The organism is Bradyrhizobium sp. MOS003, from assembly GCF_003020125.1.
Classification (GTDB): domain Bacteria; phylum Pseudomonadota; class Alphaproteobacteria; order Rhizobiales; family Xanthobacteraceae; genus Bradyrhizobium.
Map to the genome: position 1 here is coordinate 1,748,411 of NZ_PYFW01000001.1, position 55,269 is coordinate 1,803,679.

Here is a 55,269-nt window from a genome sequence, read left to right on the forward strand (position 1 = left end):
TCTCGCAGTCCGCCCCCGGCGTGACCACGATCACGCCGGCGCAGATGCAGAATTTCCTCGACACTACCTTTGACGCCGAGTTCGCGAGCCCGGCCTGGAACACCAACTGGTCGTCGGCCACGGACCAGACGCTGTCGAGCCGCATCTCCACGACCGAGGTCGTCGACAGCTCGGTCAGTGCCAACCAGCCCGGCTTCCGCAAGCTCGCCGAGGCCTACACCATGCTCACCGATCTCGGCAACACGAGCCTGAGCAAGGACACGTTTCAGGTCATCGTCGACAAGGCGATCGGTCTGGTCAGCGGTGCGATCAACGATCTCGCAGTGCTCGGCGGCACCGTCGGCTCGATCCAGCAACGCGTCACCGGCGCAACCGAGAAGCTGAAGATCCAGAAGGACATCCTCAACGACCAGATCGTCAAGCTGGAGGCGGTCGATCCGACCGAGGCCTCGGTCCGCGTCAACACTCTGCAGACCCAGATCAAGACGGCGCTGGCGCTGACCTCGCAGCTCCAGCAGATCAGCCTCATCAACTATCTCTAGAGCCGAGGCTCGCAGCCTCGTCCTGTTATCCGGTCTCCTGCGCAGAGTGATGCTGATGACGTTTGAAGCCTATGAATCGGTCGTCGACGAGAGCGGTTACGAGGCCCGGGGCCGCGAGCGGCAGGCGCTCAGCCTCGGCATCGACCGGCTCGAGCGGCTTCAGCGAGGCGTGTTCCGCCTCGAGGATCTGGTCGAGAGCCTGCTCTATGTGCGGCGGCTGTGGACGATCTTCATCGAGGATCTCTCGCATCCGGAAAACGGTCTCCCGGACAAGCTGCGCGCCGACATCATCTCGATCGGCTTGTGGGTCGTCAAGGAAGCCGATCGCCTTCGCGAGGAGAGGTCGAACGACGTGATGCAGCTCATCGAGATCAACCGCCTGATCCGAGACGCTCTCTGATGAAGATCTCCTTGCGCGCGGGCGAACGGATCTACATCAACGGCGCGGTGCTGCGCGTGGACCGCAAGGTCTCCGTCGAGCTCGTCAACGACGTGATGTTCCTGCTCGAAGGGCAGGTCATGCAAGCCTCCGACGCCACCACGGCGCTGCGGCAGCTCTACTTCATCGTCCAGCTCATGCTGATGAACCCGACCGATATCCGCGACGCCGCGGCGCTCTATGGACAGCATCACGCGGCGCTGTGCGCCGTGTGCGAGAGCCGCGAGATGCTGGACGGACTGGGCGCTGTCGACGAACTGGTCGGGGCGACCCGCTACTTCGAGGCGCTCAAGCGGATCCGGGCCCTGTTCCCGGTGGAGCAGGCCATCCTGGCCGGTACCATCACCGAGTCCCCATTCCAGGCTGCCTGACAGCGGAGAGGCACATGAACGTCACCAGCGCGACCGACAAATCCAGTTCGACCGGCTCCCCCAATCCGACCGCGAGCAACAGCGTCGACTACAACACGTTTCTTCAGCTTCTCGTCGCCGAGATGAAGAACCAGGATCCGACCAATCCGATGGATACCTCGCAATATATGAGCCAGTTCGCGCAGCTCTCGACGGTCGAGCAGGCCATGCAGACCAATTCGAAGCTGGATGCGCTGCTGTCCTCGCAGTCGTTGTCGCAGGCCAACGGCCTGATCGGCAAGACCGTCAGCTTCACCGACGCCACCGGCGCGAGCTTCAGCGGCAAGGTCGTTTCGGTCTCCATCAACGCCGACGGCTCCATCGCGACCCTCGAGAACGGCACCAAGGTCGCGGTCGGGCCGGGACTCACGATCAGCCAGTCATGAACGAACGGGACGCTCTCGACATCGTCCAGGCGGCGATCTGGACCATCATCGTCGCTTCCGGGCCCGCGGTCGGCGCCGCGATGCTGGTCGGCACCATCATCGCGCTGATCCAGGCCCTGACCCAGATCCAGGAGGTGACGCTGACCTTCGTTCCGAAGATCATCGTCATTCTCGTGGTGGTCGCCATCTCCGGCTCCTTCATCGGCGCGCATCTCTCCACCTTCACCGAGATGGTCTATTCGCATATCGAGCGCGGCTTCTGATCCGCGCGGGACCCGGCACCATCCCCGCGTAAGCTTTGCGGGGCAGATTGGAGGTGGACCCTCTGCCGGTGACCCATGGCCGATACGTTAGCTGCTAGCCTGCCGACCCCACGACGATTGGGGGCCGACGCCTTCTTCGCCGGCGGTATCGTGGCGATGCTCACGATCCTGTTCCTGCCGATCCCGCCGATCCTGATCGATCTCGGCCTTGCGTTCTCGATCGCACTGTCGGCGCTGATCCTGATGGTCGCGCTGTGGATCCAGCGGCCGCTCGACTTCTCGGCCTTCCCGACCGTGCTGCTGATCGCGACGATCCTTCGGCTGGCGCTGAACGTCGCGACCACCCGCCTGATCCTGTCGCGCGGCGGGGAGGGCGAGCAGGCCGCCGGCCACGTCGTCGCCGGCTTCTCAAAATTCGTCATGGGCGGCGACTTCGTCATCGGCCTGATCATCTTCGCCATCCTGGTCACCGTGAATTTCGTCGTGATCACCAAGGGCGCGACGCGTATCGCCGAAGTCGGCGCCCGTTTCACCCTCGACGCCATCCCCGGCAAGCAGATGGCTATCGACGCCGATCTGTCGGCGGGCCTGATCGACGACAAGGAAGCCCAGCGCCGGCGCCGCGAGCTCGAAGAAGAAAGCGCGTTCTTCGGCGCCATGGACGGCGCCTCCAAATTCGTTCGCGGCGATGCCATCGCCGGCCTGATCATCACCGCGATCAACATCTTCGGCGGCATCGTCATCGGCGTCACCCATCACGGGCTGTCGCTCTCGCGCGCCGCGGACGTCTACACCAAGCTCTCCGTGGGAGACGGTCTGGTCACGCAGATGCCGGCGCTGATCGTGTCGCTGTCGGCGGGCCTGCTGGTCTCAAAGGGCGGCACCAGGGGTTCGGCGGAGCAGGCCGTGCTGCGGCAGCTCGGCGGCTATCCGCGCGCTGTGTCGGCGGCGTCGTTGATGATGTTCGTGCTCGCCTTGATGCCGGGGCTGCCGATGGCGCCGTTCGTGCTGCTGGGCGGCGTCATGGCCTTCGTCGGCTACACCTTGCCGAGGCGACAGGCCGCGCGGGAGCGGAAAGAGGATGTGCGCAAGGCCGACGAGCGCGCCCAAGCCGAAGCCAAGGAATCGGTCAAGGACCAGCTCAAGACGGCCGAGATCGAGCTTTCGCTCGGTGGCCATCTTTCGGTCCATCTGCTGGGCTCGCGCACCGAGCTCGCCCACCGCGTCGCCAAGATCCGCAAGAAGTTCGCAAAGCAGTACGGCTTCGTCATTCCCGAGATCAAGCTCAGCGACAATCTGTCGATCGACCCCAAGGGCTACCAGATCCGGATCCACGACACCCGCGTCGCCCACGGCGAGCTCAGGCTCGGCGAGGTGCTGGTGCTGGTCGACAAGGACGGCAAGCCCGACGTGCCCGGCGAAGAGGTGGTCGAACCCGCTTTCGGCATGAAGGCGCTGTGGGTGACGGAAGCCTTCACGGACGAAGTCAAGCGGCAGGGCTGCAAGCCGGTCGACAATCTGTCGGTGCTGCTCACGCATTTGAGTGAAGTGCTCAGAGCGAACCTCGCCCAGCTCCTGTCCTACAAGGACATGCGCGCCCTGCTCGACCGGCTCGATCCCGAGTATAAGCGCCTCGTCGAGGATCTGTGCCCGTCGCAGATCTCCTATTCTGGCCTGCTGGCGATCCTGAAGATCCTGCTGGCCGAGCGCGTCTCCATCCGCAATCTTCACCTCATCCTCGAGGCGATCGCCGAGATCGCGCCTCACGTACGGCGCTCCGAGCAGGTCGCCGAGCACGTGCGGACCCGGCTTGCGCAGCAGATCTGCGGCGACCTCTCCGACAACGGCGTGCTCAACGTCGTCAGGCTCGGCAACCGTTGGGACCTGGCGTTTCACCAGAGCCTGAAGCGCGACGGCAAGGGCGACGTCGTCGAATTCGACGCCGATCCGCGCCTGATCGAGCAGTTCGCGACCGAAGCCAGCGCCGCGATCCGCAAGTTCACCGAGAACGGCACCAGCGTCGTGCTGGCGGTGACGCCGGAAGCGCGGCCCTATGTCCGGATGATCCTGGAGCGGGTGTTTCCGACCCTGCCGATCCTGTCGCATGTCGAGGTCGCCCGCAGCGCCGAGATCAGGGCGCTCGGAGCCGTGTCGTGATCAGCGGCCTTGCCGATAGCGTGCTGGTGACGTTCATCGTGTTCTGCCGCATCGGCGCCTGCCTGATGCTGGTGCCCGGCTTTTCCAGCGTCAACGTTCCGGCCCAGGTCCGCCTGTTCGTGGCGCTCGTCACCACCTTCGCGCTGACGCCGATCCTGATCGCGGTGCTGAAACCTCTCACCGACAACGCCGCGCCGCTGACGCTGGCGCTCCTGATCTGCTCAGAGCTCGTGGTCGGCAGCGTCATCGGGCTCGGCGGACGGGTGTTCTTCCTCGCGCTCCAGACCATGGCGACCGTGATGGCGAGTGCGATCGGGCTCAGCAACATTCCGGGGACGCCGGTCGCCGACAGCGATCCGGCGCCGGCGCTGGTGCCGCTGATCATGGTGTCGGTCACCACGCTGTTCTTCATGACCGACCAGCATTGGCAGGTCCTGCGCGGGCTGATGAATTCCTACGACGTCTGGCGTCCCGGCGACAGGCTCGGCGGTGGCATGGCGCTTGACCTGCTCGTCGGCCGCCTGTCGGAAGCGTTCGTGCTGACGCTGCGGATCGCGAGCCCCTTCATCGTCTATTCGGTGATCGTCAATTTGGCGGTCAGCCTGATCAACAAGCTGACGCCGGCGATCCCGGTCTATTTCATCTCGGTGCCCTTCGTGCTGTTCGGCGGGTTCCTGCTGCTCTACCTCACGAGCGACGAGCTGCTGACGCAATTCATGCTCGGCCTCTCGACCTGGCTGGCGGAGTGACGCCGTGACCATTTCGCGCGCGGACAAGCTCGGCCGGATGGTGTCGCTGGTGAAGCTCCAGCTCCGGCTGTCCGAATGGCAGCTCGCGCAGCTGCGGCAGCAGGACAGAAGCCTGCAGGACGAGCAGGAATGGCTGGTGGGCGCCCTGAACGACGGCAAGCCGCCGGCGGGCTCGTCGAGCGATTCGATCGCGCGGCGCCTGAACAGGACGAGCGTCGGTGCGCGCGCGATTCAGGCGCAGGCCGCTCAGCAGCTCGACCAGATCCGCGCCGAGAGCCGCCGTGTCAAGCAGCTCGAGCAGGTCGCGAAGGCGGCGCTGGCCGACAAGCTCCGTGACGCGGAAAAGCGGTTCCTCGAGGAGATGACGGGAATAAGCCCAGCCGTGCGCGCGTGGACGCCACCGCCAGCCAACCGGAACAAGCCATGATCGTGACCGCAACACCCGATCTCGTTCTCGACGTCCTCGACGCCGCCGATCCCGTGACCCAGCGCGCGGCGACCGCGAAACTCGACGCGTTGAAATCCTCAGGCGCCGATTTCGCCGCCACGATGGACGCGGAGGCCGGCAAGGTGGCGGCTGCTGCCGAGCAGCCCGCGACGAAGGTCTCCGAGGCGCCGTCGGATGCGGTGAACGGGGCGCCGGTGCGGATGATCAAGGCGCCGGCATCCGGCGAGGTGTACCGGAAGTTCGAGGCATTCATCCTCCAGACCTTCGTCGAGACGATGTTGCCGAAGGAATCCGAGCAGATCTTTGGCAAGGGCACGGCCGGCGGCGTCTGGAAGTCGATGCTGGCGGAGCAACTTGGCAGCCAGCTGGCAAAGGGCAACGGCATTGGCATCGCCAAGCAACTGGCGGCCGCGAATGCGGCGGCGCCGAACGGTGGCGCCAAGGCCGGATGATGATCGGCGAACGGGTGACAGAAGTTGAAGGGTGAATTTCCTATGCAGGCACAAGACAGCGCGGCGGCCATGGTGATCCAACAGCCGGTCGCGGACACCGGGGTGACGACGACGGAGGCAGCAGCGGGCGATGCGCTGCTGCCCGTGCTGCTGCCGGTCGTGAGCGACGAGGCCGTGGTCGACGGCGCGGATGCGGCGAGATCGGATGAAGTGCGCGGCCTGCTGTCGGCGATCCGCCGGCTCGAGAGCATCGTCGAGGAGGAGACGGTCGCGCTCGCGACGCGCCAGAAGATCGACTTCGACGATTTCAGCGCGCGGAAGAGCCGCAGCATGCTCGAATTCATCCGCCTGATGCGGGCGCGAATGCATCTCGGCGGCGACGTCGAGGTCACCGAGGAAATCCAGCGGCTGCGCGAGAAGCTGGAGCGGAATCGCTCGATCCTCGAAATGCACTACGACGCGGTGCGCGAGATCGCGAGCGTCATCGTCAAGGCGATCAAGGAAGCCGAGTCCGACGGCACCTATACCGGTCGTGCGGCGCAGGACGGAACATGATCAGACTGGTGCTGGCCGGGCTTTGGGTATGCATCCTCACCGCGGGCACGAGCTATGGCGTGGCCTATTGGAAGGAAATCGGCAGCCTGCTGCCGGCGAAGGACGAATATCTCGACGGCCTGCAATACCAGAAGACGCGGGCGTTGAGCGTGCCCATGGTCGAGAACGGCAACGTGCAGGGCTATATCGTCGCGCGCTTCGTCTACACCGTGGAGGCGCGGACCCTGCATCAGCTCAACGTTCCGCCGGAGCCGTTCGTCGTCGACGAGGCCTTCCGCAGGATCTATGCCGACGAGCGTCTCGATTTCAGGAAGCTCGCTCGTTACGACCTCTCCATCCTGACGACCGCCATCAAGCAGCGCGTCAACGAGCGGATGCAGGCTGAAGTCGTCCAGGACGTCCTGGTCGAGGACTTCAATTACGTCTCCAAGGAAGAATTCCAGCAGAAGCCGTAGCTCCTTTCTGCTGCCATCCTTCGAGACGCCGCTATGCGGCTCCTCAGGATGAGGACGGAATGGGCGGCTCTAGTTTCAGGCGCACCGGGGACCGATTAGCCTCATCCTGAGGAAGCGCGTCAGCGCCGTCTCGAAGGACGAGGCGTGCGCTTTGCTCGCCGCCGCCAAACGCGAAACGGCCTCCGCGAAGGTGCTTCGCAGAGGCCGTTGTCGATTTCGCCGCAGGCTTGTCAGTTTCCGGCCGGGTAGGCCGCCGGGACGGCATGCGCCCTGTTGAGGAGGATGCCGACCTCGTCGAGCTCCTGCATCGGCACGTCGAGGGTCTCGCCGGCGGGGATGTCGAGGCGGTATCCGACGTAACGCCGGGCCACGATCGCGTCGAAGCCGAGGCGGTCGCGGAGCTTCTTGCGCAGCTTGCTGACGTGGCTCTCGATCACGCTCTCGTCGAAGGTGGACTCGAAGATGCCGTAGACCGCGTTGAAGATCTGCGTCTTGGTGATCCACTTGCCGTGATTGCTGACCATATATTCGAGAATGCGCAGTTCGCGGCGGGGCAGGGTGAGGGCGTGTCCCGCGATCTCGGGGTCACGGCCGTTGAAGAAGACCTGGATCCTGCTCTCGCAGGGCCTCGGCAATTCGCCCACCCGGCGGCGCGCGATCGCGGCCGTTCGGGCCAGGATCTCGCGCAGGTGGATCGGCACGTGCACGACGTCGTCGACGCCCGATTCGAACAGCTCCAGCGTGTTCTTGAGCATCCTCTGGCCGCTCATGGCGATGATGGGCGCGGAGGAACGCTTGCGCATCGCCCTCGGCAGGCTTCCCCGGGCATCGCAGTCCCCGAGGAGGAAGGCGTCCACCGCTGCCAGATCCGATTCACTCGCGGATTGCAGCCAGTCCCAGAATTCCCCGGAGGAGAAGCCGATCGACGATACGCCTTCGCGAACGAGCCCTCCGACATAGCTGTTCGCGACGCTCTCGCGATCATCAACGATAATATACATCAGTCTTTCGCCCCTGTTTCGCACCTGTCGCGGCCGGATGGTTGTTATGATGCCCGGCTCGGCAACGATGCTGTTTGACGACATTCCTTCCCGCGAACCGTTGTTATGGTTTCGATATTCGCGGGCAGCCCTACGCATTCAGTGCCTGCGTCTCGCAGGCCTGGTACTTCAACTCGATACTGAACGCTTACTGCGTGAGGCCCGGCGGGTGTCTTACGGATCACCTCGCGGAGCGGATTGAGAAACGACCTAGAACGGTTGCGCCAAGTTGCTCATCGCGTCCGAACGCTACTGAATCTCTGTCGATCTCCTCGCCAACTGGCGAGAATCACTTGAGTAGGACCGTAACAATTGCCGATTTCCGATCAAGCGTGCGTAACAAAGCGTTTGCTACGTGTGCTTGATGCTGTTGGTTTGTTTCTGGTTGTTTCTTGATATATTCAATCGCATCAGTTGCTTCGGAAACCAAACTAGTTTTGCACCCCGCGGTTCTAAGGTTCCGCATCCCCGTACAATTACAGCTATTTTAGGTGGTGCTGGGGATCAGGCATCTCAGGCGGTTTTCAACCCGGGATTGACTCGCGTGCGCGGTTTTCCACATGCGACAATTCGACTCACGTGTGGCGGCGAGACTCCAGCTTGGCGAAATCTTGGCGAGTGTGTGTCTTTCGAGTCGCACTCTCGCCACGTGCATGACGCGGTTGACTGATGTGACGTCGCATCGCGCGCGATGAAAGATTTTCGATGCGCACGTTTCAGGCAAGCTTGGGCACATAACGTCCGTTCGATAGATCGAACCGAACGGAGCATTCTCACATGTTGTCCGATGGACAAGCTCGTCCCAGCGCGACCGCTGATGTTTCCGCAACGGCGAAGCCGGCTCCCGAAGCACGCGAGACAAAGGACGATACGGCGCGAGCGACCAAGCCTGCTGCGGGCGCAAAGCGTGTGTCGGCCGCGGCGAGCGACGAAGTTCTCGCGAAGGAGGCACTCGAGGGGCTGAAACGCATTCGCGCCAAGGCGCGTCTCGACAAGATGGCGATCCCCAAGCCGGCGCCGACCGTGATCAAGCCGGCCATGATCGTCGCCAAGCCCCCGCCGCCCCGTCCGACATGGGTTGTGCCGCTCGCAACATTGGCGGTCGCCGCCATGTTGGTGGTTTGCGCCTGCACCGGGGTGATCGCCTATCTCACCACGCAGCCCGCTCAGAACAACGTTGCAGCCAATACGGAGATCAGGAATCTGCGCGAGACCGTCGCGCATCTGCGCAAGCAGGTGTCGGGCGTGTCGGAAAATCTCGACGGCCTGCGCACCGCGGTGGATCAATCGAGCAAGGCGACCAATGACCGTTTCGGCAGGTTTGCCGAGAATTTGGATCGTATCGAGCGAGTGAGCTCGTCCTCGACGGTGAAGCTCGACAAGCTGGCTCAAGCGCAGGTTCAGGCTCCGGCGCCGGCCATGGTCCAATCGCAGCCCGCGCCACAGCAAGGGGCGATGGTGGCCTCGGTGGCGGCGCCCGAGTTCACGGGTTCGGTGTCTCCATCCGAGCGCGCGCCGGCGCCGCGCAAGGTGATCAAGGGTTGGTCGGTCCGCCAGGCCTATGAAGGCATTGCGATCCTGCAGGGTCCGAACGGCGTCATCGAGGCGGTGCTGGGACAGCAGGTGCCCGGCCTTGGCCGCATCGAGGAGATCAGGAGCGAGAACGGGCGCCTGGTGGTGGAGGCGAGCGGCGGCGTCATCTATTCGTCACGCAAGGCAGCGCCCTGATCGATGGCTGTCCTCTATTGGCGGTGATGCTCGAAGCTGGTGCATAGCAAATCGACCTCCGATTCAGCGATCGGCGAGCGAAACAGGCGGCAACTGAACTCGGCCGCTGCCTTGCTGTCGGTGGCGGTGCGCTCCTCCCGGAGGAAGATGCATCGCTTGCAGACGTCGGTGTGGTGCCGCTGCTCGGCCGCGTCCGACTGATCCAGCACGTGACGGAACGTGTCGCGGAAGCGGACCTTGACCTCATCGTCGAGGACGTCGATCGCCTCGACCAGGACGTTGACGGGATCGCGCACCAGGAATTTCTTGCCCTGCTGCGTCACACTCAGCATCACCGAGCGCTTGTCGGTGGCCGAGCGTTTTCGCTCGATATAGCCCAGCCGCTCGAGCTCCCCGATGATGAACGAGGCGGTCCCGCGCGTGGTGCCGACGTAGCTCGCGAGCGCCGAAGGCGTCCGGGAAAAGCGGTTGGCGCGGGAGAGGAAGCGCAGCGCCATCCACTCGCGGTCGCGCAAGCCGTGCTTGGTGCCTTCAAACCACAGGATTCGTGCAACCTGTTCCAGCAGTTCAATCGATTCGCGAGCCAAATTCATTTCAATTCCAGATCGGATAAACTTTATTCAATTGAGCCTTCGGGTGCGCAATCTGTGTGGACGAGAATGAAGTTCTCGCATGCCCCTTCGTCCGTTGCGGGATGGCGGAGCGCGCGTGGGAAGAAGCTCTCTGTTGCGGAGATGGAACTTCCGGCCGTGGAACTACGGCGTCACGAAGAAAGTTCGAGTAAATCGCGCGGCTCAAGTCCTCTGAAAATTTCAATCAAAATCACGACGGCTTGCGCCCGATCGACGATGATATGCGGTGTGCGAGCAACATGATGTGTCGTTGCGACCGCTGTGGTATCCATTTGTTGCGGGTGAGCGTGTCGAACGTGCATCACCTGCAGCACCTGGCGGTGCGGCCGGCCGGGAGAGAACCCTGTTTTTTCGGTTAATGGATGTTGCAATGCGGTGCAGCTAGACGGTTAAGTCCGGCACGCCAGCGATCCGAATGCCAGAAGTGTTGTTGGGCATCGCGCAAGCAGCGCCGGCAACGTCAAAGTGCGGCAATGGCCGCCACCGTCGCCTCCTGCGTCCCGCAGTCGCCGGACTTTGTCGCGATGGGCCTGAAGGCCGAGGCGCGCCGCTGAAGCAATGGCGGGACCCGGGCCGAAAGCGCGCGCTCGCAGGCTGGTGATTTGCGTTTCGCCGGCGATTATTGGCGAATGCGTCGCCCCGGGGAGGGCACCATGCGCAGCAGGAAGGATAGATTGATGAGCTTCGAAACCACCATGACTTCGGACGTCGTCGGGCTGACGAAAATCGCCCCGGTCTCGCGCCGCGGTTTCATGAGTGCCACCGCGGCCGTCGCCGCCGGCTACACGCTTGCGGCCGGGCCCGTGCGCGCCGAGGTGATCGCGACCGACACCAATGGCCTGCAGGCCGGCGACGCCAGGATCAAGGTCGGCTCCGAAGAGATGCCCGCCTATTTTGCCCGTCCCGCCGGCAACACCAAGGCGCCGGTGATCATCGTGGCGATGGAGATTTTCGGGCTGCATGAGTACATCAAGGACGTGACGCGGCGCCTCGCAAAGCTCGGCGCGTTCGCCGTCGCGCCCGACTATTATTTCCGCAAGGGCGTCGACCTCACCAAGATCACCGACATCAAGGACCTCTTGCCGGTCGTCAATGCCAAGCCGGACGCCGAGCTGTTGTCCGATCTCGACGCCACGGCGGCGTGGGCGGGATCGCAGGGCGGCGACGCCGCCAGGCTCGGCATCATCGGCTTCTGCCGTGGCGGCCGCACGGTCTGGGAATATGCCGCCCACAGCGGTACGCTCAAGGCCGGCGTGGCGTTCTACGGGACGGTGGTCGACCCCGCCAATCCGCTCTGGCCGAAGAGCCCGATGCAGCTCGCGCCCGAAATGAAAGCGCCGGTGCTCGGCCTCTATGGCGGTGCCGATACCGGCATTCCCGTCGCACAGGTCGAGCAGATGAAGGCCGCGCTGGCCGAGAACAAGAAGACGGCCGAATTCAAGATCTATCCGGAGGCGCCGCACGGTTTCCATGCCGACTACCGCGGCAGCTACCGCAAGGACGCCGCGGAAGATGCCTGGAAGCAGGCCGAGGCGTGGTTCAAGAAGTACGGCGTCCTGAGCTGACGCCTGGACAAGCAAAAGGGCGGCCTGATCGGCCGCTCTTTCTCTTTTGGGTCAAGCCCGTCTCACTTGGTCATCGCGCCGTAGACGATGTCCTGGACCTGCTCGCGATGATACTTTCTGAGCTCGCCGGGCGCGGCCGTTCCCACGACGACCACGAGACGCTCCTTCGGATCGCAGAAGAACTGGGTTCCGTAGGCGCCGTTCCAGGTGAACTCGCCGGGATTGCCGGGGACCGACGACAGGCCCTCACTGGTCCGAACCGCGACTGAAAGGCCGAAGCCGAAGCCGGCGCGATGCGGCTCGACATTGGCCACGTTGTTCTTGATCTCGGGGCCGAGATGGTTGGTCGTCATGTGATGCACGGTCTTCGGACCGAGGATGCGCTGGCCGTCGAGCTCGCCGCCGTTGAGCAGCATCTGTCCGAAGCGGATGTAGTCGCCGACCGTCGCGAACGAGCACGCGCCGCCGCAATCGAACTTGGTCGGGGTGTCCAGCAGCTTGATTGCCTGCGGCTTGCCGGTCAGCGGATCCTTGGCGAACGGACGGGCGAGGCGAGGGCGCTGCGCGTCGGTCGGGTGGAAGGTCGCATCCTTCATGCCGAGCGGCTGCCAGACATTGGCGGCCAGATATTCGCCGAGCTTCTGCTCGCTCACCTTCTCGACGACGGCGCCGAGCACGTCGATCGAAAAGCCGTATTCGAACTCGGTCGAGGGTTGATGCGCCAGCGGCAGCTTGGTGATGCGGTCGATGAAGGTCTGGGTATCACCCTCGATCGCCGGCGCTGTGCCATCAGGGTATTGCCGTGCCACCGGGCTCGATGAATCCGGGCGACCGCCATACATCAATCCGGAGGTGTGCCGGTAGAGATCGTGGATGAAGATCGGCGTGGCCTGCGGCTCCAGCTTGAGCGAACCATTGGCCTCGGTCACACCGACCTTCATATCGGCAAAGCCGGGATAGTAATTTGACAGCTTGGCCTGGAGCGGCAGCCGTCCCTGCTCCATCAGTGTCAGGCCCGCGACCGCCGCCATCGGCTTGGTCATCGAGGCCAGCGCGAAGATCGCATCGACCGGCATCTGCGTGCCCTTGTCGGGATCAAGCATGCCGTAGGCCTTGTAGTGCACGAGCTTTCCGTCGCGTGCGACGGCGACGACCGCACCGGGGACGCGCTTGGCGGCGATCTCGCGGGCGAAGAAATTGTCGAGGCGCGCAAGGCCCTGACTGGAGAAACCGACGTCGTCGGGTTTGGCTTCGGGCAGCGGCGCGGCGTTGGCCGTGCCGAATGTGATGACGGCCGCCGCCGCCGCGATCACAGCGATCGTCTTGTTCATGATGTCCTCCCCCGCGAGCTCGTTGTGAGAGTGGCTCGCTGGACCTAGATCACGACTGCACCGGCGCGAAGTCAAGCGCGGGCGCGGCATGTCTGGGACGCGTCGGAGATGCCGGAACCTATCGTGCTTCGCCTGCGCGCCACAGCGCATCGAGCCCGTGCCGATAGGTCGGGTGAAGGAGTGCGACGCCGAGCTCGCGCTTCAGTTTCGCATTGGAAACGCGGGCGCTGCTGGAATAGAAGCTGCGCGCCATCGCCGACATCTCGGCCGTCGCGAAATCCTCTTCGAGCGGCGGCGCAACGCCCATCAGCTCAGCCGCATAGGCGATCACATCCTGCGGCGGCGCCGGCTCGTCGTCGCAGACGTTCCAGATGCCGCCGCTTCCGTGTTGAATGGCGGCCATGATCGCGCCCGCGATATCGTCGACATGGATGCGGTTGAAGACCTGGCCGGGCTTGATGATGCGCCGGGCCGTTCCCGCCCGCAGCGTCGCCAGCGCGTTGCGGCCGGGGCCGTAGATGCCGGCAAGCCGCAGGATCGCGGGATCGCCAATGTCCATCCAGGCCTGCTCGGCGGTAATCCGCATGCGGGCGCGGTCGAGGGTCGACTGCGGCGGGGTGCTCTCGTCGACCCAGCCGCCGTCGTGGTCGCCGTAGACGCCGATGGTCGAGAGATAGACGATCTTGCGGCGGCCCGCCGCCAGCACGTCGCCGAACGCCGCGATGGCGGGATCGCCGCCGCTGCCGGGCGGAATCGACACCAGAAGCACGTCGGCGTCACGAACCTGTTCGGCCGTATCGCGTGCGGGGGATCCGCCGGAAAAGGCGTGCATCTCGATGCCGGTGAGGTCATCCCGCTTTGCGGGATCGCGCACGGTGCCGGCGATATGCGAGAAGCTGCCGCCGAACCGGCGGACAAAGTGCCGGGCGCTGTAGCCGAGGCCGAGGATGAAGAGCCGCATGCGTCTCCCGCGCAGGTCGAAGTTCCCGCGCGAGCTGCGCGTCCTTTGCTCATAAGAGATTTTTGGGTCCGGCAAAAGATATTGCGATTTGTCTCGCCTCCTGCCCCGGGCGATGTTTGGCTGTCACAGGGAGGCACCGATCATGCAAGCGGAGGCGCTCGCCTTGGCGCCGGCGGACGAACTGATCCGGCGCGCCGCCGCGCTGATCTTCGACGTCGACGGCACGCTGGCCGAGACCGAGGAGCTGCATCGGCAGGCCTTCAACCATGCCTTCGCCCGCCACGGTCTCGACTGGCAGTGGGACCGCGCCCTCTACAAGGACCTGCTGCGGATAACCGGCGGCAAGGAGCGCATGCGCGCCTATCACGCAAGGCTCGGAATCGCCCCGCCGCTGTCGGACGCGGACATCACGGAACTTCACCGCATCAAGACCGCGCATTACGCCGGGTTGATCGAGACCGGCTGCTGCCCCCTCAGGCCGGGCGTGATCGAGGTGCTCGATGCGGCGAAGGCGCGCGGCCAGCGGCTTGCGATTGCGACCACGACCTCGCACGGCAATATCGATGCGCTGTTGTCGCAGGCGCTGGGGCCGGGCTGGGCTACAGGGTTCGACGCCATCGTCGCTGGCGACGACGTCAGGCACAAGAAACCCGCGCCGGACGTCTACGTCGAAACGCTGGCTCGGCTGAAGCTGGGCGCGGCTGACTGCCTCGCCATCGAGGATTCCGCCAATGGGCTGATTGCGGCCTCGCGCGCCGGCATTCCGGTGCTGATCACCCGCAGCATGTTCTTTGCGGATGACGATTTTTCCGCGGCGGGGTGCGTGCTGGACGACTTGTCGGAACTTGCCGCCAACCCAAAAGTGGCAAAACAACCCCATGCACAGTAGATCACGCCGGCCTGTCAGCGGCGGTCAGTGCACCCGGTGGCTCGCTCTATCGTCCTCAGCCTGCTCGACAATCTGCGCGATCGGGCTCGACTGGTGGTGCACCAGGCGCCACTCGTCGCCGACGCGGCGGAAATGGTTCGCGGCGGCCAGAGCGGTGCCGTCGACGATCTCGATGCAGAGCACGCGGGCGCTATCGCCGTCGACGATGACCTGCGGCTCGGCGCAGAGGATCTGAGGACGCTCCGGGTTCTGCAGGATGTCACGCCAGCTTCCGATCACGGTGGCGCGGCCGATGATGGCCGGCCAACCGGGATGGATGCAGGAAATGGCGTCGTCGGCCGCCCACATCCGTTCCATGCCGTCGAAATCGCCGGTCGAAAACGCGGCGTAAAAGGCCGCGTTTGCGGCGATGATCTTGCTGTCCTTTGCCATCGCTCTCGGGTGGGGCAAGGACAGGCAAAAATCAAGCGCGACTTCCGTTCGACTTTGTGTCCGATTTGGACCGCAGTGCAGCATTGCCTGATTAATGTTCAGGCCGAGACCAGCGTCTCAACGGCCCGCCGCGCACCATCCCGGTAGAGACAGGCGAGCGCCGTGGTCACGGCCTCGCGCAGGCGCGGCTCCGACCCGAGCGGTCCGAATACCGTCTGAACCCCGAGCAACGCGGGCGCGAGCCGCTCCGCAACGGGCCCGGCCTCGCGCGCCAGCGCGGCAAACTCGGCGGCAAGGGGATCGCGCACGTCGATGGCGCGGCCCTGCTCGTCGAGGCCGCTGACATAGCGCATCCAGCCGGCCACCGCGAGTGCATGCGTCGCGATCGGCAGGCCCCTGGCGAGGCGGTCCTGCATTGCGCCGAGCAGGCGCTGCGGCAGCTTTTGCGAGCCGTCCATCGCGATCTGCCAGGTGCGGTGATGCAGCGCCGGATTGGCGAAGCGCTCGAGCAGCGAGGCGCGATAGGCGGCGAGGTCCGTACCTGCCGGCATCGTCAGCGTCACTGCGGCATCTTCCATCACCTGTGCGGCGAGACGCGCGAAGTGCGGATCCCGCATGGTGTCGGCAATGGTCTCGTAGCCCGAGAGGTAACCGAGATAGGCCAACGCGGAATGGCTGGCGTTGAGCAGCCGCAGCTTCATCAGCTCGAACGGCTTGACGTCGGTGACGAGCTCGACACCGGCGGCGGCGAGATCCGGCCGGCCTGCGGTGAAGCGATCCTCCACCACCCATTGCGTGAATGGCTCGGTCATCACAGGCCAGGCGTCGCGCGAGCCCAGCGCGTTGGCGACCGCATCGCGATCGCCATCCGTCGTCTCCGGCACGATGCGGTCGACCATTGTGGAAGGGAAGGCTGCATTGTCCGCGATCCACTTGCCGAGGTCCCTGGAGCGGAGCGCGGCGAATTGAGTCACGATGCGCTGCACGGTGTGGCCGTTGGCGGCCAGGTTGTCGCAGCACATCACGGTGAAGGGCAGGGCGCCCATCGCGCGCCGCCGCGCCAGCGCCGCGACGATGAAGCCGGGCGCCGAGCGCGGCGCGTCGAAATTGTTGAGGTCGTGCACCACGTCAGGATGCCGCTCGTCGAGATCGCCGGTCTGCGGCGTGTGGCAATAGCCCTTCTCGGTCACGGTGAGCGAGACGATGCGAATGGCGGGATCCGCCATCCGCTCGACCAGCGCTGCCGGGTTTTCGCGCGCGACGACGCTGTCGAGCAGCGCGCCGATCACGCGGTGCTCGGTGCCCTCGGCCGCACGCACGGCAACCGTGTAGAGGTGATCCTGTGGGGCGAGCGCGTCGCGCGTATCCGGGCTGCGCAGGCTGGCGCCGACGATGCCCCAGGATGCGGCGCCTGCCGCGAGGCAATCGTCGATGACGACGGCCTGATGCGCGCGATGAAACGCGCCGAGGCCGAGATGCACCATGCCGGGCGTGACGCGCGAACGGTCGTAGGCCGGGCGGCGGACGCTGCGTGGCAGCCGGTCGAGAGTGGCAAGGCCAAGGCGCGTTGAACTTGGGCCCATGGACGTCTCCCCTTGTTTTGCGGCTGCTTGACATGGCGCTCCTCCTCGGTCAATGCTCCGGTCAATTGGTAAGACCAATTTTCCAAAAATTGGCGGGCCGCCGGCATTCGAGTGCCCGGCGTGACCCTTTCGGGAGGACCAGCGTGCCGCTGGAAGCTGTGGAGGCGAGACGGCTTTATCGCCAGGTCGCCGATCAATTGCGAAGCCTGATCGACAGCGGCGAGTACGCGGTCGGCAGCCGCTTGCCGACCGAGCGCGAGCTTGCCGAGCAGCTGAAGATCTCGCGGCCGACGGTGCGCGAAGCCCTGATCGCGCTCGAGGTCGAGGGCCGCCTGCGCATTCGCGTCGGCTCCGGCATCTATGTAATCGAGCCCGCCGCTCCGGCAATGGCCGTGCCTGCCGCCGCTGTCATTGAAGGCCCGTTCGAGCTGCTGCGCGCCCGCGAATTCCTCGAAAGCGCCATTGCCGAGCAGGCCGCGCGCGTTGCGACCAAAGACGATATCGCCCGCATCGACGCTTCGCTGCTCGCAATGGAGAATGTCGCGCATCCCGGCGAAGCCTCGATGGTGCACGACCGCGCGTTCCACGTCGCGATCGCGGGAAGCCTCGGCAATGCCGTGCTGGTGCGGGTGGTCGGCGAGCTGTTCGACCAGCGCCTCAATCCCTATTTCGCGCAGCTTGCGCATTATTTCGAAAGTCCGGGCACCTGGCGCACCGCGCTCGATGAGCATCGCGCCGTGCGCGAGGCGATCGCGGCGCACGATCCGCAAGCCGCGCGCGAGGCGATGCGCGCCCATCTGGTGCGGTCGCAGGAGCGCTTCGCGCAGAATTTCGGCGCCGAGACAGCAGCGATATCGTCTTCGGGGCGGAGCCGGCCGGCGCGCGCGCCGGCCAAGCCATCGAAGGCGAAACCGGCGTCGAAGAAGAAGCGGGCCAGGAGCGGCAGCGCGCGGCGGCGATGAGATTGTACGGCCCGCTTCCAGTCGGGGCGGGTGAACAAGAAGCAGACTTGAACGATGGAGGAAAAGTCGATGTTGAAGAAAACGACGATTGCCGCGGTGATGTCCGCCGCCGCGCTGTTGGCCGCCACCCAGGCCGCCATGGCGCAGACCAAGCTCAAATGGGCTCATGTTTACGAGACCTCGGAGCCGTTCCACACCGCCTCGGTGTGGGCCGCGCAGGAGATCGGCAAGCGCACCAACGGGCGCTATGCGATCGACGTCTATCCGGCTTCGCAGCTCGGCAAGGAAGCCGACATCAACCAGGGCCTGTCGCTCGGCTCGGTCGACATCATCATCTCCGGCTCGAGCTTCGCGGCCAAGAGCTTCCCGCCGATCGGCGTGACCTATTATCCCTACACCTTCCGCGATGCCGACCATCTGCTCGCCTACACCAAGAGCGACATCTTCAAGGAACTCGCCAAGGGTTATGAGGACAAGAGCGGCCACCACATCGTCGCGGTGACCTATTACGGCGTGCGCCAGACCTCGTCGAACAAGCCGATCAAGACCTGCGCCGACATGAAGGGCCTGAAGATCCGCGTGCCCGACGTTCCGGCCTATCTCGCGATGCCGCGCGCCTGCGGCGCCAACACCGCGCCGATCGCCTTCGCCGAAGTCTATCTCGCGCTCCAGAACGGCACCGTCGAGGCGCAGGAGAACCCGCTGACCACGATCGAGGCCAAGAAGTTCTACGAGGTGCAGAAGCACATCGTGCTGACCGGCCACATCGTCGATCACCTCAACACGGTGGTGGCGGGCGCGCTGTGGAAGAAGCTCAGCGACGAGGACAAGAAGATCTTCACCGACGTGGCGCAGGAAGCCGCCGCCAAGGCCACGGGCGAGATCAAGCAGAACGAGGCCAAGCTGGTCGCCTTCTTCAAGGAGAAGGGCCTGAGCGTGACCGAGGTCGACAAGAACGAGTTCCGCGACACCGTGCTGAAGAACGTCGCGTTCGAGACCTTCGGTTATCGCAAGGCCGACTGGGAAAAGATCCAGGCGGTGAAGTGACTGACGCTTGCTCCGCTATCAGATCCTCATGGTGAGGAGCGCGGAACGCGCTCCAGACGATGCTTCGCATCGCCGGGCGAACCATGAAGGCCCCTATGTCGCCCGGGGCCATCCTTCGAGACGCTTGCTTCGCAAGCTCCTCAGGATGAGAAGCGGAGCAAGTCTGACGCAGTCGAATTTTCTTTGGGTTCCGGGTCTGGCGCTACGCATCATCCCGGAACGACGTGTTTGCTAAGGAGTCCCCCATGTCCACCGCCGAACTACACCGGCAGATCACCGCGGACGAGATCGCCCATACCTTCGAGGAGGAGGCGACGCCGAAGGTCGACCTCGGCATCTACGCGTTCGAGGACTGGGTGGCGCTTGCGATCTTCTGGGTGATGGCGCTCGCCGTCTTCCTCCAGTTCTTCACCCGCTACGTGCTCAACGACAGCTACGCCTGGACCGAGGAGATCGCGACCTATTGCCTGATCGGCGTGGTGTTCATCGGCGCCTCGATGTGCGTGCGGCTGTCGCGACACATCCAGGTCGATCTCCTCTACCGCTATCTGCCCCAACCCGTGGGGCGCGTGCTGTCGACATTGATCGACCTGATCCGGATTGCCTTCTTCGGCTACGCCGTCAAGCTGGTCTGGGTCTACATCCAGATCATCGGCGACGAGCAGATGACGACGATCAATTTTCCCAAGAACTACGTCTATTACGCCGTGCTGTTCGGCTTCGTGCTGATGTTCCTGCGTTCGTTGCAGGCAGCGCTGCAACACTGGCGGCAAGGCTACTCGGTCCTCGAACGACCCGGCGCCTACGACGGATCGGAGATTTGACATCATGCTGCTGTTGCTCGGAGGCTTCCTCGTCCTGATGCTGCTCGGCGTTCCCGTGGCGATCGCCATGGCCGCGTCGTCGCTGCTCTACATCCTGGTCAGCGGCGTGACGCCCGACGTCACGCTGGCGCAGCGCATGATCGCCGGCGTGGAGAGTTTTCCTTTGCTTGCCGTGCCGTTCTTCATCCTGGCCGGCAATCTCATGAACATTGCTGGCGTCACCGGGCGGATCTACAAATTCGCCGTCGCGCTGGTCGGGTGGATGCGCGGCGGCCTCGGCCACGTCAACATCATCGGCTCGGTGATCTTCTCCGGCATGTCCGGCACCGCGATCGCGGACGCCGCCGGCCTCGGCACCATCGAGATCAAGGCGATGAAGGACCACGGCTATTCCACCGAGTTCTCGGTCGGGGTCACCGCGGCCTCGGCGACGCTCGGGCCGATCATCCCGCCGTCGCTGCCCTTCGTGATCTACGGCATGATGGCGAATGTCTCGATCGGCGCGCTGTTTCTGGGCGGCGTCATTCCGGGCATCGTGCTGACGCTGTTCATGATGGCGACCGTCACCTACTTCGCGCACAAGAACAAATGGGGCAGCGACACGCCGTTCTCCTGGCCGCAGCTCGGCTCGGCCGGGCTCGAGATCCTGGTCGTGCTGTCCTTCCCGATGGCGATCTGGCTGATGGTGCTGGCCGGCCTCTCGGTCAACGTCGCCGTCGTGATTGGCCTCGGCACGTTGCTGGTGATCGACTGGTATTTCGACTTCTCCGCGGTGATGGCGCTGATGGCGCCGGTGATCCTGATCGGCGGCATGACGCTGGGCTGGTTCACGCCGACGGAAGCCGCGGTTGCCGCGGTGATCTGGTCGCTGTTCCTCGGCCTCGTCCGCTACCGCACCATGACGCTGCAGACCGTCGCCAAGGCGACGTTCGACACCATCGAGACCACGGCCTCGGTGCTGTTCATCGTAACCGCGGCCTCGATCTTTGCCTGGCTGCTGACTGTGTCGCAGGCGGCGCAGACGCTGTCGGACTGGATGCTCAGCGTCACCCAAAACAAATGGGTGTTCCTGGCGCTCGCCAACGTGCTGATCCTGTTCGTCGGCTGCTTCATCGACACCACGGCGGCGATCACCATCCTGGTGCCGATCCTGCTGCCGATCGTGCTCAAGCTCGGCATCGATCCGATTCATTTCGGCCTGATCATGACGCTGAACCTGATGATCGGCCTGCTGCATCCGCCGCTCGGCATGGTGCTGTTCGTGCTCGCGCGTGTCGCAAAACTCTCGGTCGAGCGCACCACGGTCGCGATCCTGCCCTGGCTGGTGCCGCTGATGCTGGCGCTGATCGCGATCACCTACATTCCCGAACTGACCCTCTGGCTGCCAAAATACATGGGACTCTCCAAATGACCTCCACAGCTCTCGCCGCCACCCTGTTCGGGCCCGAAGATCTGCGCATGGTCGAGCATCCGCTCGATAAGCTTGGTCAGGGCATGGTGCGCATCCGCTTCGGCGCCGGCGGCATCTGCGGCTCGGACATGCATTACTTCCGCCACGCCCGGACCGGCGATTTCGTGGTGAAGTGGCCGCTGGTGCTCGGACATGAGATCTCGGGCGAGGTCGTGGAAATTTCGGGCGCTGCCGCCAATCTGAAAGTCGGCGACCGGGTCGCCGTCAATCCGTCGCGCTGGTGCGGTCATTGCGTCGCCTGCCGCGAGGGCCGGCCGAACCTGTGCGAGAACATCTACTTCATGGGCTCGGCCTCGAAGACGCCGCACATGCAGGGCGGCTTTGCCAATTACTTCGATGCTATCCCCGCGCAGTGCGTGAAGATCCCGGATCACGTCTCCTACCAGGCCGCGGCGCTGGCCGAGCCGCTGGCGGTCTGCCTGCACGCGGTCGCGCGCGCCGGCAACATCGAGGGCAAGCGCGGCATCATCTTCGGCGCCGGCCCGATCGGGCTTTTGACCATGCTCGCCGCGCGGCGCGCCGGCATGGCCGACATCACGGTCGCCGACATCGCGCCGGCACCGCTGGCGTTTGCGACCCGGCTCGGCGCCTCCCATGTCGAGAACGTCTCGGCCGGCGAAGAGGGGCTGAAGGCGCAGGCGGCGACGCGCCCTTACGACGTCGCGTTCGAGGTCTCGGGCACGGCGGCCGGCCTTGCCAGCGCCATCGGAATCGTCAGGCGGGGCGGCGTGGTGGTGCAGATCGGCAATCTGCCGGGCGGCCAGATCCCGACGCCGTCGAATGCGGTGATGGCCAAGGAGATCGACCTGCGCGGCTCGTTCCGCTTCGGCTTCGAATTCGCGACGGCCGTGGAGTTGATCGCCAACGGCAGCGTCGACGTGTTGTCGCTGGTCACGGCCGAGCGTCCGCTGTCGACCGCGCCGGACGCGCTGCGGCTGGCGCTCGACCGCTCGCAGAGCGTCAAGGTCGTGCTGACCGCGAATTGAAGGGAGAGATCCATGATGCTGGAGGGATGGCGCTGGTACGGTCCCGACGATCCGGTCTCGCTCGACGACGTCAGGCAGGCCGGCGCGACCGACATTGTCTCGGCGCTACATCAGGTGCCGATCGGCGAAGCCTGGACGCGCAAGGCGGTCGAGGAGCGCAAGAACTTCATCGAGAACGGCCAGCCCGGCCGCTCGCAGCTGACCTGGTCGGTGGTGGAATCGATTCCGATCCCCGACGACGTCAAGCGGCTCGGCGGCAAGGCGACCAGGTCGATCGAGGCCTGGATCGCGAGCCTCGAAGCCGTCGCGGCTTCCGGCATCAAGATCATCTGCTACAATTTCATGCCGGTGGTGGACTGGTGCCGCACCGATCTTGAATGGGAGCTGCCGAACGGCGCCCGCGCCATGCGCTTCGACCAGGACCGCTTTGCGGCCTTCGAGCTGCATATCCTGAAGCGCCCGGCGGCAGCTCAGGAATACTCGCCCGAGCAGCAGGCCCGCGCCAAGGCGCTATTCGAGCAGATGAGCCAGGCCGATATCGACTATCTCGTCATGGTCATTGCCAGTGCGCTGCCGGGCTCGACCACCGAGCCGATGACCATCCCGCAATTCCGCGACCGACTCGAAACCTATCGCGACATCACGCGAAATATCCTGCGGCAGCATCTCGCCGAATTCCTCGCGCGCGTGACGCCGGTGGCCGAGCAGCTCGGGGTGTCCTTGACCCTGCATCCGGACGATCCGCCGCGTCCCCTGTTCGGTCTGCCCCGCATTGCCTCCTCGGCGGACGATTATCAGGCGCTGTTCGACGCCGTGCCGTCCAAGGCCAACGGCATATGCCTGTGCACGGGCTCGCTCGGCGTGCGCGCCGAAAACAATCTGCCCGAAATGGCCGAACGCTTCGGCCCCCGCATCGCGTTCGCCCATCTGCGCGCGACCAAGCGCGAGGCCGACGGGCTGTCGTTCTACGAATCCGATCATCTCGACGGCGACGTCGACATGGTCGCGGTGCTCAAGGCGTTGCTGAAGGAGAACGCGCGGCGGGCGCCCGACAAGCAGATCGTCTTCCGTCCCGACCACGGCCACCGCATGCTCGACGACCTCGCCGCGACCAAGCGCACCAACCCCGGCTACACCGCGATCGGCCGCCTCCGCGGCCTCGCCGAGCTCCGCGGCGCGATTCGCGCGATCGAGCATCGGTAGGGGGGCACTGCTCCATCCATATCGTCATTGCGAGCGCAGCGAAGCAATCCAGGGTCTTTCCGCGGAGGGATTCTGGATTGCTTCGCTGCGCTCGCAATGACGTGGAGGAAAAGGGCCATCACGCGAAGGCCGCCGCTCGGTGACCGACCGCCCTCGATTCAGAGATGCCCAATCGAGAAATCGGCGGCCGCCTCGGCGTGAATGGCCGTGGTGTCGAAGGTCTCGACGGAGGTGTCGTCAGGGCCGACCAGCATCGTGATCTCGGTGCAGCCGAGGATGATGCACTCCGCGCCGGAGGCGACCAGCGCCGCCATCACCTCCCGATAGCGGCGGCGGGAAGGATCGGCGACAACGCCAAGACAAAGCTCGTCGTAGATGATGCGGTTCACGTCGGCGCGCGCCTCGGTGGGAGGAACCAGCACGTCGAGATCATGCGCACGCAGCCGGTCGATGTAGAAGTCCTCCTCCATCGTGAATTTGGTGCCGAGCAGCCCGACCCGCCGGTACCCTTTCGCCCGGATCCGCTGCGCCGTCGCGTCGCCAAGGTGGATGAACGGCACGGTCACGCTGGCGATGATGTCGGGTGCCAATTTGTGCATCGTGTTCGTGCACAGCACGATCGCCCGTGCGCCGGCGCTTTCGAGACGGCGCGCGACCTCCGCCAGGCTGGCTGCCGCCTCGCTCCAGCGGCCGGCATACTGCATCTGCTTGATTTCCTCGAAATCGTAGGAATACAGCAACAGCGGGGCAGAGTGCAGCTTACCCATGCGATCGCGGACCCGCTCGTTGATCAGCTTGTAATAAAGCGCCGTGCTCTCCCAGCTCATGCCCCCGATCAGGCCGATGGTTTGCATTCCGGTGTCCTCGACGATGTGTTTGACGCATCGTAGACCAAAACGACCAGGCTCAATAGCGAGGCCCTCATGCGCGCAGCGCAGCCGGCGCCGCTTAATCGGCATCTCCCACCGTCCCGGATGGCGCTGGCGCTCCATCCGGCCTGGGCCATCGCGGCTGTGTCGCCCGCTGTCAATCCACGCGTGCGAAAATATTCCACTTTACCGAAATTTGGTTTCGGCGTATGTGTCGGCCATCCTGATCCGGCGAAAGGGGCGGTCGTACGTCGTCACGAGCCGCGGATCGGGGAGCGGTGGACGCGGCAGCGTCGTGCACGAGAGGTGGGAGCAGGGCGGGATGAACCCCGTGAGCTCCAGGCTTCGTGCGGACGAACGGCGCTTGAAGCGTACGCCAAATCGCGTGGTCCCGGCTGTCGTTGCTACAGCCAAGCCTTGCGGAGGTGCGCCAAGCCCAACCGGGCAACGCGCGCCGTCAATTCGCGGGGTGACGGAGGCAAGCAGGAATTCGTCTCCGGGGAGAGCGCGCCATACGCCGTCAAACATCGCGCAGGGAAGGCCGGATGATCGGCTGCCCTGTGTCTCCCTCGTGCATTGCGTGTGCAATATATTCGCACGGGGGTCTTGCGGGTGCCAGCCGGCACCCGGCCTTCCCTGCGCCCTTTCTTCGAAGAGGGCGTGAAGCGGACAGCAAAACTCGGGCGGAAGCGCCGCGAGAAGGTCAAGGTGTGTCTATCGGACAGAGGTCGTGCCCCGGATGCAGCGCAGCGCTGCTTTAGCGGTGCGCTGCGAGCCGGGGCCCATGCAGCAGCAAACCCCGTTGCATTCTGGGTCCCGGTTCTGCGCAGCAACGCGAAGGGCGTTGCAGCGCGTCCGGGACCCGAGAGAGACGCACCAAGCCACATGCTCCGTCATTGCGAGGAGCGAAGCGACGAGGCAATCCAAAGTCTTTGTCGCGGGGGGATTCTGGATTGCTTCGTTGCGGGGGCTCCTCGCAATGACGAGTGGGGAGAGCCGGGGCCCATCTCGCCGGGGGCTGCGCTCGATCGCTCGCCGTCATATCATCGCGAATGGGCGGTCGTGCAAACGGTACCGACGGGCATGACCTCTGCGCAGGCTACCAGGGCCTTTCGATCTTGCGCGCCCTCTCGGCCTGTCCTACGCAGTCTCCGAATAAAGACGCATCGCCAGACCCCTGAGGGAGCCGACATGACCATCCGCAACACCCGCACCGGGGGCCAGATCCTGATTGATCAGCTCGTCGCCCAAGGCGTCGAGCGCGTCACCTGCGTGCCGGGCGAGAGCTATCTCGCCGCGCTCGATGCGCTGCATGACAGCCCGATCGACGTCATGATCTGCCGGGCCGAGGGTGGTGCTGCGATGATGGCGGAGGCCTATGGCAAGCTCACGGGCCGGCCCGGCATCTGCTTCGTCACCCGTGGCCCCGGCGCGACCAATGCCAGCCACGGCGTCCACATCGCGATGCAGGATTCGACGCCGATGATCCTGTTCGTCGGCCAGGTCGATACCGGCATGCGCGAGCGCGAGGCGTTCCAGGAGCTCGACTACAAGGCGGTGTTCGGCACCATGACGAAATGGACGGTCGAGATCGATCGCCCCGATCGCATTCCAGAGCTGGTGGCGCGCGCCTTCCGCGTCGCCATGCAGGGCCGCCCCGGTCCCGTGGTGATCGCACTTCCCGAGAACATGCTGACCGAGACCGCCGCCGTTGCCGACGCCATGCGCATCGAGCCGGCCGTGAGCTGGCCGGCGCCGGCCGATATCGACAAGCTTGGCGCAATGCTCGCGAGCGCCAAGGCGCCGCTCGTCATCCTCGGCGGCTCGCGCTGGAGCGATGAAGCCACCAGGAGCATCGCCTGCTTTGCCGAGCGTTTCGACCTGCCGGTCGCGACCTCGTTCCGCCGTGCCTCGCTGATCGACGCCGATCATTCGCACTATGCCGGCGATCTCGGCATCGGGCCGAGCCCGGGCCTGAAGGCGCGCATCGACAATGCCGATGTCGTTCTTCTCATCGGCGGCCGCATGTCGGAGATGCCGTCCTCGTCCTATACGCTGCTCGACATTCCGAACCCGCAGCAGAAGCTGATCCACGTCCATCCGGGCTCCGAAGAGCTCGGCCGCGTCTATCAGCCGACGCTCGCGATCCAGGCGACGCCTGCCGCTTTCGCCGCCGCCGTCGAGACGCTGAAGCCGTCGAGCGCGGTGGCCTGGAAGGGCGAGGCTGCCAAGGCGCATGCCGATTATCTCGCCTGGACCGAGAAGGCGCGCGAGCTGCCGGGCACGTTCCAGTACGGTCAGGTCATGACCTGGCTGCGCGACCGCCTGCCGAAGGACGCCATCGTCTGCAACGGCGCCGGCAATTATGCCGGCTGGATCCATCGTCATCACCGCTTCCACAGCTTTGCCTCGCAGCTGGCACCGACTTCGGGCTCGATGGGCTATGGCGTGCCGGCGGCGGTGCTTGCGAAGCGGCAATATCCGGATCGCACTGTCGTCGCCTTCGCCGGTGACGGTTGCTTCCTGATGAACGGCCAGGAATTCGCGACCGCCGTGCAGTACGACGCGCCGCTGGTCGTGATCGTCGTCGACAATTCGCAATACGGCACCATCCGCATGCACCAGGAGCGCGACTATCCCGGCCGCGTCGTCGGCACCCAGCTCAAGAACCCTGATTTCGCGATGTACGCGAAGGCGTTCGGCGGCCATGGCGAGCGCGTCGAGCGCACCGAAGAATTCGCACCCGCCTTCGAGCGTGCGCTGGCCTCGGGAAAGCCATCGATCCTTCACTGCATCATCGATCCCAGGGCAATCTCGGTCGGCAAGGATTTTGCGCCGGCGGTGAAGGCCTAGGCGATGTCAGGAAGCCGCCACGTCGCCATCATCGGTGCCGGCGCGGTCGGTGTGATCAGCGCCATCGAGGCGCTGCGCGAAGGCCACCGCGTCACGCTGATCGACCCGGGCGAGCCCGGAGGCGAACAGGCGGCGAGCTATGGCAATGCCGGCTGGCTGTCGTCGCATTCGGTGATCCCGCCGGCCGAGCCGGGCATCTGGAAGAAGGTGCCGGGATATCTGATGGACCCGCTCGGGCCGCTGGCAATCCGCTGGTCGTATTTGCCGACGGCGCTGCCCTGGCTGGTCAAATATCTGCTCGCAGGCTGGACCGAGGCGCGGGTCGAGAGGACCGCCTTTGCGCTGCGCGACCTGTTGAAGGACGCGCCGCTGCTGCACCGGACGCTCGCCGAGGAAGCCGGCGTACCTGAGTTGATTGAGCGCAACGGCGTCATGCATGTGTTTCCGTCGCGCGGCAATTTCGACAACGATCTCGGCTGGCGCCTGCGCAAGAAGGTCGGCGTGGAGTGGATGGAGCTCAACGCCGACGAGATGCGTCAGCGTGAGCCCGATCTGCATCCGCGCTATACCTTCGGCGTGGTGGTGGAAGAGGCCGGACGCTGCCGCGATCCCGGCGCGTATGTCGCAGCGCTCGCCAACCATGCGATAGCCGGCGGTGCCAAGCACGTGCGCGCCAAGGCGACCGGCTTGAGGCTGAATGGTGACAAGCTCGTCGCCGTCGTTACCGAGACCGGCGAGATCGCTTGCGACGCCGCGGTCGTCGCCGCCGGCGCGCATTCAAAACGGCTCACCGCATCGGTCGGGGATTCACTGCCGCTGGAGACCGAGCGCGGCTATCACGTCATGATCGAGCATCCGGAATCGGGTCCGCGCAGCTCGATGATGGCGTCGGATGCAAAGATGGTGGTGAACTGGACCAACAAGGGCCTGCGCGCCGCCGGCACCGTCGAGATCGCGGGCCTTGAGGCCGCGCCGAACTGGAAGCGTGCCGAGATCCTGCGGGATCATCTCATCAGCATGTTTCCAAAACTGCCGAAGGACATTCCAGCCTCGCGTATCAAGACCTGGTTCGGGCACCGGCCGAGCATGCCGGATGGCATTCCCTGCATCGGCCATGCGCGCGCCTCGCGCGACATCGTCTATGCCTTCGGCCACGGCCATGTCGGCCTGGTCGGTTCGGCCCGTACCGGCCGGCTCGTTGCCCAGCTCCTCAGCGGCAAGCCGCCGGAGATTCCGCTGGCGCCGTTTGCGCCTGAACGTTTCCTCTGAGGTCGCAGCATGACCATTTCAGCCAACTCCCCTCTACGCATTGCCCGCGGCGGCAAGGCCATCTATGGCGCGCCGCTCGGCATCTTGATGCTGGAAGCGCGCTTCCCCCGCATTCCCGGCGACATGGGCAACGGCACGACCTGGCCATTCCCGGTGCTGTATCGCGTAGTGAGCGGCGCTTCGCCGGAGAAGGTGGTGCTGAAGGGTGCGGCCGGCCTGCTGCCCGACTTCATCGATGCGGCCAAAGATCTGGTGCGGCTGGGCGCGGAAGCCATCACCACCAATTGCGGCTTCCTCTCGCTGTTCCAGAAGGAGATCGCCGAGGCCGTCGGCGTTCCCGTTGCGACCTCGTCGCTGATGCAGGTGCCGTGGGTGCAGGCGACCCTACCGCCGGGCAAGCGCGTCGGCCTCGTGACCGTGTCGGGCTCGACCTTGACGCCGGCCCATCTGGAAGGCGCCGGGGTGCCGCTCGACACACCGCTGGTCGGCACCGAGCACGGCAAGGAATTCTTCCGCGTGCTGATCAAGGCCGAGAAGGACGACATGGATATCGCGCAGGCCGAGCGTGACGTGGTCGAGGCGGGCCAGGAACTCGTGGCGAAAAATCCCAATGTCGGCGCGATCGTGCTGGAATGCACCAACATGCCGCCTTATGCGGCAGCGCTTCAAGCTGAGGTCGGATTGCCCGTCTACGACATCTATTCCATGATCACCTGGTTTCATGCGGGCTTGCGCCCGCGCGTATTCACGTAACTCGACGGTGACATCGTTCCAATTCCTGGAGTGACCCCATGAAGCTATCCGGAAAGGTCGCCGCCATCACCGGCGCGGCGCGCGGCATCGGCAAGGCCTGTGCGAAGAGATTCCTCGATGATGGCGTCAAGGTCATGATCTCGGACGTCGATGCCGACGGCCTCGCCGCCACTGCCGCCGAGCTCGGACATCCCGATGCCTTGCGCACCGTCGTCGGCAACGTCGCCAGGCGCGCCGACGTCGATCAGCTCGTCGCCACCGCCGTGAAGGAGTTCGGCCGGCTCGACATCATGGTCAACAATGCCGGCGTCGCCCGCAATCGCGACATTCTGGAGATCACCGAAGAGGAATTCGACGAGATCATCGGCATCAACTTGAAGGGCGCGTTCTTCGGCGTCCAGGCCGCGGCCAGGCAGATGATCGCGCAAGGCGGCGGCGGGGTCATCATCAACATGTCCTCTGTGAATGCGCTGCTCGCGATCCCCGCGCTGGCGACCTACGCGATGTCCAAGGGCGGCATGAAGCAGCTCACCTCGGTCGCCGCCGTCGCACTCGCCCCGCACGACATCCGCGTCGTCGCGGTCGGGCCGGGCACGATCCTGACCGACATGGTGGCGTCGTCGATCTACACCTCCGAGGACGCCCGCAGGACCGTGATGTCCCGCACGCCGGCCGGCCGCGGCGGCGAGCCGAGCGAGGTGGCGTCGGTGGTCGCGTTCCTGGCCAGCGACGATGCCTCCTACATCACCGGGCAGACGATCTATCCGGATGGCGGGCGATTAGTCCTCAACTACACGGTGCCGGTGAAAGAGAAGTAGGGCTCTCACTCCGCCGCGATCGTCATGCCGTAACCGAGCCGCTTCGAAATCCCGCCCGCACAGTCCCGCAAGGCATGCGCGATCGGGCTGTCCCAGCGCGCATCGAACGTGCCTTCCGGGCCCATCGCGGTGATGACCAGCGCGACATGGCCGGAATGGTCGAACACCGGCGCCGAGAACGCGTTGACGCCCGGCAGGGGATCGCCGAGCGCGCGGGCGAGTCCGTGCTTGCGGACCTCGGCGAGCATCTCGGCGAGCTTGGTGCCCTTCAAGATGCGCTTGGGATTGTAGCCGACGCCGTGACGATCGAGTCCGCTCTCGAGCGCGGCGTTGATCGTCTTTTCCGGCAGGAAGGCCGCAAAGGCCCGGCCGGTTGCGGTCTCGAGCAGCGCCATCACCGAGCCCGCGCGCATCACGATGTGGACGGGCTGGGCCGGCTCTTCGAGCTGCACCACGGTCGGGCCGTGCGTGCCCCACACGGCGAGAGACACGGCGTGTCCGATCTGACTTGCGAGCGCGGCGATCTTCGGCCTTGCGATGCGCACGCCGGAGAGCCGACGCAGGCTGATCAGGCCGAGCTCCAAGGCCAGCGCGCCGATCTCGTAGCGGCCGGTGGTCTCGTCCTGCTCGATCAGCCCGATGCGGGAGAAGCTGGCGAGATAGGGATGCGCCTTGGCCGGCGACATGCCGGCCTCGCGCGCGAGATCGCGCAGCATCATCGGCTCGCCGCTGCGGGCGAGCGCCCGGAGCAGTTCGCCGCCGACCTCGATCGACTGGATGCCGCGGCTCTCTCTCTTCATGCGCCTCCGATTGCGCTACGCCGCGCTGCGCTTTGCGGCGCTGTCGGCGAGATGACGACCGGCAATGTAGCCGAAGGTCAGCGCCGGCCCAAGCGTGATGCCGGCGCCGGGATAATTGCCGCCCATGATGCTCGCCATGTCGTTGCCGGCGGCATAGAGGCCGGGAATCACGCGGCCCTCGGCGTCGAGCGCGCGCGCGTTCTCGTCGGTGACGATGCCGGCATAGGTGCCGAGGTCGCCGATCACCATCTTGATGGCATAGAACGGCCCGTTTTCGAGCGGCGCAACGCAAGGGTTGGGGCCGTGCATCGCGTCGCCCTGGTAGCGGTTATAGGCCTTCGAGCCCTTGCCAAAGGCGGCGTCGTGTCCCAGCGGCGCCGTCGCGTTGAATTGCCTGACTGTCTCCACGAAGGCGTTGGCGTCGATACCGGCCTTCGCCGCCAGCGCCTCCAGCGTGTCGCCGCGCATGAGATAGCCGGACTTGAGGTGATGACCCAGCGGCATCGGGAAGGGCGGCACGCAGCCGAGGCCGTATTTGCGCAGCGTCGGGTGATCGCAGACGAGATAGGCCGCGATCTCTTCGCCGGGCTTGGCGGACTTGACCATGGCCTGGACGAAGTCGTGATAGGAATTGCCCTCATTGGCAAAGCGTCGGCCGTCGCGCATCACCGCGATCACGCCGGGCTTGGCGCGGTCGATGAAATGCGGCATCACGCCCTTCGTGCCGTCCTTGCGCGTGGTCAGCGACACCGGCACCCAGGCCGCCGCGTTCGGCAGGCGATCTTCGACATGTCCGCCGGCGGATTCCGCCAGACGCAGGCCGTCGCCGGTGTTGCCGGTCGGGCCGGGCGAGAAATGCTCGTTGCCGGTCGGCGCGTGCGGAAACATCTTTCTGCGCCGTTCGACATCATGCGGGAAGCCGCCGCAGGCCAGCACGACGCCCTGCCGCGCGCGGACGCGCACGTCGCGTCCCTCGCGCGACACGATGGCTCCGGTCACGGTGCCGTTCTCGACCGTCAGCTCGCGCACGGGCGAGGACAGCCACATCGGAATCTTCAGGTCGAGCGCGGATTTCGCGAGGCGCCCGGCGAGCGCATTGCCGTTGGTCAACGTCATGCCGCGGCCATAGCGCAGCACGTCCATCAGGTGCCGCGACAGGCGCTTGGCGACGTAGACCGCCGATGTCAGCGACTTCGTCACCCGCATGAAATGGATGATCTCCTTGCCGCTTCCCAGCATCATGCCGAACACGGTGAGCTCGGGCAGCGGCATGCCCAGCGTCTTGACGAGGTCGCCGAGCTCGCGGCCGTCGAACGGGCGCGTCACCATGGAGCGGCCGCCCTGTGCGCCGCCGGGCGCCTCCGCGTGATAGTCGGGAAACACCAGCGGCATGTCGAAGCGCAGCGCGGTCTTGCTGGTGAAGAAATCGACCGCCTCGGGGCCGGCACTGAGGAATGCATCGACGCGCGCAGCGTCGTAATTGTTACCGGCCTCATGCCGCAGATAGGTGCGGGCCTGCTCCGGCGTTTCCGCGATGCCGTAAACCTTCGCCAGCGACGTGCCGGGGATCCACAGCCAGCCGCCGGAGCGGGCGGTGGTGCCGCCGAAGCGCGGCTCCTTCTCGACGATCAGCACGTCGAGACCGCGATGGCGCGCAGTGATCGCGGCCGACATGCCGGAGCAACCCGATCCGGCCACGAGCACGTCGCACTCGTATGTTTCGCTTGCGTCGTGCGCGTTGCCGGTCATGTCAACCTCACTTCTTCAGCAGCGGACATTTGGATTCGGAGACCGGGCGGAAAGCGTCCTCGCCCTTCACGGTCTTGACGATCTCCAGATAATCCCAAGGTTCCTTGGACTGCTCGGGCGTCTTTACCTTGGCCAGATACATGTCGCGGATGACGCGGCCGTCCTCGCGCAACTTGCCGCCATGGACGAATGTATCCTCGATCGGCAGTTCGCGCATCTTGGCCATCACCTTGGCGGGATCATCGGTGCCGGCGGCCTTGATGGCCTTGAGATAATGCAGCACCGAGCCGTAGACGCCGGTCTGGATCATGGTCGGCATCACCTTGGTCCGCTCAAAGAATTTCTTCGACCAGGCGCGGGTCGCCTCGTCCATGGCCCAGTACGATGCCGTCGTCATGTAGGTGCCCTGCGCGGCCTTGAGGCCGATCGCGTGCACGTCGGTGTCGAACATCAGGAGGCCGACGAGCTTCTGGCCGCCTTGCACCAGGCCGAACTCGCCGGACTGCTTGATGGCGTTGTCGGTATCCTGGCCGGCATTGGCGAAGGCGACGACATCGGATTTCGAGCTTTGCGCCTGCAGCGCGAAGGAGGAGAAGTCCGCGGTGTTGGTCGGATGCTTGACGCCGCCGAGCACCTTGCCGCCCATCTCGTTGACGAAGCGCGTAGCGTCCTTTTCGAGCTGCTGGCCGAAGGCGTAGTCGGCCGTGATGAAGTACCAGGACTTGCCGCCTTCCTTGATCACGGCGGAGGCCGTCACCTTGGACAACGCGTAGGTGTCATAGGTGAAATGCACGGTGTTCGGGCTGCACAGCTCGTCGGTCAGCGAGCTCGCCCCGGGACCTGAGAGCAGGGCGATCTTGTTGCGCTCGCGCACCATGTTGTGCACGGCGATCGCGATACCGGAATTTGGGATGTCGACGACGGCATCGACCTTGCCGTTGTCGAACCAGCCGCGCACGATCTGCACGCCGACGTCGGTCTTCATCTGGTGATCGGCGCTGATGATCTCGATCGGCTTGCCGAGCACGGTCGGACCGAACTCCTCCACCGCCATTTTGGCGGCCTCGACCGAGCCAGGTCCTGAGTTGTCACGGCCCCAGCTCGACAGATCCGTCAGCACGCCGATCCGCACCGCGTCGTCGGAGACTTGCGCGGTCGCCGCTGTGGTCATGGCAGCCGAAGTCATGGCCGCGAGCATGGCGCAGGCGAGATGCCCTCTCATGGTTGTTCCCTCTGTTTTATTGGCCGCTTGGCGCGGCTGGCTGGTTCGGAGGTAAATTAGATATGAGCGAATTAATTTGTCAATGGCGAATTAGATGGCGTGGTTTTGTTCGACGATGGCGTTTGATCCCTTGCGGCATTGGCCTGCCGACCGTTTGGTTCTAAGACCGCCTCCGAGGAAACGAATCCCCCAAAGCCAGGGAATAGAACCATGACGAAGACGTCTCGACGTGACGTGCTCACTGCCGCAGCCGCGATGACGGCGGCGGGCATCGCCGAAGCGGCGCCGGCCGCTGCGCAGGCTGCACCGAAGCCGATCTTTCCGGTGCCGATGGTGACGATCCCGATCGTCGGCGAAAGCCAGGTGTTCCAGGTCCGCCGCATCTATTGCATCGGGCGCAACTACGCCGCGCACGCGATCGAGCGCGGCTCGGATCCGAACCGCGAGCCGCCGTTCTTCTTCCAGAAGCCGACCGATGCGATCCAGAACGTCGCGACCGGCGAGGTCGCCGATCATCCCTATCCGTCGCTGACCAAGAACTATCATCACGAGGTCGAGCTCGTTGCCGCGCTGAAATCAGGCGGCACCAACATTCCGGCCGATAAGGCGCTCGACCACGTCTATGGCTACGCGCTCGGCCTCGACATGACCCGGCGCGATCTCCAGAACGGCATGGCTGCGGAGAAGAAGCCCTGGGAGATCGGCAAGAGCTTCGATCACGCCGCGGTGCTCGGTCCGATCCACCCGGCCAGCAAGACCGGCCATTTCGAGAAGGGCGCCATTTCGCTGGCGATCAATGGGACCGTGAAGCAGAACTCGGATCTCAGCAAGATGATCTGGAGCGTGGCCGAGCAGATCGCAAAGCTGTCGGAAGCGTTCGAGCTGAAAGCCGGCGACATCATCTATTCCGGAACGCCAGAGAATGTCGGTCCCGTCGTGAAGGGCGACGTGCTGCTGTGCAAGCTCGAGGGCCTGCCGGACATGTCGATCAAGATCGTGTAGCGGCGGCCTTCGCCCCCTCTCCCCGCAAGCGGGGTGAGGGGGCGGACTGTCGGTGCACCGTAACTTACGCCGCTGCCTTAGGTCGCAGCCGATCGACTGTCCGGGCGATCAGTGCGGCCACCTCAGCCACCTTCGGCCCGATCCGGAATTCCGGCCCGGCGACGACGACCGAGAGACGGCGGTCGCCGATCGGCAGCGGGATCGCCGCGCCGGCGAGATCGCGGCTGTAGTCGGCAAAGCTCTGGCAATAGCCGCGCGCGATCGAGTTGCGCAGCTCGGTCTCCACCGCCTCTATGCTGATCGGCGTCGACGGGCCATATTGCTTGAACTCGATCTTGCGATAGACCGAGTCGCGCTCCTCTTGTGAATATTGCAGCAGCAGCGCGCGGCCGCTCGCGGTCGCGTGGATCGGCACGCGGTGACCGATGGTGGCGAAATAGCGGATAGCAGCCTGGGATTCGACCACGTCGATGAACACGGCCATCACGCCGGCCGGCGCCACGATCGATGCGGTCTCGCCGGTCTCGGCGGAGAGATCGGCAATCAGCGTATGCGTCCATTGCGGCAGCGGCTCGACCTCGGAGATCATCCGCGCCATGGCGAGCCACCTCGGCGTCGGATAGAAGCCGGCGCGCGGCCGCGGCTCATAGAGATAGCCTTTCTCCGACAGCGTCGCGAGCAGGTTGAAGGTCGAGGAGCGCGGCCAGCCGAAATGATCGGCGATCTCGGCAAGCGTCGCCGGCTTCTTCACTTGCGCGAAGAATTCCATGATCTCCAGGACGTTTGCGGCTTGCCGAACGATCATGGTGGCGTTGCGTCCTGCTTCTCTAGGGCTGGCCGAGGATCTTCTTCGCGGCGCGAAGATGCGGCTTGTCGATCATCTGGCCGTCGAGCCGAAGCGTGCCGGAATTGGGATTGCTGGCGAACGCCGCGATCACTTTCTCCGCCCAGCTCCGTTCGGCTTCCGTCGGCTCGAATGCGGCGTTGACGACATCGACGTGCTTCGGATGGATCAGCGCCTTGGCCGAAAAGCCGTCGCGCCGCGCCGCGCGCGTCTCCTGCTCGAGACCGGTGAGGTTGTCGATGTCGGTATAGACGGTGTCGATCGGCGCAACCTCGGCTGCGGCCGCCGCCATCAGGCAGAGATCGCGCGCGAGACGATAGGGGCTGTGGAACACGCCGCCCGACGCTTTTTCGGTGGCGCCGAGCGAAGCCGAAAGATCCTCCGCGCCCCACATCAGGCCGGCGAGGCGAGGGGAGCAGCCCTTGTAGCTGCCAAGGCCAAAGATCGAGCTGGCGGTCTCCGTCGCGACGCAGACGATGCGGGTGGTGCCGATCGCGATGCCGGCCGCCGTTTCCAAGGCTTCCAGCCAGGTTGCGACCTGGCGCACATCGTCGCCGCCTTGCGACTTCGGCAACACGATGCCGTCGGGCTTGCCCGGCATCACCGCGGCGAGGTCGGTCAGCATCATGCCGGTGTCGAGCGCGTTGACGCGGACATAGAGCTGGTGCTGACCGGGGCGGCCCTTCAGCATCGCCAGCGTCAGCCCGCGGGCCTCCTGCTTCCTCTCGGCAACGACGGAGTCCTCGAGATCGATGATCAGCGAGTCGGCCTTGCCTTCGCTCGCCTTCTCGAATTTGCGCGGGGAATCGCCCGGCACGAACAACATCGAACGCATCAGACCGGCCTCTTGTGCATCATCGCCATGCGGCGGCATTTTCCGACGATCTCGTCGTTCTGATTCAAGGCATGGTGCTCGAACTCGACGATGCCCGCCTTCGGGCGCGATTTGGATTCCCTCAACGAAAGCACCTTCGTCGTCGCCCGCAAGGTGTCGCCATGGAAGACCGGTTTTGGAAAGGTCACGTCGGTCATGCCGAGATTGGCGACGGTGGTGCCCATGGTCGTATCATAGACCGTCATGCCGATCATGATGCCGAGGGTGTAAAGGCTGTTGAAAATGCGCTGGCCGAACTCGGTCTTTTCGGCGAAATGCGCGTCGATATGAAGCGGCTGCGGATTGAGGGTGAGCAGGCTGAACATGGTGTTGTCCATCTCCGTGACGGTCCGGGTCAGCGGATGCCTGAACTCCTGGCCCACGGAAAAGTCTTCGAAATAAAGTCCGGCCATCGCGGTTTCCTCCCTGTATCGGTGCGATTTGGCCTGCGCTGCCGTTACGGCGGCGCGGCCAGGTGAACTGCTTTTTGCTCTGCCAGCTGCTCGATCTCCTCCGCCGAGAAGCCGGCCTCGCGCAAGATGTCGCGGCCATGCTGGCCGAGAGCCGGCGCTGGGCCGGCGGGTTCCGGCTGGGTCACGCTCCAGGTGGAGGGCACGCGCATCTGGCGGATCCGGCCTTCCACGGGATGATCGACTGTCCGGAAGAAATCGACCGCATTGAGATGCGGATCGTCCAGGATCGTCTCCAGCGTGTGCATCGGCATCACCGGAATGTCGGCGCGCTCCAGCAACTCGCGCCATTCCCCGGTCGCGCGCGTTGCGAAGATATGGCCGATCTCCTCGTAGATCTCATCGATGTGCCGGGTGCGCGCGGCGTGATTGGCGAAGCGCGGCTGCTGCAGGAACTCCGGCCGGCCGATCGCCTCGAAAAAGCTGCGCCAGTGCTTGTCGTTGTAGATGAGGACACAAAGATAGCCGTCGCTGGTCCTGTAGGGACGGCGATAGCGCGAGAGCAGGCGGGCATAGCCGCCGTGGTCGAGCGGCGGGTCATAGGTGAGGCCGCCCAAATGATCGACCAGCACGAATTCCGTCATGGATTCGAACATCGGCACGTCGATGCGCTGGCCGATGCCGGTGCGCTGCTGGTGCATCAGCCCGCCCATGATGGCGTTGACCATCATCAAGCCGACGATGCGGTCGGCGATGGTGACGGGCACGTAGCGGGGCGTGCCGTCGCCGGCGGCTGCGAGCAATGTCGGAATCGTGGACGCGCCCTGGATCAGATCGTCATAGGCAGGCTTGGCGGCGTAGGGGCCGGACTGGCCATAGCCGAACGCACCGACATAGACGAGGGCGGGATTGATCGCGGCAAGCGTCTCGTAGTCGAGACCGAGCCGCGCCATGGCCTGCGGACGCACGTTATAGACCAGCGCGTTGGCGCGCTTCGCGAGCCGCAGCAGCGTCTCGCGCCCCTCCGGCTTCTTGAGGTCGAGCACGATGCTGCGCTTGCCGCGATTGACGTTGTTGAACATGCCGCCCATGCCGGGCGCGCGGCCGGGACCGATCTGGCGGACGATGTCGCCCTCGGGGCTTTCGACCTTGATCACGTCGGCGCCCATGTCCGCCAGCACCTGGGTGCCGTAGGGGCCCATCAGTACCGAGGTCAGGTCGAGAATGGTGAAGCCGGCGAGCGGTCCCATGAGGCCTCGTTGGAGATATTCATATAGGTGGAGTTAGAATTCATAAAGAGTGGATGTCAATTCGCTCTCGGCGGTGAAATGTGCATAGGCCTATGCGTAGTTCATATGCTTGACATATAAATTCACATATATGTACGTTTATCTCAAGAAAGAATTTGGAGAGATCCGAACGGTCGGCGGCGCAAGCCGCCGCCTTCGGCGTGGGGACGCGTCTAGGGAGAACGAAATGAAGAAGACTTTGGGTTGGGCTGCCGCGGCGTTCACACTCGCGCTGCCGGTCTCGACACTGCAGGCGCAGGCACTCGAGCTGAAAGTCGCCGACTCCTTCCCTGCCGGCCACTATCTCGTCCGTCTGATGCTCAAGCCGTGGATGGACGACGTCACCAAGCGCACCAATGGGGGGGTGACCTTCACGTATTATCCGAACCAGCAGATCGGCAAGGCAGCAGACATGCTCCGGCTGACGCAGTCGGGCGTGGTCGACATCGGCTACATCGCGCCGTCCTATGTCTCGGACAAGATGCCGCTGTCGGAAGTTGCGCAACTGCCGGGCGCGTTCGCGACCAGTTGCCAGGGCACGCTCGCTTATTGGAAGATTGCGCGCGAAGGCCTCCTGGCCAAGCAGGAATACGCGCCGAACAAGATCAAGCTGCTGATGGCCGTGGTGCTGCCGCCCTATCAGGTGTGGACTGTCAAGTCGAAGGTCGAGTCCATCAAGGACATGCAAGGCCTGAAGCTGCGCACGACCGGCGGCGCGCAGGACCTGACGCTGCGCGCGCTCAACGCCGTGCCGGTGCGCATGGCTGCGCCCGACGCCTACGAGTCGCTGTCGCGGGGCACGATGGACGGCCTGCTGTTCCCTCTGGACAGCGTCGTCTCCTACGGTCTCGACAAGCTCGTCAAGCACGCTACCGAAGGCGTCAGCTTCGGCAGCTTCATCGTCGCCTATTCCATCAATCAGTCGGTCTGGGACAAATTGCCCGAGGACGTGAAGAAGGCGATGGACGAAGCCTCCGAAGCGATCACGCCGAAGGCCTGCGCCGACGTCGACAAGGAAGGCGAAGTGACCACGAAGCATCTCAAGGACCAGGGCATCAGCTTCGATCCGCTGCCGGATGCCACGCGCGCCGAGATGAAGGATAAGCTGAAGGGCGTCAGTCAGGAATGGGCGTCCGGTCTCGACAGCCGCGGCAAGCAGGCATCCGCTGCCCTGAAGGAGTTCGAAGGTCTGCTCGCCGCCGGCGGCGCCAAGTAACTCGGAAAACAACACGCCAAGCAACTCGATCCGACACGGCAAAGGGGCGTCAGAGGTGATCAGGCGAGCAACGGATGTTCTCGGCGTGCTCGAACGCGCGCTCACGGTGATTGCGGCCATCTCGCTGTTCGCGATCATGGCGCTGGTGGTGGCCGACGTCTTCATGCGCTACGTCATGAACAGCCCGCTCTCGTTCACCTACGATCTGATCGGGCTGTATCTCATGGCCGGCGTGTTCTTCCTGACACTATCGGATACCCTGCGTGTCCATGCGCATGTCGGTGTCGACATCCTGCTGTCGCGCGCGCCGCCGGTCGGGCGGCGTCTGTCGGAGATCGTCACCGCACTTACGGGATTGTTCGTCTTCGTCCTGATTTCGAAGGTCGGATTCGAACGCGCGTTGGACAATTACGAGCAGCACGACGTGCTTGCCGGCGCCATCCCGTGGCCGACCTGGATTTCTGCAGCGCTTGTCCCGTTCGGCTGCGGCGTGCTGGTGCTGCGGTTGGCGCTGCAACTTGTGGGCAATCTGCTCAGCCTTGCCTCGGGGCGCGATCTGTTTCCGTTGCCGCCATTGACCGACGAATCCCGCAGCTTCGAATAAGAGCGGCCTGAAATGACAGTCATCATCGTACTTGGCCTCCTCTTCCTGTTGCTTGCGACCGGAACGCCGGTCGGCTTCGCCATGGGCTTCGCCGGCGCGGTCGGTCTCCTGATGGTCGGCGGCACGGGCACGCTGTTCGGCATTCTCCAGACGGCGCCGCTGTCGACGGTTTCGTCCTACGAACTGATCACGATCCCGATGTTCCTGCTGATGGCCGAGCTGGTCCTGCTATCGGGCGTCGCCGACGATATGTTCAAGACCGCATCCGCCTGGATCGGCCGCGTTCCCGGCGGGCTCGGCATGGCGACCGCCCTGGCCGGCGCCGGCTTCGGAGCGATCTGCGGCACCTCCACGGCCTCTGCGGCGACGCTGTCGTCGACGAGCCTTCCTGCGATGATCAAGCAGGGCTATGAACCGAAAATGGCCGCCGGCGTCGTCGCCATCTCAGGCACGCTGGCCATGTTGATCCCGCCGAGCGTCGCGCTGGTGATCTTCGGCCTCCTTGCTGAAGTCAACATCGGGCAATTGCTGATCGGCGGCATCCTTCCGGCGGTGCTCGTGACCGCGACCATCATGGCGACGATCTACTTCCTGGTCTGGCAGGATCCGTCGCGGGCCCCGCGCGTCGAGCCGGTGTCCTGGCGCGAGAAATTCTCGCTCCTGTGGCAGGTCGGCCCGATGGTGCTGCTGTTCTCGCTCGTCACTGGTACCATCTATCTCGGCATTGCGACGCCGACCGAGGCCTCGGCACTGGGCGCCGCGGGAGCACTGGTGCTGGCCATCGCCAAGCGCAGAGTGACCCCGGCGACGCTCTACCGCGCGCTGCTGAGTGCCTGCCACGGCACCTGCATGATCGCGACCATCCTCGTCGGCGCCTCGATCTTCGGCTATTTCTTCACGCTCACGCATGTGACGCAGGACCTCGTCGCCTGGATTGGCAGTCTGCCGACCTCACGCTGGGTCATCATCACCCTGATCCTGTTCGGTTACATCGTGCTCGGTTCGTTCATGGATCAGATCGCGATCCTGGTGCTGACCGTGCCGATCGTGCTGCCGCTGATCAAGACGCTCGGCTTCGACCCGATCTGGTTCGGCGTCATCAAGATCGTCACCGCCGAGGTCGGCATGATCACGCCGCCGGTGGGGCTGAATTGCTTCATCGTCGCCCGCTATGCCAAGCGGCCGGTGGCGGAGGTGTTCCACGGCACCTTCCCGCATTTCATCGCGCACCTGATCGCGATCGCGATTTTGGTGGCGTTTCCGTCTATCATTCTCTGGCTGCCCTCGCAGATGGGGCGCTAGGATCGGAGCTCGCGGCTCCCAAGAAGGAGATCAAGAACATGGATTTCGCGCTCACCGATCAGCAGGAAGCCATTCGCGACGCCATCGCTAAGGTTTGCGAAGACTTTCCCGACGCCTATTGGCTGAAGAAGGACCACGATGGCGGCTTCCCGCACGACTTCCACAAAGCAATGGCCGATGCCGGCTGGCTCGGCATCTGCGTGCCCGAGGAATATGGCGGCTCCGGTCTTGGCATCACCGAGGCCGCGATCATGATGAAGACCATCGCGGAATCCGGCGCCGGCATGTCCGGTGCCTCCGCGGTGCACATCAACGTGTTCGGGCTCAACCCCGTCGTCGTGTTCGGCACCGAGGAACAGCGCAGGCGCATGCTGCCGCCGATGATCGAGGGCCGCGAGAAGGCGTGCTTCGCCGTCACCGAGCCGAACACCGGCCTCAACACCACGCAGCTGAAGACCCGCGCGGTCGCCAAGAACGACCGCTACATCGTCAACGGCCAGAAGGTGTGGATCTCGACCGCACAGGTGGCGCACAAGATCCTGCTGCTGGCGCGCACCACGCCGCTGGAAGAGGTACGCTCGCCGACCCACGGTCTCAGCCTGTTCTACACCGATTTCGATCGCAACAGGATCAAGGTCCACGAGATCGAGAAGATGGGCCGCAAGATCGTCGATTCCAACGAGCTGTTCTTCGAGGATTTCGAGATCCCAATGGAGGACCGCATCGGCGAAGAGGGCAAGGGGTTTCAGTACATCCTAGAAGGCATGAACCCCGAGCGCATCCTGATCGCGGCGGAGGCGGTCGGTCTCGGCAAGGTCGCGCTGTCGCGCGCCAGCGAATACGCCAAGACACGAATTGTTTTCAACCGTCCGATCGGCAAGAACCAGGGCATCCAGCATCCGCTCGCGGTGAACTGGGTCGAGTTGGAAGCCGCCTGGCTGATGGTGATGTCGGCGGCCTGGCAGTACGACAAGGGCATGCCGTGCGGAGCGGCAGCCAACGCCGCCAAATATCTGGCGGGCGAAGCCGGCTTCCACGCATGCGAGCAGTCGGTGATGACTCATGGCGGTTTCGGCTATGCCAAGGAGTATCACGTCGAGCGCTATCTGCGTGAAAGTCTGATCCCTCGCATTGCACCCGTGAGCCCGCAACTGGCGCTGAGCTTCATTGCGGAAAAGGTGCTTGGGCAGGCCAAGTCGTACTAGGCTCAGCGTGCCCAGTACCCCGGCACCGATCGATTTCTCCGGCCTGATCCGTGAGGGCGATCTCGTGGTTTGCGGGCAGGCCACCGCCGAGCCGGTGACCCTGACCGAGGCGCTGATCGCTCAGGCGGCGGATCTGCCACCCTTCCACATGATGGTTGGGCCGGTATTCTCCGAAACCTTCCCGGCAACATGCGCACCAAACGTCTCTTTCCAGAGCTATGGCGTGATCGGAAATGCGCGGCGGCTCGCCAGGGCCGGACGGCTCGAAGTCATCCCGAGCAACTACAGCGCCTTCTGTGCCGACTTCGCCACCCGCCGCCACAGAGCAGATGTCGTTCTGGTGCAGCTTGCGGAAGCCGGTGACGGCCGCTCGAGCGCGAGCCTCTCCAACGACTACGTCATCGACGCCGCCCGCGCTGCGCGCCTCGTCATCGCCGAGATCAATCCGGATGCGCCTTTTACGTTCGGCGCGGAATGGCCCGAGGGCTTGCCGATCCACATGCGCGTGGCAGCGCGCCGGTCGCCCGTCGAACTGGCTTCGACGCCGCTTGACGACGTCTCCCGGTGCATTGCGGCGCATGCGGCGAGCCTGATCGTCGACGGCAGCACGCTTCAATTTGGCGTCGGGCGGATTCCGGAGGCAATTCTCTCGTCGTTGTCGCACCTGCGCAACGTCGGCATCCACTCCGGCCTGATCAACGACGCCGTCGTCGATCTGATCGCGTGCGGCGCGGTGACGAACGCGGAAAAGGGGATGGATCCCGGTCTCACGGTCACCAACCAGGTGATCGGCACGCAGCGGCTCTACCGCTTCGTCCATGAGAACAGGACGATCGCGGTGCGGCCGACGTCCTACACGCACGGCCAGAGCGTGCTGGCGCAGATCAGACGGCTGGTCGCGATCAACTCGGCGCTTCAGGTCGGGCTCGACGGCAGCGTCAATTCCGAGACGCTGAACGGCGTTGCGATCGGCGCGATTGGCGGGCAACTCGATTTCGTACGGGGCGCCAATGCCTCTCCCGGAGGAAGAGCCATCATCGCGCTGCCGGCGACGGCGTCCGACGGAACCAGCCGGATCGTCGCCCATGTCGAGACGGTAACGACGCCGCGCGCCGACGTCGATGCCATTGTCACCGAATGGGGCATCGCGGAGTTGCGCGGCTGCGGTCTTGCCGAGCGGGCACGCCGCATGATCGCGATCGCCGCGCCCGAACACCGCGATGCTCTGTCGGCGCAGCTTCGCGTGACGTGACGTTCAGCGTTGGGCCAAGCCCGAATGTTCGGCCGCGATGCGCTCCATCGCCATGTCACGAAGCCGGGCGCGCTGGATCTTGACGCCGTTGGCGCTGTCGGTGACGGGAAAGGCTTCCACGACATAGATCCGGGCCGGGACCTTGTAGCCGGCGAGCCGCTCGCGCAGGCGCGCGATCAGCGTCTCCTGCATTGGCCGCTCCTTCGCCGGGATCACGAAGGCGACGCAGCGTGCCTGGCCCTTGAGATCGACTGCAACCACCTGGGCGTCGGCCACACCGTTGCACGATTTGAGTTCGTCCTCGATCTCGCCGGGCGCGACGAGGAAACCGCCGAGCCGCATGGCATCGCCGGCGCGGGTCTCGTAGACGAAGGAACCGTCGCCGCGGAGCCGGCCGATGTCGCCGGTGCGGAAGAAACCGTCCGCTGTGAACGCATCGCGCGTCGCATCGGGATTGTTGAAGTAGCCGAGGAACTGGGATGGCGCGCTGATCTCGATCTCGCCGGAAGCGCCGGGCGCTGCGAGTTCGCCGGTCTCGGTGTCGCGCACGCGCACCCTTGCGTTGGCCGACATCGGCCAGCCGCCGCCCTCGATCCGGTCGGTGAACGCGTCGCTGGCGCGGGCGATCGAGAACAGGGCCTGTACCTCGCTCGAGCCATACAAGCCGAACAGCGGCAGGCCGCGCGCCTCGGCCTCTGCGGCAAGCTCGCGCCAGCCGGGCTGGAACGCGGCGAAGCCGCAGACTTCCAGATGCGGAAACGGGCGTGGTGCATCGGTGAGGGCCAGGATGCGGCGGAACATCTCGTCGGAGCCGAAGGCGTGCGTGATGCCTTGTGTGCTGAGGATCTCTAGTGCCGGTGCCGCCTCGAAGGCGTCAAGCACGTGAACGGTCGCACCGGCTGCGACAAAGCCGAGCAGGCTCGTCATGCCGAAAGTGCCGCAGAACGGCAGCATGGCCAGCAGCGCATGACGCTGCGGATCAAGCTGCAGCGCACGGGCAACGGAATTGGCGTGTGTGGCCAGCGTCCGCTGCGAATGCGCAACGAGCTTCGGCCCCTTGGTGGTGCCTGAGGTCGTGTAGAGTAGCACCGGAAGATCGAAATCATCTTGAGCTGGAGCGGGCGGATAGTTCGTGTCGAATGCATCGAAGCGTACGCAGGGCCAGTGCGCCGGGATCGCATCCGCACCGACCACGGCGAGCCGTTGCAGCGCCGGTAGCTCGTCCTTTGCGACATCGGAGAGGATCGCAGCAAAGTCGATCGCGCGGAATGCGGCCTCGACCACCATCAGCCTGGCGCCGGACAAACGAAGCAGATGCGCGACCTCCGCGCTGCGGTAGCGCGTATTGACGGCCGCGACGATCGCTCCACAACGGGCGGCGGCGAACAGCAGCGCGAGCCATTCGATCCGGTTGACCAGCCAGACTGCGACCACATCGCCCCTGCCGATCCCCTGTGCCGCAAGCCAGGCCGCGGTCTGCTCGATCCTTTCGGTGAACTCCGCGCGCGAGACCGGCGTGCCGTCGCATACGAAGGCAGGATCGGCAACGGCCTCCGACCGGATCAGCGATTGCAGCGAAAACGCGTTGGCACTCATGGCAAGGGGAGTAACCCGATCGCGCCAACCTGTCTACTTGGTGCCGAACATCCGGTCGCCGGCATCGCCCAGGCCCGGCACGATATAGCCGTGGTCGTTGAGCCGCTCGTCGATCGCGGCGGTCCAGATCGGCACGTCGGGATGCTCGCTTTGGAACTGCGCGATGCCCTCGGGCGCGGCCAGAAGGCACACGAAGCGGATGTCGCGGGCGCCGCGGGCTTTGAGCAGGGAGGCGCCGGCGCAGGCCGAGTTGCCGGTCGCCAGCATCGGGTCCATCAGGATCACGGTGCGGTCGGACAGGTCCTGCGGCGCCTTGAAGTAATATTCCACGGCCTGCAATGTTTCGGGGTCGCGGTAGAGCCCGATATGGGCGATGCGCGCCGAGGGCATCAGCGCCAGCATGCCGTCGAGGAAGCCGACGCCGGCGCGCAGGATCGGCGCCAGCGTGAGCTTCTTGCCGGCGATCTTGGGCGCCCGCATCGGCGCGATCGGCGTCTCGATCTCGACCAGCTCCAGCGGCAAATCGCGCGTCACCTCGTAGGCGAGCAGCATCCCGATCTCGTTCAGGATCTCGCGAAAGCTCTTGGTCGAGCGATCCTTCTCCCGCATCAGCGAGAGCTTGTGCTGGACCAGGGGGTGGGCGACGACGTTGACATTGCCTGTGCTCATGAAACCGCTCTACACAATTCCCTGGAATTGTGCCAGATCGGCGGGGCGTTTTCCGCGGGACGGCCGCCTCGGCGGACGCCGTCACCGCACTGTGGGTCGGGTTGCTCGCCGCATAGGCAACTGAGATCAACTAACGGTCGGAGCAAAAGGGCTAGACGCCGAGCCCGCGCGCGACAAGCGTGATCACGAGCGTCAGGATGGCGCCCCAGATCAGGCTCAGCGTCATGGTCAGGATGGTCATTGCGACCGCATGCTCGAGATTTTCCTTGAGGAGCGGCATGCTAGCCGTCCGAGGCCGGGCGCGCGGTGACGCGCGTGCCCAGCAGCAATGCGCTCATCACTGCGACCAGGAGGACGATCTTGAGCTCGATCATGTCGTTACCTCGCAAGGCGGGCCAGATGTCGCTTCACCGCGTCCAGCCATCGTGTCGCAAGCGCGACCAGCGGACTGCCCTGGTTCTCGATGTCGAGTTCGAAGGTCTCGGCCGGAAACACCAGTGCGCATCGGGCCGGCGCGCTGCGGCGGTGGGCGAATTCGACCGCGGAGCTCTTGAACAGGAAGAGACCGCCGGCGCGGCCCTGCGCCTCGCGGGCAACCCAGAGGCCGGCGCGATTATGTCCAATGAAGAAGGCGGGAATGGCGGGGTTGACGACATCGGGATCGAGCGGCTTGAGCGCCGTCGCCGCGCCGATATCAGGCGCCCCGGTTCGTGCCTTCGATGCGCGGTGCACGGCTTGTAGAGCAATGGCGGCCATGGCGGCCTCCTCACACATCTGCAGGGTCATGATGTCTGCCGCGGCGGGTCAGGGGTGGAGATGCCAGACATGGATTGCGGTCCGCAGCGCAATGAGCGCGGTGAGCACGCTGCCCATCGAGAGCAAAGTCAGCGCGCCGATCGCGAGGCGCTTGAGCTGTGCCTTGCGCGCTGTCGGGATTCGCACCGGGCGCTCAGCCCAGGCGAGAGGCCGTTCAAGGTCGTGGGTCAACATCGACATCTTCGGAAGTCCTTGTCCGTAGTGCGGCGAGAGCCGTCCTAATCCGTCTCGTAGGATGATGATCCCGGCGTAGGATTGCGAGATGAGCGCTGGCGCCGTTTTATAGGAATGTCATAGTCAGGCTCCGACGCCATCGATCAGCTCCTCGTCGGCGATCGCGGCGAAGGCCCTGGCGATCTCCGCCCGGCCGGCGGCGTTGAGCGGCACGATCGGCAGCCGCGTGTCCGGCCGCAGCAAGCCGAGCATGGCGAGGGCGCTCTTGAGAGCCGCCGGGCTTTCCCTGGAGAGGCAGGTGATGAGCGGGATCAGGCGCTTGTGCAGATAGCGTGCGGATTGCAGCCGGCCTTGCCTGACATGTGAAAAGATCGTGCGGCAGAGATCCGGAGCGATGTTGGTAACTTCCGAGATCGCGCCATCGCCGCCGCCGGCGATGAAGCTGAAGGCGGTGGTATCGTCGCCGGATAGGAAGCGAAATCCGGCCGGGAGGTGCCGGGACAGCCGCATCGGGCGGGTGATGTCACAGCTCCCATCGCGCAGGCCCACGAACTGGCGGGATTCGACCAGACGCAAAAGCGTCTCGTCGGCCAGCGGGCGCAGCGTGCGGGATGGCACGTCGTGCAGGATCACCGGCAAGCCGATCGCACCGGCGATCGCGCGGAAGTGCGCGAGCATGCCCTCCTGCATCGGCTTGTTGTAGGCGGGCACCACCGCCATGACGGCATCGGCCCCGGCCGCCTCCGCCCGCCGCGCGAGTTCGATGGCATGGCTGGTCGCATTCGACATCGCGCCCGCGATGATCCGCACGCGGCCGCGGGCGACATCGGCCGCGGTACGGATGACGAGCCCCTGTTCGGCGGGTGAGAGCGTCGGTGCCTCGCCGGCCGTCTCGCAGACCACGATGGCGGGAACGCCGGCCGCGACCTGGTGCTCGCAGAGAGCTGCGAACGCCTTGAGATCGATCGCGTCAGCCGCATCGAATGGCGTCGGCAGGTCCGGAATGAAGCCGGTGAACCAGGCTGAGGGAGGGATGAACATGATGCTTCGCCCGTATGCGCCGGCTCAGGCGGCGCGGCGTGCGCTATTGCTGCTGGGGCTCTTGCCCATGTCGAGCTCGATCTCGCGTGGCAGCTCGACGATGGTTTCGGGATGATGGCCGTTCTCGAACAGTGCGTATTTGATGGCCTGGACGCGGCTGACGAACAGGCCGCCATAGAGGCCGTTCTGTTCCTGCGCGACCCACTGTCCGCTGTGGTTGCGGCCGATGAAGACGATGGTCGAGGGCGAGATGCACGAGGGAGGTTCGACGAGTTTCACGGACTTATTCCTTCCATTGACAGAGGCGGCGGGCGCATGTCCCGCAACCGTCTGATCCATATCGTTTCAAGCAGATATGATTTCGAGTGAGGCTGCACGGCGATCTCATAAGCGCGCCATAAAGGCGGGGGTTCAGGTCAGCTCGTTGACGACACGAACCAGCGCGAACAGCGCACCGAATGCGGCGCATTCGTCCCAATGATTGAGGGCGCACCCGAACAGCGGCTCGCGCCGTAGGAGGGCGACGGCGGCGCACAGGACGATCGACATCCAGAGCAGCGCTGCGAGGCTCCGCCCGAAGCCGATGCTGCCGAATGCGGCAAAGGCGGCGAAGAGTACGAGGCGGACGGCAAAGCGCGCGATTGCGCGTCTCGGGCTCAGGACCGGCGACATGTCCGACGATTGCGGCAAGGTGCGAATCTCCCGCTGGTTCATCTGAAATTTTCGCAGCCGACGGGCTCGTAGAACGGGTCCGGAGCAGGCGGCACCGTGGGAACGCTCGGCCGCGGCACGTCTGCAGCGAATGTACGGACCTCGAGGAAGGCCGACAGCAGAGCCAGCGCGAGGTCAACGTGGTGCGCCTCGACCGCGGCGTCGAGCCAGTCCGGCAATTCGCGCTCGCGCGAGAGTGCGCAATGCCACTCACCCTCGTCATAGACGATGCGGCGGACCTGCCACAGCGGCAGCTCGAGCTTGATCAGCGCCAGGGCCGCATCGGCCCAGGCCTCAACTTCGATCAGGCGCATGATGCGTTCGGTGCGTTCGCCTCCGCCGGGCGTGGGGACGCGCCGGCAGGCACGCGCAATGACGTCGAGCATCAACGGCCGCGTCATTGCGGCCGCATCACGAAGCTGGCGGCGAAGGGAAGGTGGGTCGAAGCGTCGAAGAGCGACGGTCATGTCAGGCCTCCTGGAGTTGGCGTCGGTCAGTCGGCCGGCGGCTTCAAAATGGCCAAATGGGCGTTGGAAAACGAGATGGAGAATAGGGCGGAGATATAGGGATGTCATAAGTGGCGGGGTGGAGGAGGCCGAAAGCGAGCACCACCGCCGGCCTTTATGAGATTCCTATATTCTCGCCATAGCCCTCATCTCGAAAACCTATGTCCGGGATGGCACTTCAGCACGGTAAAAATCCCGGCTGTGCCAGCTGAAATGCGTTGCATTTCCTTCGCGCGCCGCCGGGTCGCCGAAAGAAAGTTGCGCCGGATTGGATGGCGCAACGAGGAGCATTCCCATGATGGACATTCTGATGCTGGCGCTGGGCTTCGCTTTTTTCGCCCTTGCGATCGGCTACACCTATGCCTGCGAACGGCTGTGACGGAGCAAACCATGATCTTCGATTATGCGCTCGCCGGTGCCGTCTCGTTCGGCCTGCTGGCCTACCTCACCTATGCGCTGCTGCGGCCCGAGCGGTTCTGACCGGTGCTGCTGCTTCTCGAATTGCTGCTGGCCGACGCCGCGCTCGTCACCTGCCTGCTTGCGTTGCTGCTGCCGCTTCTTCGGCGGCCACAAAGTCTGAAGGGTTAATGCCATGACTATGATCGGTTGGCTCCAGATCATTCTTTTTTGCGCGATCATCGTCGCGCTGACCAAGCCGCTTGGCTGGTACATGACGCGCGTGTTCAATGGCGAGCGGACGTTCCTGTCGCCGGTGCTGCGCCCGATCGAGGCCGGCATCTACTGGATTTCCGGCGTCGACGAGAAGCGCGAGCAGCATTGGCTGACTTACACCGTTGCCATGCTGCTGTTCCATGTCGGCGGCTTCCTCATCATCTACGGTGTGATGCGTCTCCAGGCCGTGCTGCCCTTCAATCCGGCAGGCCAGGGCGCGGTCGCCGAGGATCTATCCTTCAACACCGCGGTCTCTTTCATCACCAACACCAACTGGCAGAACTACGGCGGCGAGAGCACGCTGTCCTATCTCGTGCAAATGCTCGGCCTGACGCACCAGAACTTCCTGTCGGCGGCGACCGGCATCGCGCTGGCGATGGCCTTGATCCGCGGCTTCTCGCGCGCCTCGATGCGCACGGTCGGCAATTTCTGGGTCGACGTCACTCGCTGCACGCTCTACGTCCTGTTGCCGATCTGCGTGGTCTACACGCTGTTCCTGGTCTGGCAGGGCATGCCGCAGACGCTCGGCCCCTATATCGAGGCGACCACGCTCGAGGGCGCCAAGCAGACCATCGCGGTCGGCCCTGTCGCCTCCCAGGTCGCGATCAAGATGCTCGGCACCAATGGCGGCGGCTTCTTCAACGCCAACGCGGCGCACCCCTTCGAAAACCCGACCGCGCTGTCCAACTTCGTGCAGATGCTCTCGATCTTCGCGCTCGGCGCCGCGCTCACCAACGTGTTCGGGCGCATGGTCGGCAACCAGCGCCAGGGCTGGGCGGTCCTGTCCGTGATGGGTGTGCTGTTCGTCGCAGGCGTCGCCATCACCTATTGGGCGGAAGCGAACGGGACCTCGATGCTCCATGCGCTGGGCCTGACCGGCGGCAACATGGAGGGCAAGGAGGTCCGCTTCGGCATCGTGGCGTCCTCGCTGTTCGCGGTCGTCACGACGGCGGCCTCGTGCGGTGCCGTCAACGCCATGCATGACAGCTTCACCGCGCTCGGCGGCATGATCCCGCTGATCAACATGGAGCTCGGCGAGATCATCATCGGCGGCGTCGGCGCGGGCATGTACGGCATGCTGCTGTTCGTCATCCTCGCGATCTTCGTCGCCGGATTGATGGTCGGCCGCACCCCGGAATATGTCGGCAAGAAGATCGAGGCGCGCGAGGTTAAGATGGCGATGCTGGCCATCCTGGTGCTGCCGCTCATGATCCTTGGCTGGACCGCCGTCGGCGTGGTCTATCCGGCGGCCGTCGCCTCGATGGCGAATGCCGGACCGCATGGCTTCACCGAGGTGCTCTACGCCTTCACCTCGGCGACCGGCAACAACGGCTCGGCCTTTGCTGGCCTGACCGGCAACACCTTCTTCTACAACCTGACGCTCGCAACCTCGATGTTCGTCGGCCGCTTCTTCATGATCATCCCGGCCATGGCCATCGCGGGCTCGCTTGCGGAGAAGAAGTCGATCCCGCCGTCCAGCGGCACGTTCCCGACCACGGGTGGGCTGTTCGTTGGCCTCGTCGTCGGCGTCATCCTGATCATGGGCGGCCTGACCTTCTTTCCGGCGCTCGCGCTCGGCCCGATCGTCGAACACCTGGCGATGAACGCCGGCAACCTCTTCTGAGAGTCTGGAGTGACTTCCATGGATACGATGAAACTGCAAAAACGTGCTGCCGTGTCGGCAATGCTGGATCCCAGGATCGTGATGCCCGCGATCCGCGCCTCCTTCACCAAGCTCGATCCGCGGCTGATGGTGAAGAATCCCGTGATGTTCGTGGTCGAGGTCGTGGCCGCGCTGACCACGGTGATCTTCCTGCGCGATGTCGCTACGGGCGGCGCTGGCCTCGGCTTCACCTTCCAGATCATCCTCTGGCTCTGGTTCACCGTGTTGTTCGCCAATTTTGCCGAAGCGGTGGCAGAAGGGCGCGGCAAGGCGCAGGCCGAATCATTACGCAAAACCCGCACCGAGAGCCAGGCCAAGCTCCTGACCGGCGCAGGCCAGGCCTTCAAGCTGGTGCCGGGCACGAGCCTCAAGGTCGGCGACATCGTGCTGGTCGAGGCCGGCGACACCATTCCTTCCGACGGCGAGGTGATCGAAGGTGTCGCCTCGGTAAACGAGGCCGCCATCACCGGCGAGTCCGCGCCTGTCATCCGCGAGTCCGGCGGTGACCGGTCGGCCGTGACCGGCGGCACGCAGGTGCTATCCGACTGGATCCGCGTCCGCATCACGGCGGCGCAAGGCTCGACCTTCATCGACCGCATGATCAAGCTGGTGGAAGGTGCCGAACGGGCGAAGACGCCGAACGAGATTGCGCTCAACATTCTCCTGGCCGGCCTCACCATCATCTTCGTGTTCGCCACCGTCACCATTCCGAGCTATGCGGCCTATGCCGGCGGTTCGATCTCCGTGGTCGTGCTGGTCGCCTTGTTCGTGACGCTGATCCCGACCACGATCGGCGCGCTGTTGTCGGCGATCGGCATCGCCGGCATGGACCGGCTGGTTCGCTTCAACGTGCTGGCGATGTCCGGCCGTGCGGTCGAGGCTGCCGGCGACGTCGACACGCTGTTGCTGGACAAGACCGGCACCATCACGCTCGGCAACCGGCAGGCGACCGCCTTCCGGCCCGTGCGCGGCGTCACCGAGCAGGAGCTGGCGGATGCAGCCCAGCTCGCCTCGCTCGCCGACGAAACGCCGGAGGGCCGTTCCATCGTCGTGCTGGCAAAAGAGAAATATGGGATCCGCGGCCGCGACATGGCCGAGCTCGGTGCCACCTTCATCCCGTTCACCGCGCAGACCCGCATGAGCGGCGTTGATGCCGGCGGCTCGTCGGTGCGCAAGGGCGCGGTCGATGCCATGCTCAACTATGTCGCGGGCGGTACGACGCTGGCGGTTGCCTCCGGCAACGCCGCCCGCGCCCTCCAGCCGGCGGGGCTTTCCGACCTCGGCCGCGAGGTGCAGACCATCGCCGACGAGATCGCCAAGGCCGGCGGAACGCCGCTTGCGGTTGCGAAGGACGGCAAGCTGCTCGGCGTCATCCAGCTCAAGGACATCGTCAAGGGCGGCATCCGCGAGCGTTTTGCCGAGCTGCGCCGCATGGGCATCCGCACCGTCATGATCACCGGCGACAACCCGATGACGGCCGCCGCGATCGCGGCGGAAGCCGGCGTGGATGACTTCCTGGCGCAGGCAACGCCCGAGGACAAGCTCAAGCTGATCCGCGACGAGCAGGCCAAGGGCAAGCTGGTAGCGATGTGCGGCGACGGCACCAACGATGCGCCGGCGCTGGCGCAGGCCGACGTCGGTGTCGCCATGAACACGGGCACGCAGGCCGCCCGTGAGGCCGGCAACATGGTCGACCTCGACTCCAACCCGACCAAGCTGATCGAGGTGGTCGAGATCGGCAAGCAGCTGCTGATGACGCGCGGTGCGCTGACGACCTTTTCGATCGCCAACGACGTTGCAAAATACTTTGCGATCATCCCGGCGATGTTCCTGGCGTTCTACCCCCAGCTTGGCGTGCTCAACGTGATGAACCTGTCGAGCCCGCAGAGCGCCATTCTCTCGGCGATCATCTTCAACGCGCTTGTGATCATCGGGCTGATCCCGCTGGCCTTGAAAGGCGTCGCCTATCGCGCCGTCGGTGCCGGTGCGCTGCTCCGCCGCAATCTCTTGATTTACGGCCTCGGCGGTATCGTCATTCCCTTCATCGGCATCAAGGCGATCGACCTCGTGGTTGTCGCCCTGCACCTGGCTTGAGCGTCATCGTGCGGCGCAAGGCGCCGCGCGCCATGACGAAGACTTAGGAGAACAACATGCTCAGAGAAATCCGCCCCGCCATCGTCCTCCTGCTGGTGCTCGCCGCCATCACGGGCCTTGCCTATCCGCTGGCCATGACGGCCATCGCCGGTGCACTCTTCCCGGCGCAGGCCCAAGGCAGCCTGATCGAGCGCGACGGCAAGGTGGTCGGCTCCGCCCTGATCGGGCAGGAATTCAAGGACGACAAATATTTCCACGGCCGTCCCTCGGCGACGGTTGCGCCGGATCCGAACGATCCGACCAAGACGGTTTCGGCGCCCTACAACGCCGCGAATTCGGGTGGCTCCAACCTCGGCCCGACTAGCAAGGCGCTGTCCGACCGGCTCAAGGAGGATGTGGAAAAGCTGAAGGGCGAGAACCCGAATGCCGCCGTGCCGGTTGACCTAATTACCACCTCGGCCAGTGGTCTCGACCCGGACATCTCCCCAGAGGCCGCGCAATTCCAGATCCCGCGCGTTGCCAAGGCACGGAATATGCCGGAGGACGCAGTGAAACAGCTTGTGGCCTCCAACGTCCAGGGCCGTTTGCTCGGCCTGCTGGGCGAACCTCGGGTTAACGTATTGGCGTTGAATCTCGCGCTCGACCGCGCCTCGGCGAAGTAGCGGTCTAGGCTCGCGGCGGCAGGATGATTATATTGCATTGATGGTCCGAGAGCGCCGCGATCTTGAACAACGTCCGTCGCCGGAGGCGCTGCTGGAAGCAGCGCGCCGGGAGGAAGGCGCGAGCGGCAAGCTGAAGATCTTCGTCGGCGCCGCGCCCGGCGTCGGCAAGACCTATGAGATGCTGCAAAGCGCTCATGCCAGGCGCAAGGCCGGCATCGACATCGTGGTCGGCTTCGTCGAGACCCATGGACGTGCCGAGACCGAGGCGCTGGTGCGCGACCTCGAAGTGATCCCGCGCAAGCGGCTGGACTATCGCGGGCAGATCGTCGAGGAGATGGACCTCGACGCGGTGATCGCGCGCCGGCCGCAGATTGCACTGGTCGACGAGCTCGCCCACACCAACGCGGCCGGCAGCCGCCATCCCAAGCGTTATCTCGACGTTGAGGAATTGTTGTCCCACGGCATCGACGTCTACACCGCCGTCAACATCCAGCACATCGAGAGCCTGAACGACGTCGTCGCCCAGATCACTCACGTCCGGGTGCGCGAGACGGTCCCCGACTCCGTGTTCGACCGCGCCGACGCGATCGAGCTGATCGACCTCACGCCCGACGATCTCATTCAGCGCCTGAAGGAGGGCAAGGTCTATGTGTCCAGGCAGGCCGAGCGGGCGCTTGAGCACTATTTTTCGCCGGGCAACCTGACCGCGTTGCGCGAGCTGGCTTTGCGGCGCACCGCCGAGCGGGTCGACGAGCAATTGCTCACCCACATGCAGGCCAATGCCATTGCCGGACCCTGGGCTGCCGGCGAGCGCATCCTCGTCT

At 64.9% G+C, this 55,269-nt stretch carries 57 protein-coding genes and 1 pseudogene (2 of these 58 only partly in view); 35 read left to right on the forward strand and 23 right to left on the reverse strand.

Annotation, left to right across the window (positions count from 1 at the left end; translation table 11 throughout):
• The 11 genes from C7G42_RS08470 to C7G42_RS08520 form a co-directional block, all read left to right on the forward strand.
• Positions 1–542, forward strand: the 3' portion of a protein-coding gene (locus tag C7G42_RS08470) for a flagellar hook-associated family protein (protein ID WP_106948472.1). 505 nt of this gene lie to the left of the window's left edge; the window shows 542 of its 1,047 coding nt (coding positions 506–1,047); the start codon falls outside the window, past its left edge; the stop codon is at positions 540–542.
• A gap of 55 nt (positions 543–597) precedes the next feature.
• On the forward strand, positions 598–942 hold the full coding sequence (gene flaF / locus C7G42_RS08475; protein ID WP_162308721.1) for a flagellar biosynthesis regulator FlaF: 345 nt from the start codon (positions 598–600) through the stop codon (positions 940–942).
• Complete coding sequence (gene flbT / locus C7G42_RS08480) at positions 942–1,352, forward strand: flagellar biosynthesis repressor FlbT (protein ID WP_106948473.1); 411 nt, start codon at positions 942–944, stop codon at positions 1,350–1,352. The genes flaF and flbT overlap by 1 nt, the downstream gene beginning before the upstream one ends.
• Before the next feature lie 14 nt (positions 1,353–1,366).
• Positions 1,367–1,777 (forward strand): flagellar hook assembly protein FlgD, encoded by a 411-nt coding sequence (flgD, locus tag C7G42_RS08485; RefSeq protein WP_094893655.1) that lies wholly within the window; start codon positions 1,367–1,369, stop codon positions 1,775–1,777.
• Positions 1,774–2,040 (forward strand): flagellar biosynthesis protein FliQ, encoded by a 267-nt coding sequence (gene fliQ / locus C7G42_RS08490; protein ID WP_008130649.1) that lies wholly within the window; start codon positions 1,774–1,776, stop codon positions 2,038–2,040. The genes flgD and fliQ overlap by 4 nt, the downstream gene beginning before the upstream one ends.
• Before the next feature lie 75 nt (positions 2,041–2,115).
• Positions 2,116–4,197, forward strand: a complete 2,082-nt coding sequence (flhA, locus tag C7G42_RS08495; RefSeq protein ID WP_106948474.1) for a flagellar biosynthesis protein FlhA — start codon at positions 2,116–2,118, stop codon at positions 4,195–4,197.
• A complete protein-coding gene (gene fliR, locus C7G42_RS08500) occupies positions 4,194–4,946 on the forward strand; it encodes a flagellar biosynthesis protein FliR (RefSeq protein WP_106948475.1) in 753 nt (250 codons plus the stop codon). Before flhA ends, fliR begins: the two co-directional genes overlap by 4 nt.
• A 37-nt stretch (positions 4,947–4,983) precedes the next feature.
• Positions 4,984–5,373 carry a hypothetical protein gene (locus C7G42_RS08505; protein WP_106948905.1) on the forward strand — a complete coding sequence of 130 codons (390 nt, stop codon included), beginning with the start codon at positions 4,984–4,986 and terminating at the stop codon, positions 5,371–5,373.
• Positions 5,370–5,846, forward strand: a complete 477-nt coding sequence (locus C7G42_RS08510) for a rod-binding protein (protein WP_199580706.1) — start codon at positions 5,370–5,372, stop codon at positions 5,844–5,846. Before C7G42_RS08505 ends, C7G42_RS08510 begins: the two co-directional genes overlap by 4 nt.
• A gap of 42 nt (positions 5,847–5,888) precedes the next feature.
• A complete protein-coding gene (locus C7G42_RS08515; protein WP_106948477.1) occupies positions 5,889–6,401 on the forward strand; it encodes a flagellar biosynthesis protein FlgN in 513 nt (170 codons plus the stop codon).
• Positions 6,398–6,856 carry a hypothetical protein gene (locus C7G42_RS08520; RefSeq protein ID WP_106948478.1) on the forward strand — a complete coding sequence of 153 codons (459 nt, stop codon included), beginning with the start codon at positions 6,398–6,400 and terminating at the stop codon, positions 6,854–6,856. The genes C7G42_RS08515 and C7G42_RS08520 overlap by 4 nt, the downstream gene beginning before the upstream one ends.
• Positions 6,857–7,086: 230 nt before the next feature.
• Here C7G42_RS08520 and C7G42_RS08525 read toward each other — a convergent pair whose 3' ends face one another.
• Positions 7,087–7,857, reverse strand: a complete 771-nt coding sequence (locus C7G42_RS08525; RefSeq protein ID WP_199580708.1) for a response regulator transcription factor — start codon at positions 7,855–7,857, stop codon at positions 7,087–7,089.
• Positions 7,858–8,673: 816 nt separating this feature from the next.
• Here C7G42_RS08525 and C7G42_RS08535 point away from each other — a divergent pair.
• Entirely contained in the window at positions 8,674–9,624 is a 951-nt protein-coding gene (locus C7G42_RS08535) for a hypothetical protein (protein ID WP_106948480.1), read from the forward strand.
• A 14-nt stretch (positions 9,625–9,638) separates the two neighbouring features.
• Here C7G42_RS08535 and C7G42_RS08540 read toward each other — a convergent pair whose 3' ends face one another.
• Positions 9,639–10,217 (reverse strand): MarR family winged helix-turn-helix transcriptional regulator, encoded by a 579-nt coding sequence (locus C7G42_RS08540; protein ID WP_106948481.1) that lies wholly within the window; start codon positions 10,215–10,217, stop codon positions 9,639–9,641.
• Between the two features lie 716 nt (positions 10,218–10,933).
• Here C7G42_RS08540 and C7G42_RS08545 point away from each other — a divergent pair.
• Positions 10,934–11,821, forward strand: coding sequence for a dienelactone hydrolase family protein (locus C7G42_RS08545; protein WP_106948482.1), 888 nt, complete (start codon positions 10,934–10,936; stop codon positions 11,819–11,821).
• A gap of 62 nt (positions 11,822–11,883) precedes the next feature.
• On the opposite strand, the gene C7G42_RS08550 is transcribed toward C7G42_RS08545, so the two are convergent.
• Positions 11,884–13,152, reverse strand: coding sequence for a serine hydrolase domain-containing protein (locus tag C7G42_RS08550; RefSeq protein WP_106948483.1), 1,269 nt, complete (start codon positions 13,150–13,152; stop codon positions 11,884–11,886).
• Between the two features lie 118 nt (positions 13,153–13,270).
• Positions 13,271–14,113, reverse strand: a complete 843-nt coding sequence (locus tag C7G42_RS08555) for an SDR family oxidoreductase (protein ID WP_106948484.1) — start codon at positions 14,111–14,113, stop codon at positions 13,271–13,273.
• Positions 14,114–14,255: 142 nt separating this feature from the next.
• On the opposite strand from C7G42_RS08555, the gene C7G42_RS08560 reads away from it, so the two are divergent.
• A complete protein-coding gene (locus tag C7G42_RS08560; RefSeq protein WP_106948906.1) occupies positions 14,256–15,002 on the forward strand; it encodes an HAD family hydrolase in 747 nt (248 codons plus the stop codon).
• A gap of 24 nt (positions 15,003–15,026) precedes the next feature.
• Here C7G42_RS08560 and C7G42_RS08565 read toward each other — a convergent pair whose 3' ends face one another.
• Together C7G42_RS08565 and C7G42_RS08570 are read right to left on the reverse strand one after the other, a co-directional pair.
• Positions 15,027–15,434 carry a nuclear transport factor 2 family protein gene (locus C7G42_RS08565; RefSeq protein ID WP_106948485.1) on the reverse strand — a complete coding sequence of 136 codons (408 nt, stop codon included), beginning with the start codon at positions 15,432–15,434 and terminating at the stop codon, positions 15,027–15,029.
• 98 nt (positions 15,435–15,532) lie between these two features.
• The gene (locus C7G42_RS08570) at positions 15,533–17,017 is read right to left on the reverse strand and encodes a mannitol dehydrogenase family protein (RefSeq protein WP_106948486.1); all 1,485 of its coding nucleotides are present in this window, start codon (positions 17,015–17,017) and stop codon (positions 15,533–15,535) included.
• Between the two features lie 143 nt (positions 17,018–17,160).
• On the opposite strand from C7G42_RS08570, the gene C7G42_RS08575 reads away from it, so the two are divergent.
• The 6 genes from C7G42_RS08575 (at position 17,161) to uxuA (ending at position 23,510) form a co-directional block, all read left to right on the forward strand.
• Complete coding sequence (locus C7G42_RS08575; protein WP_106948487.1) at positions 17,161–17,979, forward strand: FadR/GntR family transcriptional regulator; 819 nt, start codon at positions 17,161–17,163, stop codon at positions 17,977–17,979.
• A 69-nt stretch (positions 17,980–18,048) separates the two neighbouring features.
• Positions 18,049–19,026 (forward strand): sialic acid TRAP transporter substrate-binding protein SiaP, encoded by a 978-nt coding sequence (locus C7G42_RS08580; RefSeq protein ID WP_199580710.1) that lies wholly within the window; start codon positions 18,049–18,051, stop codon positions 19,024–19,026.
• A 245-nt stretch (positions 19,027–19,271) separates the two neighbouring features.
• A complete protein-coding gene (locus C7G42_RS08585) occupies positions 19,272–19,850 on the forward strand; it encodes a TRAP transporter small permease (RefSeq protein WP_106948489.1) in 579 nt (192 codons plus the stop codon).
• 4 nt (positions 19,851–19,854) lie between these two features.
• The gene (locus C7G42_RS08590; protein ID WP_106948490.1) at positions 19,855–21,261 is read left to right on the forward strand and encodes a TRAP transporter large permease; all 1,407 of its coding nucleotides are present in this window, start codon (positions 19,855–19,857) and stop codon (positions 21,259–21,261) included.
• Complete coding sequence (locus tag C7G42_RS08595; protein WP_106948491.1) at positions 21,258–22,307, forward strand: L-idonate 5-dehydrogenase; 1,050 nt, start codon at positions 21,258–21,260, stop codon at positions 22,305–22,307. The genes C7G42_RS08590 and C7G42_RS08595 overlap by 4 nt, the downstream gene beginning before the upstream one ends.
• Positions 22,308–22,319: 12 nt before the next feature.
• Positions 22,320–23,510, forward strand: a complete 1,191-nt coding sequence (gene uxuA, locus C7G42_RS08600; protein ID WP_106948492.1) for a mannonate dehydratase — start codon at positions 22,320–22,322, stop codon at positions 23,508–23,510.
• A 158-nt stretch (positions 23,511–23,668) separates the two neighbouring features.
• Here uxuA and C7G42_RS08605 read toward each other — a convergent pair whose 3' ends face one another.
• Positions 23,669–24,364 carry an aspartate/glutamate racemase family protein gene (locus tag C7G42_RS08605; RefSeq protein ID WP_106948493.1) on the reverse strand — a complete coding sequence of 232 codons (696 nt, stop codon included), beginning with the start codon at positions 24,362–24,364 and terminating at the stop codon, positions 23,669–23,671.
• Positions 24,365–25,570: 1,206 nt separating this feature from the next.
• On the opposite strand from C7G42_RS08605, the gene C7G42_RS08610 reads away from it, so the two are divergent.
• The 4 genes from C7G42_RS08610 to C7G42_RS08625 are packed head-to-tail and all read left to right on the forward strand — an operon-like array spanning position 25,571 to position 30,072.
• Positions 25,571–27,232, forward strand: a complete 1,662-nt coding sequence (locus tag C7G42_RS08610; RefSeq protein WP_106948494.1) for a thiamine pyrophosphate-binding protein — start codon at positions 25,571–25,573, stop codon at positions 27,230–27,232.
• Positions 27,233–27,235: 3 nt separating this feature from the next.
• Positions 27,236–28,501, forward strand: a complete 1,266-nt coding sequence (locus tag C7G42_RS08615) for an NAD(P)/FAD-dependent oxidoreductase (RefSeq protein WP_106948495.1) — start codon at positions 27,236–27,238, stop codon at positions 28,499–28,501.
• 9 nt (positions 28,502–28,510) lie between these two features.
• Positions 28,511–29,254, forward strand: coding sequence for an aspartate/glutamate racemase family protein (locus C7G42_RS08620; protein ID WP_106948496.1), 744 nt, complete (start codon positions 28,511–28,513; stop codon positions 29,252–29,254).
• Positions 29,255–29,292: 38 nt separating this feature from the next.
• Positions 29,293–30,072, forward strand: coding sequence for an SDR family NAD(P)-dependent oxidoreductase (locus C7G42_RS08625; protein ID WP_106948497.1), 780 nt, complete (start codon positions 29,293–29,295; stop codon positions 30,070–30,072).
• 5 nt (positions 30,073–30,077) lie between these two features.
• Here C7G42_RS08625 and C7G42_RS08630 read toward each other — a convergent pair whose 3' ends face one another.
• From C7G42_RS08630 to C7G42_RS08640, 3 genes are read right to left on the reverse strand one after another with little or no spacing between them, the layout of a single operon-like run.
• A complete protein-coding gene (locus tag C7G42_RS08630) occupies positions 30,078–30,872 on the reverse strand; it encodes an IclR family transcriptional regulator (protein WP_106948498.1) in 795 nt (264 codons plus the stop codon).
• Between the two features lie 15 nt (positions 30,873–30,887).
• On the reverse strand, positions 30,888–32,621 hold the full coding sequence (locus tag C7G42_RS08635) for an FAD-dependent oxidoreductase (RefSeq protein WP_106948499.1): 1,734 nt from the start codon (positions 32,619–32,621) through the stop codon (positions 30,888–30,890).
• A 7-nt stretch (positions 32,622–32,628) separates the two neighbouring features.
• On the reverse strand, positions 32,629–33,843 hold the full coding sequence (locus C7G42_RS08640; protein WP_106948500.1) for an ABC transporter substrate-binding protein: 1,215 nt from the start codon (positions 33,841–33,843) through the stop codon (positions 32,629–32,631).
• A gap of 210 nt (positions 33,844–34,053) precedes the next feature.
• Here C7G42_RS08640 and C7G42_RS08645 point away from each other — a divergent pair, with 210 nt between their 5' ends.
• Positions 34,054–34,845 carry a fumarylacetoacetate hydrolase family protein gene (locus C7G42_RS08645; protein WP_106948501.1) on the forward strand — a complete coding sequence of 264 codons (792 nt, stop codon included), beginning with the start codon at positions 34,054–34,056 and terminating at the stop codon, positions 34,843–34,845.
• A gap of 64 nt (positions 34,846–34,909) precedes the next feature.
• Here C7G42_RS08645 and C7G42_RS08650 read toward each other — a convergent pair whose 3' ends face one another.
• From C7G42_RS08650 to C7G42_RS08665, 4 genes and pseudogenes are all read right to left on the reverse strand, one after another.
• Positions 34,910–35,650 carry an IclR family transcriptional regulator gene (locus C7G42_RS08650; protein ID WP_106948502.1) on the reverse strand — a complete coding sequence of 247 codons (741 nt, stop codon included), beginning with the start codon at positions 35,648–35,650 and terminating at the stop codon, positions 34,910–34,912.
• A gap of 22 nt (positions 35,651–35,672) precedes the next feature.
• A complete protein-coding gene (locus tag C7G42_RS08655; RefSeq protein ID WP_199580712.1) occupies positions 35,673–36,524 on the reverse strand; it encodes an HpcH/HpaI aldolase/citrate lyase family protein in 852 nt (283 codons plus the stop codon).
• Positions 36,524–36,991, reverse strand: a pseudogene (locus C7G42_RS08660) (MaoC family dehydratase); the annotation flags it as partial. The pseudogene C7G42_RS08660 and the gene C7G42_RS08655, both read right to left, overlap by 1 nt.
• 29 nt (positions 36,992–37,020) lie before the next feature.
• On the reverse strand, positions 37,021–38,223 hold the full coding sequence (locus C7G42_RS08665; RefSeq protein WP_106948504.1) for a CaiB/BaiF CoA transferase family protein: 1,203 nt from the start codon (positions 38,221–38,223) through the stop codon (positions 37,021–37,023).
• Between the two features lie 226 nt (positions 38,224–38,449).
• Here C7G42_RS08665 and C7G42_RS08670 point away from each other — a divergent pair, with 226 nt between their 5' ends.
• The 5 genes from C7G42_RS08670 to C7G42_RS08690 are packed head-to-tail and all read left to right on the forward strand — an operon-like array spanning position 38,450 to position 43,841.
• Positions 38,450–39,478, forward strand: coding sequence for a TRAP transporter substrate-binding protein (locus C7G42_RS08670; protein WP_106948505.1), 1,029 nt, complete (start codon positions 38,450–38,452; stop codon positions 39,476–39,478).
• Between the two features lie 55 nt (positions 39,479–39,533).
• Positions 39,534–40,082, forward strand: coding sequence for a TRAP transporter small permease (locus C7G42_RS08675; RefSeq protein WP_106948506.1), 549 nt, complete (start codon positions 39,534–39,536; stop codon positions 40,080–40,082).
• A gap of 12 nt (positions 40,083–40,094) precedes the next feature.
• Entirely contained in the window at positions 40,095–41,384 is a 1,290-nt protein-coding gene (locus tag C7G42_RS08680) for a TRAP transporter large permease (RefSeq protein ID WP_106948507.1), read from the forward strand.
• Positions 41,385–41,422: 38 nt separating this feature from the next.
• Positions 41,423–42,589 (forward strand): acyl-CoA dehydrogenase family protein, encoded by a 1,167-nt coding sequence (locus C7G42_RS08685; protein WP_106948508.1) that lies wholly within the window; start codon positions 41,423–41,425, stop codon positions 42,587–42,589.
• Positions 42,590–42,596: 7 nt separating this feature from the next.
• Positions 42,597–43,841 (forward strand): acetyl-CoA hydrolase/transferase family protein, encoded by a 1,245-nt coding sequence (locus C7G42_RS08690; RefSeq protein WP_106948509.1) that lies wholly within the window; start codon positions 42,597–42,599, stop codon positions 43,839–43,841.
• Between the two features lie 3 nt (positions 43,842–43,844).
• Here the strand turns inward: C7G42_RS08690 and C7G42_RS08695 are convergent, their stop codons facing one another.
• The 9 genes from C7G42_RS08695 to C7G42_RS08730 all read right to left on the reverse strand — a co-directional run bounded on the left by C7G42_RS08695 (position 43,845) and on the right by C7G42_RS08730 (position 49,315).
• Positions 43,845–45,437, reverse strand: coding sequence for an AMP-binding protein (locus tag C7G42_RS08695; protein WP_106948510.1), 1,593 nt, complete (start codon positions 45,435–45,437; stop codon positions 43,845–43,847).
• A 33-nt stretch (positions 45,438–45,470) separates the two neighbouring features.
• A complete protein-coding gene (gene upp / locus C7G42_RS08700; RefSeq protein ID WP_106948511.1) occupies positions 45,471–46,106 on the reverse strand; it encodes a uracil phosphoribosyltransferase in 636 nt (211 codons plus the stop codon).
• 151 nt (positions 46,107–46,257) lie between these two features.
• Positions 46,258–46,386, reverse strand: a complete 129-nt coding sequence (locus C7G42_RS36105; protein WP_283809843.1) for a hypothetical protein — start codon at positions 46,384–46,386, stop codon at positions 46,258–46,260.
• 98 nt (positions 46,387–46,484) lie between these two features.
• Positions 46,485–46,862, reverse strand: a complete 378-nt coding sequence (locus C7G42_RS08705) for a hypothetical protein (RefSeq protein WP_349627522.1) — start codon at positions 46,860–46,862, stop codon at positions 46,485–46,487.
• Positions 46,863–46,910: 48 nt separating this feature from the next.
• Complete coding sequence (locus C7G42_RS08710) at positions 46,911–47,102, reverse strand: hypothetical protein (protein WP_106948513.1); 192 nt, start codon at positions 47,100–47,102, stop codon at positions 46,911–46,913.
• A gap of 117 nt (positions 47,103–47,219) precedes the next feature.
• The gene (gene dapA / locus C7G42_RS08715) at positions 47,220–48,137 is read right to left on the reverse strand and encodes a 4-hydroxy-tetrahydrodipicolinate synthase (RefSeq protein WP_106948514.1); all 918 of its coding nucleotides are present in this window, start codon (positions 48,135–48,137) and stop codon (positions 47,220–47,222) included.
• A 24-nt stretch (positions 48,138–48,161) separates the two neighbouring features.
• The gene (locus tag C7G42_RS08720; RefSeq protein WP_199580714.1) at positions 48,162–48,416 is read right to left on the reverse strand and encodes a hypothetical protein; all 255 of its coding nucleotides are present in this window, start codon (positions 48,414–48,416) and stop codon (positions 48,162–48,164) included.
• Between the two features lie 132 nt (positions 48,417–48,548).
• Positions 48,549–48,851 (reverse strand): hypothetical protein, encoded by a 303-nt coding sequence (locus C7G42_RS08725; RefSeq protein WP_502694187.1) that lies wholly within the window; start codon positions 48,849–48,851, stop codon positions 48,549–48,551.
• The gene (locus C7G42_RS08730; RefSeq protein ID WP_199580716.1) at positions 48,848–49,315 is read right to left on the reverse strand and encodes a hypothetical protein; all 468 of its coding nucleotides are present in this window, start codon (positions 49,313–49,315) and stop codon (positions 48,848–48,850) included. The genes C7G42_RS08725 and C7G42_RS08730 overlap by 4 nt, the downstream gene beginning before the upstream one ends.
• 429 nt (positions 49,316–49,744) lie before the next feature.
• Here C7G42_RS08730 and C7G42_RS08735 point away from each other — a divergent pair, with 429 nt between their 5' ends.
• The 5 genes from C7G42_RS08735 to C7G42_RS08755 form a co-directional block, all read left to right on the forward strand.
• Positions 49,745–49,834, forward strand: a complete 90-nt coding sequence (locus C7G42_RS08735; protein ID WP_049823729.1) for a K(+)-transporting ATPase subunit F — start codon at positions 49,745–49,747, stop codon at positions 49,832–49,834.
• 112 nt (positions 49,835–49,946) lie between these two features.
• Positions 49,947–51,650 (forward strand): potassium-transporting ATPase subunit KdpA, encoded by a 1,704-nt coding sequence (gene kdpA, locus C7G42_RS08740; protein WP_106948517.1) that lies wholly within the window; start codon positions 49,947–49,949, stop codon positions 51,648–51,650.
• Positions 51,651–51,668: 18 nt separating this feature from the next.
• Complete coding sequence (gene kdpB, locus C7G42_RS08745) at positions 51,669–53,783, forward strand: potassium-transporting ATPase subunit KdpB (RefSeq protein WP_106948518.1); 2,115 nt, start codon at positions 51,669–51,671, stop codon at positions 53,781–53,783.
• A gap of 56 nt (positions 53,784–53,839) precedes the next feature.
• Positions 53,840–54,445, forward strand: a complete 606-nt coding sequence (locus C7G42_RS08750) for a K(+)-transporting ATPase subunit C (protein ID WP_106948519.1) — start codon at positions 53,840–53,842, stop codon at positions 54,443–54,445.
• A gap of 40 nt (positions 54,446–54,485) precedes the next feature.
• Positions 54,486–55,269, forward strand: the 5' end (the start) of a protein-coding gene (locus C7G42_RS08755) for a DUF4118 domain-containing protein (RefSeq protein WP_106948520.1). Its footprint extends 1,940 nt past the window's final position; 784 of the gene's 2,724 nt are visible here — the first part of the coding sequence; it begins with the start codon at positions 54,486–54,488; its stop codon lies off the right edge, out of view.

What these genes read in the sequence shown, in the direction of transcription:
- C7G42_RS08645 (WP_106948501.1), top strand. Translation starts at nt 34,054, where the DNA reads ATGACGAAGACGTCTCGACGTGACGTGCTCACTGCCGCAGCCGCGATG.
- C7G42_RS08560 (WP_106948906.1), top strand. Translation starts at nt 14,256, where the DNA reads ATGCAAGCGGAGGCGCTCGCCTTGGCGCCGGCGGACGAACTGATCCGG.
- C7G42_RS08605 (WP_106948493.1), bottom strand. Translation starts at nt 24,364, where the DNA reads ATGCAAACCATCGGCCTGATCGGGGGCATGAGCTGGGAGAGCACGGCG.
- fliQ (WP_008130649.1), top strand. Translation starts at nt 1,774, where the DNA reads ATGAACGAACGGGACGCTCTCGACATCGTCCAGGCGGCGATCTGGACC.
- C7G42_RS08650 (WP_106948502.1), bottom strand. Translation starts at nt 35,650, where the DNA reads ATGATCGTTCGGCAAGCCGCAAACGTCCTGGAGATCATGGAATTCTTC.
- C7G42_RS08515 (WP_106948477.1), top strand. Translation starts at nt 5,889, where the DNA reads ATGCAGGCACAAGACAGCGCGGCGGCCATGGTGATCCAACAGCCGGTC.
- kdpB (WP_106948518.1), top strand. Translation starts at nt 51,669, where the DNA reads ATGGATACGATGAAACTGCAAAAACGTGCTGCCGTGTCGGCAATGCTG.
- C7G42_RS08595 (WP_106948491.1), top strand. Translation starts at nt 21,258, where the DNA reads ATGACCTCCACAGCTCTCGCCGCCACCCTGTTCGGGCCCGAAGATCTG.
- C7G42_RS08505 (WP_106948905.1), top strand. Translation starts at nt 4,984, where the DNA reads ATGGTGTCGCTGGTGAAGCTCCAGCTCCGGCTGTCCGAATGGCAGCTC.
- C7G42_RS08640 (WP_106948500.1), bottom strand. Translation starts at nt 33,843, where the DNA reads ATGAGAGGGCATCTCGCCTGCGCCATGCTCGCGGCCATGACTTCGGCT.
- C7G42_RS08630 (WP_106948498.1), bottom strand. Translation starts at nt 30,872, where the DNA reads ATGAAGAGAGAGAGCCGCGGCATCCAGTCGATCGAGGTCGGCGGCGAA.
- C7G42_RS08695 (WP_106948510.1), bottom strand. Translation starts at nt 45,437, where the DNA reads ATGAGTGCCAACGCGTTTTCGCTGCAATCGCTGATCCGGTCGGAGGCC.
- C7G42_RS08535 (WP_106948480.1), top strand. Translation starts at nt 8,674, where the DNA reads ATGTTGTCCGATGGACAAGCTCGTCCCAGCGCGACCGCTGATGTTTCC.
- C7G42_RS08585 (WP_106948489.1), top strand. Translation starts at nt 19,272, where the DNA reads ATGTCCACCGCCGAACTACACCGGCAGATCACCGCGGACGAGATCGCC.
- C7G42_RS08670 (WP_106948505.1), top strand. Translation starts at nt 38,450, where the DNA reads ATGAAGAAGACTTTGGGTTGGGCTGCCGCGGCGTTCACACTCGCGCTG.
- upp (WP_106948511.1), bottom strand. Translation starts at nt 46,106, where the DNA reads ATGAGCACAGGCAATGTCAACGTCGTCGCCCACCCCCTGGTCCAGCAC.
- C7G42_RS08710 (WP_106948513.1), bottom strand. Translation starts at nt 47,102, where the DNA reads ATGTCGATGTTGACCCACGACCTTGAACGGCCTCTCGCCTGGGCTGAG.
- C7G42_RS36105 (WP_283809843.1), bottom strand. Translation starts at nt 46,386, where the DNA reads ATGCCGCTCCTCAAGGAAAATCTCGAGCATGCGGTCGCAATGACCATC.
- C7G42_RS08635 (WP_106948499.1), bottom strand. Translation starts at nt 32,621, where the DNA reads ATGACCGGCAACGCGCACGACGCAAGCGAAACATACGAGTGCGACGTG.
- C7G42_RS08555 (WP_106948484.1), bottom strand. Translation starts at nt 14,113, where the DNA reads ATGCGGCTCTTCATCCTCGGCCTCGGCTACAGCGCCCGGCACTTTGTC.
- C7G42_RS08655 (WP_199580712.1), bottom strand. Translation starts at nt 36,524, where the DNA reads ATGCGTTCGATGTTGTTCGTGCCGGGCGATTCCCCGCGCAAATTCGAG.
- flbT (WP_106948473.1), top strand. Translation starts at nt 942, where the DNA reads ATGAAGATCTCCTTGCGCGCGGGCGAACGGATCTACATCAACGGCGCG.
- uxuA (WP_106948492.1), top strand. Translation starts at nt 22,320, where the DNA reads ATGATGCTGGAGGGATGGCGCTGGTACGGTCCCGACGATCCGGTCTCG.
- C7G42_RS08735 (WP_049823729.1), top strand. Translation starts at nt 49,745, where the DNA reads ATGATCTTCGATTATGCGCTCGCCGGTGCCGTCTCGTTCGGCCTGCTG.
- flgD (WP_094893655.1), top strand. Translation starts at nt 1,367, where the DNA reads ATGAACGTCACCAGCGCGACCGACAAATCCAGTTCGACCGGCTCCCCC.
- C7G42_RS08540 (WP_106948481.1), bottom strand. Translation starts at nt 10,217, where the DNA reads ATGAATTTGGCTCGCGAATCGATTGAACTGCTGGAACAGGTTGCACGA.
- flhA (WP_106948474.1), top strand. Translation starts at nt 2,116, where the DNA reads ATGGCCGATACGTTAGCTGCTAGCCTGCCGACCCCACGACGATTGGGG.
- C7G42_RS08620 (WP_106948496.1), top strand. Translation starts at nt 28,511, where the DNA reads ATGACCATTTCAGCCAACTCCCCTCTACGCATTGCCCGCGGCGGCAAG.
- C7G42_RS08725 (WP_502694187.1), bottom strand. Translation starts at nt 48,851, where the DNA reads ATGAACCAGCGGGAGATTCGCACCTTGCCGCAATCGTCGGACATGTCG.
- C7G42_RS08580 (WP_199580710.1), top strand. Translation starts at nt 18,049, where the DNA reads ATGTTGAAGAAAACGACGATTGCCGCGGTGATGTCCGCCGCCGCGCTG.
- flaF (WP_162308721.1), top strand. Translation starts at nt 598, where the DNA reads ATGACGTTTGAAGCCTATGAATCGGTCGTCGACGAGAGCGGTTACGAG.
- C7G42_RS08570 (WP_106948486.1), bottom strand. Translation starts at nt 17,017, where the DNA reads ATGGGCCCAAGTTCAACGCGCCTTGGCCTTGCCACTCTCGACCGGCTG.
- C7G42_RS08545 (WP_106948482.1), top strand. Translation starts at nt 10,934, where the DNA reads ATGAGCTTCGAAACCACCATGACTTCGGACGTCGTCGGGCTGACGAAA.
- C7G42_RS08680 (WP_106948507.1), top strand. Translation starts at nt 40,095, where the DNA reads ATGACAGTCATCATCGTACTTGGCCTCCTCTTCCTGTTGCTTGCGACC.
- C7G42_RS08705 (WP_349627522.1), bottom strand. Translation starts at nt 46,862, where the DNA reads ATGGCCGCCATTGCTCTACAAGCCGTGCACCGCGCATCGAAGGCACGA.
- C7G42_RS08550 (WP_106948483.1), bottom strand. Translation starts at nt 13,152, where the DNA reads ATGAACAAGACGATCGCTGTGATCGCGGCGGCGGCGGCCGTCATCACA.
- C7G42_RS08610 (WP_106948494.1), top strand. Translation starts at nt 25,571, where the DNA reads ATGACCATCCGCAACACCCGCACCGGGGGCCAGATCCTGATTGATCAG.
- C7G42_RS08685 (WP_106948508.1), top strand. Translation starts at nt 41,423, where the DNA reads ATGGATTTCGCGCTCACCGATCAGCAGGAAGCCATTCGCGACGCCATC.
- C7G42_RS08525 (WP_199580708.1), bottom strand. Translation starts at nt 7,857, where the DNA reads ATGTATATTATCGTTGATGATCGCGAGAGCGTCGCGAACAGCTATGTC.
- C7G42_RS08510 (WP_199580706.1), top strand. Translation starts at nt 5,370, where the DNA reads ATGATCGTGACCGCAACACCCGATCTCGTTCTCGACGTCCTCGACGCC.
- C7G42_RS08625 (WP_106948497.1), top strand. Translation starts at nt 29,293, where the DNA reads ATGAAGCTATCCGGAAAGGTCGCCGCCATCACCGGCGCGGCGCGCGGC.
- dapA (WP_106948514.1), bottom strand. Translation starts at nt 48,137, where the DNA reads ATGTTCATCCCTCCCTCAGCCTGGTTCACCGGCTTCATTCCGGACCTG.
- C7G42_RS08520 (WP_106948478.1), top strand. Translation starts at nt 6,398, where the DNA reads ATGATCAGACTGGTGCTGGCCGGGCTTTGGGTATGCATCCTCACCGCG.
- C7G42_RS08565 (WP_106948485.1), bottom strand. Translation starts at nt 15,434, where the DNA reads ATGGCAAAGGACAGCAAGATCATCGCCGCAAACGCGGCCTTTTACGCC.
- C7G42_RS08665 (WP_106948504.1), bottom strand. Translation starts at nt 38,223, where the DNA reads ATGGGACCGCTCGCCGGCTTCACCATTCTCGACCTGACCTCGGTACTG.
- C7G42_RS08590 (WP_106948490.1), top strand. Translation starts at nt 19,855, where the DNA reads ATGCTGCTGTTGCTCGGAGGCTTCCTCGTCCTGATGCTGCTCGGCGTT.
- C7G42_RS08730 (WP_199580716.1), bottom strand. Translation starts at nt 49,315, where the DNA reads ATGACCGTCGCTCTTCGACGCTTCGACCCACCTTCCCTTCGCCGCCAG.
- kdpA (WP_106948517.1), top strand. Translation starts at nt 49,947, where the DNA reads ATGACTATGATCGGTTGGCTCCAGATCATTCTTTTTTGCGCGATCATC.
- C7G42_RS08750 (WP_106948519.1), top strand. Translation starts at nt 53,840, where the DNA reads ATGCTCAGAGAAATCCGCCCCGCCATCGTCCTCCTGCTGGTGCTCGCC.
- C7G42_RS08615 (WP_106948495.1), top strand. Translation starts at nt 27,236, where the DNA reads ATGTCAGGAAGCCGCCACGTCGCCATCATCGGTGCCGGCGCGGTCGGT.